Annotated in this window: 66 protein-coding genes and 1 tRNA gene (1 of these 67 running past the window's edge); 25 read left to right on the forward strand and 42 right to left on the reverse strand. The window is 53.2% G+C overall.

Features of this window, described 5'->3' with window-relative positions:
* The 9 genes from E3E25_RS04045 to E3E25_RS04085 form a co-directional block, all read right to left on the reverse strand.
* On the reverse strand, positions 1–890 hold the start of the coding sequence (locus E3E25_RS04045) for a proton-conducting transporter membrane subunit (protein ID WP_167891918.1). It extends 955 nt beyond the left edge of the window; 890 of the gene's 1,845 nt are visible here — the first part of the coding sequence; it begins with the start codon at positions 888–890; its stop codon lies beyond the left edge, outside the window.
* Entirely contained in the window at positions 887–2,374 is a 1,488-nt protein-coding gene (locus E3E25_RS04050; RefSeq protein WP_167891919.1) for a proton-conducting transporter membrane subunit, read from the reverse strand. Before E3E25_RS04050 ends, E3E25_RS04045 begins: the two co-directional genes overlap by 4 nt.
* Positions 2,371–2,715 carry an NADH-quinone oxidoreductase subunit K gene (locus tag E3E25_RS04055; RefSeq protein WP_088866403.1) on the reverse strand — a complete coding sequence of 115 codons (345 nt, stop codon included), beginning with the start codon at positions 2,713–2,715 and terminating at the stop codon, positions 2,371–2,373. Before E3E25_RS04055 ends, E3E25_RS04050 begins: the two co-directional genes overlap by 4 nt.
* Positions 2,712–3,419 carry a Na(+)/H(+) antiporter subunit B gene (locus E3E25_RS04060; RefSeq protein WP_167891920.1) on the reverse strand — a complete coding sequence of 236 codons (708 nt, stop codon included), beginning with the start codon at positions 3,417–3,419 and terminating at the stop codon, positions 2,712–2,714. Before E3E25_RS04060 ends, E3E25_RS04055 begins: the two co-directional genes overlap by 4 nt.
* 2 nt (positions 3,420–3,421) lie before the next feature.
* Positions 3,422–3,706, reverse strand: coding sequence for a DUF4040 domain-containing protein (locus tag E3E25_RS04065; RefSeq protein ID WP_014788046.1), 285 nt, complete (start codon positions 3,704–3,706; stop codon positions 3,422–3,424).
* On the reverse strand, positions 3,703–4,104 hold the full coding sequence (gene mnhG / locus E3E25_RS04070; protein WP_167891921.1) for a monovalent cation/H(+) antiporter subunit G: 402 nt from the start codon (positions 4,102–4,104) through the stop codon (positions 3,703–3,705). Before mnhG ends, E3E25_RS04065 begins: the two co-directional genes overlap by 4 nt.
* The gene (locus tag E3E25_RS04075) at positions 4,101–4,355 is read right to left on the reverse strand and encodes a monovalent cation/H+ antiporter complex subunit F (protein ID WP_167891922.1); all 255 of its coding nucleotides are present in this window, start codon (positions 4,353–4,355) and stop codon (positions 4,101–4,103) included. Before E3E25_RS04075 ends, mnhG begins: the two co-directional genes overlap by 4 nt.
* Positions 4,352–4,858, reverse strand: a complete 507-nt coding sequence (locus E3E25_RS04080) for a Na+/H+ antiporter subunit E (protein ID WP_167891923.1) — start codon at positions 4,856–4,858, stop codon at positions 4,352–4,354. The genes E3E25_RS04075 and E3E25_RS04080 overlap by 4 nt, the downstream gene beginning before the upstream one ends.
* A gap of 267 nt (positions 4,859–5,125) precedes the next feature.
* Positions 5,126–5,626, reverse strand: a complete 501-nt coding sequence (locus tag E3E25_RS04085; protein WP_012571457.1) for a hypothetical protein — start codon at positions 5,624–5,626, stop codon at positions 5,126–5,128.
* Between the two features lie 187 nt (positions 5,627–5,813).
* Here E3E25_RS04085 and E3E25_RS04090 point away from each other — a divergent pair, with 187 nt between their 5' ends.
* Genes E3E25_RS04090 through E3E25_RS04105 form a run of 4 tightly spaced genes read left to right on the forward strand, consistent with a single transcriptional unit; the run spans position 5,814 to position 9,084 of the window.
* Positions 5,814–7,073, forward strand: a complete 1,260-nt coding sequence (locus E3E25_RS04090) for a radical SAM protein (protein WP_167891924.1) — start codon at positions 5,814–5,816, stop codon at positions 7,071–7,073.
* A gap of 49 nt (positions 7,074–7,122) precedes the next feature.
* Positions 7,123–7,785: a hypothetical protein gene (locus tag E3E25_RS04095; protein ID WP_167892667.1), complete on the forward strand. Its 663-nt coding sequence runs from the start codon at positions 7,123–7,125 to the stop codon at positions 7,783–7,785.
* 10 nt (positions 7,786–7,795) lie between these two features.
* The gene (locus tag E3E25_RS04100; RefSeq protein WP_167891925.1) at positions 7,796–8,374 is read left to right on the forward strand and encodes a hypothetical protein; all 579 of its coding nucleotides are present in this window, start codon (positions 7,796–7,798) and stop codon (positions 8,372–8,374) included.
* Positions 8,371–9,084: a hypothetical protein gene (locus E3E25_RS04105; RefSeq protein ID WP_167891926.1), complete on the forward strand. Its 714-nt coding sequence runs from the start codon at positions 8,371–8,373 to the stop codon at positions 9,082–9,084. The genes E3E25_RS04100 and E3E25_RS04105 overlap by 4 nt, the downstream gene beginning before the upstream one ends.
* Here E3E25_RS04105 and wecB read toward each other — a convergent pair.
* Both wecB and E3E25_RS04115 read right to left on the reverse strand, forming a co-directional pair.
* A complete protein-coding gene (gene wecB / locus E3E25_RS04110; protein WP_167891927.1) occupies positions 9,070–10,203 on the reverse strand; it encodes a non-hydrolyzing UDP-N-acetylglucosamine 2-epimerase in 1,134 nt (377 codons plus the stop codon). The genes E3E25_RS04105 and wecB overlap by 15 nt on opposite strands.
* The gene (locus tag E3E25_RS04115; RefSeq protein ID WP_167892668.1) at positions 10,200–11,486 is read right to left on the reverse strand and encodes a UDP-N-acetyl-D-mannosamine dehydrogenase; all 1,287 of its coding nucleotides are present in this window, start codon (positions 11,484–11,486) and stop codon (positions 10,200–10,202) included. The genes wecB and E3E25_RS04115 overlap by 4 nt, the downstream gene beginning before the upstream one ends.
* A 283-nt stretch (positions 11,487–11,769) precedes the next feature.
* Here E3E25_RS04115 and E3E25_RS04120 point away from each other — a divergent pair, with 283 nt between their 5' ends.
* Positions 11,770–12,903, forward strand: a complete 1,134-nt coding sequence (locus tag E3E25_RS04120; RefSeq protein WP_167891928.1) for a DUF354 domain-containing protein — start codon at positions 11,770–11,772, stop codon at positions 12,901–12,903.
* Here E3E25_RS04120 and E3E25_RS04125 read toward each other — a convergent pair.
* Positions 12,835–13,404 carry a stage II sporulation protein M gene (locus tag E3E25_RS04125; RefSeq protein ID WP_167891929.1) on the reverse strand — a complete coding sequence of 190 codons (570 nt, stop codon included), beginning with the start codon at positions 13,402–13,404 and terminating at the stop codon, positions 12,835–12,837. The two genes, E3E25_RS04120 and E3E25_RS04125, sit on opposite strands and share 69 nt — an antisense overlap.
* Positions 13,405–13,413: 9 nt before the next feature.
* Positions 13,414–13,692 (reverse strand): lipoate protein ligase C-terminal domain-containing protein, encoded by a 279-nt coding sequence (locus E3E25_RS04130; RefSeq protein WP_167892669.1) that lies wholly within the window; start codon positions 13,690–13,692, stop codon positions 13,414–13,416.
* 69 nt (positions 13,693–13,761) lie between these two features.
* Here E3E25_RS04130 and E3E25_RS04135 point away from each other — a divergent pair, with 69 nt between their 5' ends.
* The 4 genes from E3E25_RS04135 to E3E25_RS04150 all read left to right on the forward strand — a co-directional run bounded on the left by E3E25_RS04135 (position 13,762) and on the right by E3E25_RS04150 (position 17,232).
* Complete coding sequence (locus E3E25_RS04135; RefSeq protein ID WP_167892670.1) at positions 13,762–15,690, forward strand: arginine--tRNA ligase; 1,929 nt, start codon at positions 13,762–13,764, stop codon at positions 15,688–15,690.
* Between the two features lie 117 nt (positions 15,691–15,807).
* Entirely contained in the window at positions 15,808–16,689 is an 882-nt protein-coding gene (locus E3E25_RS04140) for a dihydrodipicolinate synthase family protein (RefSeq protein ID WP_167891930.1), read from the forward strand.
* A 55-nt stretch (positions 16,690–16,744) separates the two neighbouring features.
* Positions 16,745–16,963 (forward strand): DUF5646 family protein, encoded by a 219-nt coding sequence (locus E3E25_RS04145; RefSeq protein ID WP_167891931.1) that lies wholly within the window; start codon positions 16,745–16,747, stop codon positions 16,961–16,963.
* A complete protein-coding gene (locus E3E25_RS04150) occupies positions 16,960–17,232 on the forward strand; it encodes a type II toxin-antitoxin system RelE/ParE family toxin (RefSeq protein ID WP_167891932.1) in 273 nt (90 codons plus the stop codon). Before E3E25_RS04145 ends, E3E25_RS04150 begins: the two co-directional genes overlap by 4 nt.
* 1 nt (position 17,233) lies before the next feature.
* Here E3E25_RS04150 and prf1 read toward each other — a convergent pair whose 3' ends face one another.
* The 5 genes from prf1 to E3E25_RS04175 form a co-directional block, all read right to left on the reverse strand.
* Positions 17,234–18,481: a peptide chain release factor aRF-1 gene (prf1, locus tag E3E25_RS04155; protein WP_167891933.1), complete on the reverse strand. Its 1,248-nt coding sequence runs from the start codon at positions 18,479–18,481 to the stop codon at positions 17,234–17,236.
* Between the two features lie 73 nt (positions 18,482–18,554).
* Positions 18,555–18,791, reverse strand: a complete 237-nt coding sequence (locus tag E3E25_RS04160) for a pro-sigmaK processing inhibitor BofA family protein (RefSeq protein WP_167891934.1) — start codon at positions 18,789–18,791, stop codon at positions 18,555–18,557.
* 92 nt (positions 18,792–18,883) lie between these two features.
* Entirely contained in the window at positions 18,884–19,444 is a 561-nt protein-coding gene (locus E3E25_RS04165) for a HEAT repeat domain-containing protein (RefSeq protein WP_167892671.1), read from the reverse strand.
* Positions 19,445–19,487: 43 nt separating this feature from the next.
* Positions 19,488–19,685: a hypothetical protein gene (locus tag E3E25_RS04170; RefSeq protein WP_167891935.1), complete on the reverse strand. Its 198-nt coding sequence runs from the start codon at positions 19,683–19,685 to the stop codon at positions 19,488–19,490.
* Positions 19,686–19,736: 51 nt separating this feature from the next.
* Positions 19,737–19,919 (reverse strand): class III signal peptide-containing protein, encoded by a 183-nt coding sequence (locus E3E25_RS04175; protein WP_167891936.1) that lies wholly within the window; start codon positions 19,917–19,919, stop codon positions 19,737–19,739.
* A gap of 258 nt (positions 19,920–20,177) precedes the next feature.
* Here E3E25_RS04175 and E3E25_RS04180 point away from each other — a divergent pair, with 258 nt between their 5' ends.
* The gene (locus tag E3E25_RS04180) at positions 20,178–20,603 is read left to right on the forward strand and encodes an HTH domain-containing protein (protein WP_167891937.1); all 426 of its coding nucleotides are present in this window, start codon (positions 20,178–20,180) and stop codon (positions 20,601–20,603) included.
* Here E3E25_RS04180 and E3E25_RS04185 read toward each other — a convergent pair.
* The 3 genes from E3E25_RS04185 to E3E25_RS04195 are packed head-to-tail and all read right to left on the reverse strand — an operon-like array spanning position 20,593 to position 23,447.
* Complete coding sequence (locus tag E3E25_RS04185) at positions 20,593–21,843, reverse strand: site-2 protease family protein (RefSeq protein ID WP_167891938.1); 1,251 nt, start codon at positions 21,841–21,843, stop codon at positions 20,593–20,595. The two genes, E3E25_RS04180 and E3E25_RS04185, sit on opposite strands and share 11 nt — an antisense overlap.
* Positions 21,844–21,884: 41 nt before the next feature.
* Positions 21,885–22,277 carry a DUF126 domain-containing protein gene (locus E3E25_RS04190; protein ID WP_167891939.1) on the reverse strand — a complete coding sequence of 131 codons (393 nt, stop codon included), beginning with the start codon at positions 22,275–22,277 and terminating at the stop codon, positions 21,885–21,887.
* A 9-nt stretch (positions 22,278–22,286) separates the two neighbouring features.
* A complete protein-coding gene (locus tag E3E25_RS04195) occupies positions 22,287–23,447 on the reverse strand; it encodes an aconitase X catalytic domain-containing protein (protein ID WP_167891940.1) in 1,161 nt (386 codons plus the stop codon).
* A 216-nt stretch (positions 23,448–23,663) separates the two neighbouring features.
* Between E3E25_RS04195 and E3E25_RS04200 the strand changes: the two genes are divergently transcribed.
* The 3 genes from E3E25_RS04200 (at position 23,664) to E3E25_RS04210 (ending at position 24,943) form a co-directional block, all read left to right on the forward strand.
* On the forward strand, positions 23,664–24,041 hold the full coding sequence (locus E3E25_RS04200) for a hypothetical protein (protein WP_167891941.1): 378 nt from the start codon (positions 23,664–23,666) through the stop codon (positions 24,039–24,041).
* A 13-nt stretch (positions 24,042–24,054) separates the two neighbouring features.
* On the forward strand, positions 24,055–24,762 hold the full coding sequence (locus E3E25_RS04205; protein ID WP_167891942.1) for a hypothetical protein: 708 nt from the start codon (positions 24,055–24,057) through the stop codon (positions 24,760–24,762).
* Between the two features lie 106 nt (positions 24,763–24,868).
* Positions 24,869–24,943 (forward strand) — tRNA-Met (locus E3E25_RS04210).
* Here the strand turns inward: E3E25_RS04210 and E3E25_RS04215 are convergent.
* Positions 24,941–25,801 carry an LAGLIDADG family homing endonuclease gene (locus E3E25_RS04215; RefSeq protein WP_167891943.1) on the reverse strand — a complete coding sequence of 287 codons (861 nt, stop codon included), beginning with the start codon at positions 25,799–25,801 and terminating at the stop codon, positions 24,941–24,943. The two genes, E3E25_RS04210 and E3E25_RS04215, sit on opposite strands and share 3 nt — an antisense overlap.
* A 451-nt stretch (positions 25,802–26,252) precedes the next feature.
* Here E3E25_RS04215 and E3E25_RS04220 point away from each other — a divergent pair, with 451 nt between their 5' ends.
* The 6 genes from E3E25_RS04220 (at position 26,253) to E3E25_RS04245 (ending at position 30,738) form a co-directional block, all read left to right on the forward strand.
* Complete coding sequence (locus E3E25_RS04220) at positions 26,253–26,732, forward strand: lamin tail domain-containing protein (protein ID WP_167892672.1); 480 nt, start codon at positions 26,253–26,255, stop codon at positions 26,730–26,732.
* 83 nt (positions 26,733–26,815) lie between these two features.
* A complete protein-coding gene (locus E3E25_RS04225) occupies positions 26,816–27,271 on the forward strand; it encodes a 30S ribosomal protein S15 (RefSeq protein ID WP_088856275.1) in 456 nt (151 codons plus the stop codon).
* Positions 27,272–27,299: 28 nt separating this feature from the next.
* On the forward strand, positions 27,300–28,730 hold the full coding sequence (locus E3E25_RS04230; protein WP_167891944.1) for a DHHA1 domain-containing protein: 1,431 nt from the start codon (positions 27,300–27,302) through the stop codon (positions 28,728–28,730).
* Positions 28,720–28,980: a KEOPS complex subunit Pcc1 gene (locus E3E25_RS04235; protein WP_167891945.1), complete on the forward strand. Its 261-nt coding sequence runs from the start codon at positions 28,720–28,722 to the stop codon at positions 28,978–28,980. Before E3E25_RS04230 ends, E3E25_RS04235 begins: the two co-directional genes overlap by 11 nt.
* 15 nt (positions 28,981–28,995) lie before the next feature.
* Positions 28,996–29,598, forward strand: a complete 603-nt coding sequence (locus E3E25_RS04240; RefSeq protein WP_167891946.1) for a 30S ribosomal protein S3ae — start codon at positions 28,996–28,998, stop codon at positions 29,596–29,598.
* 84 nt (positions 29,599–29,682) lie between these two features.
* Complete coding sequence (locus E3E25_RS04245) at positions 29,683–30,738, forward strand: SPOUT family RNA methylase (RefSeq protein WP_167891947.1); 1,056 nt, start codon at positions 29,683–29,685, stop codon at positions 30,736–30,738.
* A gap of 129 nt (positions 30,739–30,867) precedes the next feature.
* Here E3E25_RS04245 and E3E25_RS04250 read toward each other — a convergent pair whose 3' ends face one another.
* From E3E25_RS04250 to E3E25_RS04280, 7 genes are all read right to left on the reverse strand, one after another.
* Positions 30,868–31,581 carry a DUF92 domain-containing protein gene (locus E3E25_RS04250; protein ID WP_167891948.1) on the reverse strand — a complete coding sequence of 238 codons (714 nt, stop codon included), beginning with the start codon at positions 31,579–31,581 and terminating at the stop codon, positions 30,868–30,870.
* 77 nt (positions 31,582–31,658) lie between these two features.
* The gene (locus E3E25_RS04255) at positions 31,659–32,108 is read right to left on the reverse strand and encodes an Lrp/AsnC family transcriptional regulator (RefSeq protein WP_167891949.1); all 450 of its coding nucleotides are present in this window, start codon (positions 32,106–32,108) and stop codon (positions 31,659–31,661) included.
* 170 nt (positions 32,109–32,278) lie between these two features.
* Positions 32,279–32,575, reverse strand: a complete 297-nt coding sequence (locus tag E3E25_RS04260) for a MazG nucleotide pyrophosphohydrolase domain-containing protein (RefSeq protein WP_167891950.1) — start codon at positions 32,573–32,575, stop codon at positions 32,279–32,281.
* A 389-nt stretch (positions 32,576–32,964) separates the two neighbouring features.
* A complete protein-coding gene (locus E3E25_RS04265) occupies positions 32,965–33,342 on the reverse strand; it encodes a helix-turn-helix transcriptional regulator (protein ID WP_167891951.1) in 378 nt (125 codons plus the stop codon).
* Positions 33,343–33,399: 57 nt separating this feature from the next.
* Positions 33,400–33,771: a Mov34/MPN/PAD-1 family protein gene (locus tag E3E25_RS04270; RefSeq protein ID WP_167891952.1), complete on the reverse strand. Its 372-nt coding sequence runs from the start codon at positions 33,769–33,771 to the stop codon at positions 33,400–33,402.
* Between the two features lie 26 nt (positions 33,772–33,797).
* On the reverse strand, positions 33,798–34,181 hold the full coding sequence (locus tag E3E25_RS04275; RefSeq protein WP_167891953.1) for a RidA family protein: 384 nt from the start codon (positions 34,179–34,181) through the stop codon (positions 33,798–33,800).
* Between the two features lie 87 nt (positions 34,182–34,268).
* Positions 34,269–35,072, reverse strand: coding sequence for a DUF2666 family protein (locus tag E3E25_RS04280; protein ID WP_167892673.1), 804 nt, complete (start codon positions 35,070–35,072; stop codon positions 34,269–34,271).
* Positions 35,073–35,189: 117 nt separating this feature from the next.
* Here E3E25_RS04280 and lonB point away from each other — a divergent pair, with 117 nt between their 5' ends.
* From lonB to sufB, 3 genes are all read left to right on the forward strand, one after another.
* Positions 35,190–37,097 carry an ATP-dependent protease LonB gene (gene lonB, locus E3E25_RS04285; protein WP_167892674.1) on the forward strand — a complete coding sequence of 636 codons (1,908 nt, stop codon included), beginning with the start codon at positions 35,190–35,192 and terminating at the stop codon, positions 37,095–37,097.
* A gap of 105 nt (positions 37,098–37,202) precedes the next feature.
* A complete protein-coding gene (gene sufC / locus E3E25_RS04290) occupies positions 37,203–37,943 on the forward strand; it encodes a Fe-S cluster assembly ATPase SufC (RefSeq protein WP_167891954.1) in 741 nt (246 codons plus the stop codon).
* Positions 37,940–39,280 carry a Fe-S cluster assembly protein SufB gene (gene sufB, locus E3E25_RS04295; RefSeq protein ID WP_167891955.1) on the forward strand — a complete coding sequence of 447 codons (1,341 nt, stop codon included), beginning with the start codon at positions 37,940–37,942 and terminating at the stop codon, positions 39,278–39,280. The genes sufC and sufB overlap by 4 nt, the downstream gene beginning before the upstream one ends.
* 36 nt (positions 39,281–39,316) lie before the next feature.
* On the opposite strand, the gene E3E25_RS04300 is transcribed toward sufB, so the two are convergent.
* The 7 genes from E3E25_RS04300 to hydB are packed head-to-tail and all read right to left on the reverse strand — an operon-like array spanning position 39,317 to position 44,508.
* A complete protein-coding gene (locus E3E25_RS04300) occupies positions 39,317–39,766 on the reverse strand; it encodes a hydrogenase maturation protease (RefSeq protein WP_167891956.1) in 450 nt (149 codons plus the stop codon).
* Positions 39,767–39,770: 4 nt separating this feature from the next.
* Complete coding sequence (locus E3E25_RS04305; protein ID WP_167891957.1) at positions 39,771–40,202, reverse strand: type II toxin-antitoxin system VapC family toxin; 432 nt, start codon at positions 40,200–40,202, stop codon at positions 39,771–39,773.
* A complete protein-coding gene (locus E3E25_RS04310; protein ID WP_167891958.1) occupies positions 40,183–40,392 on the reverse strand; it encodes a hypothetical protein in 210 nt (69 codons plus the stop codon). Before E3E25_RS04310 ends, E3E25_RS04305 begins: the two co-directional genes overlap by 20 nt.
* 49 nt (positions 40,393–40,441) lie before the next feature.
* Positions 40,442–41,725, reverse strand: coding sequence for an NADPH-dependent hydrogenase/sulfhydrogenase 1 subunit alpha (gene hydA / locus E3E25_RS04315; protein ID WP_167891959.1), 1,284 nt, complete (start codon positions 41,723–41,725; stop codon positions 40,442–40,444).
* On the reverse strand, positions 41,722–42,513 hold the full coding sequence (gene hydD, locus E3E25_RS04320; RefSeq protein WP_167892675.1) for an NADPH-dependent hydrogenase/sulfhydrogenase 1 subunit delta: 792 nt from the start codon (positions 42,511–42,513) through the stop codon (positions 41,722–41,724). Before hydD ends, hydA begins: the two co-directional genes overlap by 4 nt.
* A 10-nt stretch (positions 42,514–42,523) precedes the next feature.
* Positions 42,524–43,408, reverse strand: a complete 885-nt coding sequence (gene hydG, locus E3E25_RS04325; RefSeq protein ID WP_167891960.1) for an NADPH-dependent hydrogenase/sulfhydrogenase 1 subunit gamma — start codon at positions 43,406–43,408, stop codon at positions 42,524–42,526.
* The gene (gene hydB / locus E3E25_RS04330; RefSeq protein ID WP_167891961.1) at positions 43,405–44,508 is read right to left on the reverse strand and encodes an NADPH-dependent hydrogenase/sulfhydrogenase 1 subunit beta; all 1,104 of its coding nucleotides are present in this window, start codon (positions 44,506–44,508) and stop codon (positions 43,405–43,407) included. The genes hydG and hydB overlap by 4 nt, the downstream gene beginning before the upstream one ends.
* A gap of 257 nt (positions 44,509–44,765) precedes the next feature.
* On the opposite strand from hydB, the gene E3E25_RS04335 reads away from it, so the two are divergent.
* Genes E3E25_RS04335 through E3E25_RS04345 form a run of 3 tightly spaced genes read left to right on the forward strand, consistent with a single transcriptional unit; the run spans position 44,766 to position 47,559 of the window.
* Positions 44,766–45,911 (forward strand): hypothetical protein, encoded by a 1,146-nt coding sequence (locus E3E25_RS04335; RefSeq protein WP_167891962.1) that lies wholly within the window; start codon positions 44,766–44,768, stop codon positions 45,909–45,911.
* Complete coding sequence (locus tag E3E25_RS04340) at positions 45,908–46,849, forward strand: ABC transporter ATP-binding protein (RefSeq protein ID WP_167891963.1); 942 nt, start codon at positions 45,908–45,910, stop codon at positions 46,847–46,849. Before E3E25_RS04335 ends, E3E25_RS04340 begins: the two co-directional genes overlap by 4 nt.
* Positions 46,846–47,559 carry an ABC transporter permease gene (locus E3E25_RS04345; RefSeq protein WP_167891964.1) on the forward strand — a complete coding sequence of 238 codons (714 nt, stop codon included), beginning with the start codon at positions 46,846–46,848 and terminating at the stop codon, positions 47,557–47,559. The genes E3E25_RS04340 and E3E25_RS04345 overlap by 4 nt, the downstream gene beginning before the upstream one ends.
* Here the strand turns inward: E3E25_RS04345 and E3E25_RS04350 are convergent.
* From E3E25_RS04350 to E3E25_RS04375, 6 genes are all read right to left on the reverse strand, one after another.
* Positions 47,553–47,720, reverse strand: a complete 168-nt coding sequence (locus E3E25_RS04350) for a hypothetical protein (RefSeq protein WP_167891965.1) — start codon at positions 47,718–47,720, stop codon at positions 47,553–47,555. The genes E3E25_RS04345 and E3E25_RS04350 overlap by 7 nt on opposite strands.
* 64 nt (positions 47,721–47,784) lie before the next feature.
* Positions 47,785–49,650, reverse strand: a complete 1,866-nt coding sequence (locus tag E3E25_RS04355; protein WP_370456643.1) for an ABC transporter substrate-binding protein — start codon at positions 49,648–49,650, stop codon at positions 47,785–47,787.
* Between the two features lie 89 nt (positions 49,651–49,739).
* Positions 49,740–50,951 (reverse strand): hypothetical protein, encoded by a 1,212-nt coding sequence (locus E3E25_RS04360; RefSeq protein ID WP_167891966.1) that lies wholly within the window; start codon positions 50,949–50,951, stop codon positions 49,740–49,742.
* 95 nt (positions 50,952–51,046) lie between these two features.
* A complete protein-coding gene (locus E3E25_RS04365) occupies positions 51,047–51,619 on the reverse strand; it encodes a CBS domain-containing protein (RefSeq protein WP_167891967.1) in 573 nt (190 codons plus the stop codon).
* Positions 51,620–51,875: 256 nt separating this feature from the next.
* The gene (locus tag E3E25_RS04370; RefSeq protein WP_167891968.1) at positions 51,876–52,745 is read right to left on the reverse strand and encodes a DMT family transporter; all 870 of its coding nucleotides are present in this window, start codon (positions 52,743–52,745) and stop codon (positions 51,876–51,878) included.
* Positions 52,746–52,803: 58 nt separating this feature from the next.
* The gene (locus E3E25_RS04375) at positions 52,804–53,547 is read right to left on the reverse strand and encodes a UbiA family prenyltransferase (RefSeq protein WP_167891969.1); all 744 of its coding nucleotides are present in this window, start codon (positions 53,545–53,547) and stop codon (positions 52,804–52,806) included.
* Between the last annotated feature and the right edge of the window lie 128 nt (positions 53,548–53,675).

Genomic DNA, 53,675 nt, shown 5'->3' on the forward strand with positions numbered 1-53,675 from the left:
TCCTCCTGGAGGACCGCTAGGAAGCCTGCAACGACTACTGTTATCGCCCCTATCCACGCGATTATGTACGCGAAGGTCAGGTGTCCGTGGAAGGTTCCAAGGGCCGCGTAGAGCTTGTAGCCCATGAGGATGTATAGCAGGAGAAATCCATAGGCTCCCGCCTTACTGAGGGCACCGCTGAAGAAGGCAGTGTAGCTCTGGTCGGTCTCGCTGTAAGCTCCGGGCGCCCAGACGTGGAGTGGAACAGCACCGGCCTTAACTCCGAACGCTGTCAGGAACAGCCCGAATATGAGGGCGGTCTCGGCGGTGCTTATCGCTCCGAGGCTTGCGTCAATGTAAAGGGCCTGCCGTATGGTGGCGAAGTCTAGTGCTCCCGTTTTGGCGTAGAGGATGCCTATCGCTATCAGCATCGCATAGGCTCCGATAACACTCAGCACGAAGTACTTGAGGGACTCGTGCTTGTTCCTCCTGATGACCATCATGAAGCTGGCGAAGGTCATCATCTCCCAAAGCAGGAAGAACCCCACGAAGTCCTGGCTCAGGAAGACGCCGAGGACGCCTGTGTAGCTCATGAGTGCGAAGAGCCAGTCGTAGGAGCTCTTTGAGGTTGATGCCATTCCAAGGGCCATCGCAAGGCCCACCAGCGAGGCCACCGCTGCGAAGTACCAGCTCATGGTGTTGAGCTGGAACTGCAGGGTGAACCCACTCACCGTAACCGAGTAGTTTACCGCCTCGTTCAGGACGGTGGAGTAAAGCTTGGCTAGGTACGCGAGGGGTATCGCCGCGCCTATGAGGCCCACCGCTTCCCTCACACCCTTTATATCGAGCGCCCACGCTATGACTCCAGCTATCAGGGGCGCAAAGATTATGATGAGGAGTTCGTTGATCATGCTCCCACCCCCATTAGTGGCACGTTCTTAACGTACTGGGCAACGTTGAAGATGTCGTTTCCGGCCTTCTGGGCAAGGTTCCAAGCGTAGTCTGGGTAGATTCCTATCACGACCACGAGGGCCGCGAGGAACAGTACCATGAGGCCGATAACGATGTTCTCGTCTATTCTCTCCCCGTCTCCTTCGAACCAGATTGTGTGGAGCAGCCTGAAGTAATAGACGGCCTCCACGACGCTTGCGGTGAGCACCAGGACAGCCGCCCAAGTGTAGCCCACCTGGAGGGTGGCGAGTATTATCCTGACCTTGCTCCAGAATATGTTGAACAGCGGTATTCCCACGGTGGCTATGGCGCCTACTGAAATCACGAAGGCAGTCAGCGGCATCCTCCTTCCAAGTCCCCTAAAGTTCTCAATCTCCGCCCCTCCGAGGGTCATCGCAACGTAGCCGACCGCGATGAACAGCATGGCTTTCACGATGGCGTGGTTTATCATATGGAAGACGCCGGCGTCAACACCGCTCTGGGTTCCCAGGGCAAGGGCGAGTGCGATGAGGCCTATCTGGGCTATACTGGAGTACGCTATCATTCTCTTGACGTTCCTCTGCCTGAGCGCGGCGAGCTCCGCAACGATTACCGTGAGCGTCGCCAGCACGACTAGGAGCTTTAGAACCGAGCCCCAGCTTCCAACGTCCTGCATCAGGTAGAGGATCCTGGCCATGGCGTAGAGGCCCGCCTTGACGACAAAGGCCGAGAACATGACGGTCACCGGGTGCGGAGCGGCCTGGTAGGCATCGGGGGCCCAGGCGTTGAGCGGGAAGAGCTCCGCTTCAACGGCTAAGCCGAAGATTATCAGCGCCAGTCCCACCTGTGCGACGGTCGGATCCATTGTTGCCGCCAGCTGCGCTATCTGTGCCATGTTGAGGGTTCCGAGGGAACCGTAGATGAGTGCTATGCCCACGAGGAAGAAGCTGGAACCGATTCCGCCTAGGATTATGTATTTCATGGAGGCCTCCGCCGCTTCACCGGTCTTGTTGTAGGCGGTTAGGGCATAGGCGCTGATTGCGGTTATCTCCATGAAGACGAAGAGGTTGAAGATGTCTCCCGTCGCTATCATTCCAGTGGCTCCGAGCATGAGGAGCAGGAAGAGCATGGCGTACTTGTCTATAGGTTCGACTTCGATTGCCCTGAGGCTGAAGACCGCCATGAGGAAGCTGATTGCTGCAACGATGAGCACGAAGAGTGCCGCGAAGTGGCCGAAGTACAGGTTGATTCCAACGGGTGGCCTCCAGCCACCGGCGATGACGATTATCGGCTGCCCCGTGGAGTAAACCCACTGGAACACCCACGCGGCTATTCCGGTCTGGAGTGCGGTGACCGCTATGAGGAAGTACTTGATGGCGCTCTTTCCTGCGCCCTTGAGCAGGGGCACGAAGAACGCGCTGATGAGGGGTAGCGCTATGAGCAGAGCGGTGTACTGCCCGTTCATCCTCTCAACCTCCTTATCTCCTCGATGTTAAGGGTTCCGTACTTCTCGTAGATCAGCATGGCGACGCTAAGGGCCATGGCGGTGGTGGCGACGCCTATAACTATCGCGGTGAGCACGAGAGCCTGCGGAATCGGATCAACGGCCTGATTTGGGCCGATTCCTTCGCTCAGTATGGGTGCACTTCTTCCGGAGACGTAGCCCACGCTGATGAGGAGCAGGTTCACGCCGGTCTCCATTATGCTGAGTCCAATGAGTATCTTAAGCAGGTTCTTCTTGACGAGTATCGCGTAGAGGCCTACGAGGATGAGAGCTATGGCACCGAAGTAGTAGACGCTGATCATTCGCTCACCTCCTCTTTGAGCATGTTGTCGATTATGCCGCTGAGCTCGGTGCCGACCTTCAGGCCGATGATAGTGTAGATTATCGGTATGAAGCCGCCGCTGAGGAGCCTTCCAACGTTCTCCGTGCCGAAGTTCCAGGTCTGCCATATCCAGTCGAAGAGGAAGTAGCCGCCTATGGAGAGACCGATGAGGCCGACGATAACATAGCTCATTCCGGCTATGCCTTCCGTCTTCTCGAAGCCTTTGTGGGGTATCTCATAGGTTATGAACGCCAGGTATAGCAACAGGAACGCGGTGGCTATGGTGGCTCCGCCCGGGAATCCTCCTCCCGGTGTGAGATGTCCGTGGATGAAGATGTAGGCACCGAAGAGCATCACGAACGGCACGAGGAGCCTGGTTCCGGTGGTGAGGACTATCGAGCCCTCCGTCCTTGCGGTTCTCTCTTTCTTTCTCCTCCAGAGGAGCGCTCCAACGCCGGTTGAGGCTATGAACAGAACCGTGACCTCACCGAGGGTATCGAATCCACGGTAGTTGACGACGACAGCTGTTACCGCGTTGACGGCTCCGGTCTGCTGCTTCACGTTGTCGAGGTAGTACTGACCCACCAGCATTTTGTCCTGACCGAAGGGAACTCCGGCGAGACCCTGGGCGAGCCAGTAACCCACGATGAGGAGCAGGATTATAGCGAGTGCGCGCTTGAGCATTTTCACCACCTCACCCACCAGCCGGGCTTCTCTTCCTCTTCCGTCTCAAAGCGCTGGGTCCTCTTGATGGCGAAGATGAATATCGCACCGCTGAGCGCTGCGCCTATGGCTGCCTCTGTCATTGCAACGTCTGGCGCCTGTAGCATGAAAAACAGCAACGAGGCGAATAGACTGACCGCAGCCATTCCAACGGCCGCCGCTAGGAGGTCTCTCCACTCCACCGCGAGAACCGCGGAGATTATCATTATGCCCACTATGATGTACTCGATGCAGGTTATGCAGTTCATTCCTCACCACCCTCCTCAGCAGGTGTTTCTTCGACTTCCTCCCTCTCCTTGGCCTCCAGGTGCTCCCTGTACTTGTCAACAACGCTGCCCTCCCAGAGGGGTATGCCGCTCTTGTAGGCTGCCCTTATAAGCGCGTGGGCGCTTATCGGGTTGGTGAGCAGGAGAAAGACGGCTATAACTATGGTCTTCGTGAGCCAGGGAATGCTTCCGAAGTCGGTGCCGAGCGCCCAGATGCCGACGCCCACCATGACGCCGAGGCTTCCAAGGGTCGCGCTCTTGGTTGAAGTCTGCATTCTGTTGTAGACGTCCGGCATTCTGATAAGACCTAGCGCTGATAGAAAGTAGAAGAACGTTCCCAGCAGCACGAGGACTTCACCGATGGCTGCCAACGCATTCATAGGCCTCCCTCCATGTAGCGTGCGAAGGCTATGACCCCACCGAAGGCGAGTATTGCGTAGACCAGAGCAACGTCGAGGAATATCATTCTCTGGTAATAGAGCGCGAAGAGAACCATGAGCCCCGTGGTTATTGTGGTCATGATGTCAACGGCAACGAGCCTGTCAACCGTGGTCGGACCTCTGAAGACCCTGTAGGTGCTGAGCAGGGTCGCTATCGCTATAAGCGCGAGGTAGATATTTATCCCTATCATCCGAAGATCACCTTTAGGAACTTTTCAAAGGGCTGGGTTATGTTCTTGGAGGCGCCTTCAACGGAATCGTCCTTGACGTCTATCCAGTGGATAAAGTACTTGTCACCGTCTACGTCAAGGGTTATGGTTCCCGGTGTCAGGGTAATGGAGTTAGCCAGGCTGAGCTTTCCAACGTCGCTTTCGAGAACGGTCCTGCACTCAACGATTCCTGGATTTATCGGTCTCTTAGGATGCAGAACCCTATAGGCAACGTCGAGGTTCGCCATTATCATCGCCCACAGGAAGTAGGGGATGTAGGCTATTGCGTATGCTATCCTCTTGGGGTTGAGGTTGGCGAGGCCGTTCGTTGTGAATATCTCGTAGGTGAACGCACCGACGATGAGCGACAGTAGTAGGCCGATTTCCAGTTCCTGTGTGTCCAAACTGGCCGTTAGAAACAGCCATATCAGGAACAGTACGATAACCGTGTACAGATAGCGGCTTATCCTGCTTGCTTCTCCCATTCGACAACCCTCCGCAGGTTGATGGAAGTGCTCCCAATAGAGTTAAGCGAAGCTAATTTTTGGTTTTAAACAATGGCTTATAAACGTTACCTACGAAGAACAAAGGTTTAAAACGTTTGGTTAAAATAAGGGCATCAGACTTGTTCTCTGATGTTAGAAAGGGTTCCTCATGGCGCATGACTTCAGAAGAGCCATGAAGTTCCCAAATTTGTTTACAGAAGGTTATGAAAAAGTGATGAAAATTTCAATCAAAAATGAGGAAATCCCTCAGTAGATGGATATCCTCTTGACGCCCTCAAGCTTGGAGAGCTCGTTGATGAGGTCACCGGGAATCGGCTTCTCGGTGATTATCGTGAGCGTTGCCTCCGGATAGAGTTCGGGATCTTCGGCAACAACTTGGATGATATTTATGTCCCTTTCGGCTATCTTCTGGGCAATCTTGGCAAGTATACCTATCGCCCTGGGTTCGGGCTCAATCTCTATGACGCCGTAGCCGACGTGCCTTCCAACGTACTTCATGTGAACCGTCGGCTCAAGGTTTGTGTATATCTCCTTCAGCTCGGGTATCTTGAGTATCATACCGACGGTCTCCTTGACGACGCGTCTGTCCACATCCAAGGCCTTGGCGATCTTGGTGTACGGAACCTCTATGTCTCCAGCTTTGATCTTCATGTCATCGGAAACCCTGAGGCCGTACTTTAGGAGTGTCTTGGCGATCTGCTTCCTCACGGGATACTCATCAAAGTAATGCTCGATCTTTCCCCACATCACCATCACCCACACTAGTCCATCACTAGACTGTTTAATTCAATAATATTAAAATGTTTCCATGTTCGCATGATGGCAAAAGGCCTCTCCTTAAAAATCTTTGGGCGGGATTGGGCATAATGCCACGTTGATGGACGGATTTTTTATCCATCGGCGGATTTTTAAAATCTCTGCGAAACCTGGAAACATGATCGAGGTAAGGCTCCCCCATACTCATTTTGAAGACACTGGTGAGAGTATCAGACTGGTATGGCGCGAGACACTCTATGCTGACTTTGATAAGGATGAGCTTGTAAGGGTAATCAAGCGAAAATATCGCGTGAGGGCTGAGATAACTGCAGGAAATGGTGCCCTTTTGGTGAACACGGACTATCCTGAGGTGGAGAAATACATTGCCCTCTACATCCAGAACAACCTGGGGGCACTGTTAAGAAACAGATACACGAAACGAAAGGTGGTGTACATCCATGAGGGCATGGATGTTCCCCTTCTCGGTTATAACGCCTTTGGTCTGATTGACAGGGGAACCAACCTCATCCAGATCCGTGGCGTTAGTGGTTGCAACCTCAGCTGTGTCTTTTGCTCCGTTGATGAAGGGCCGTACTCAAGGACGCGGAGGCTCGACTACGTTGTGGACATAGACTACCTTATGAAGTGGTTCGATGATGTTGCGAGGATAAAGGGAAAAGGCCTAGAAGCCCACCTTGATGGGCAGGGGGAGCCACTGATCTACCCCTTCAGAGTGGAGCTTGTGCAGGCTCTCCACGAGCATCCAAACGTCTCTGTAATCTCGATGCAGAGCAACGGAACGCTTCTGAACGATAGGCTCGTTGAGGAACTCGCCGAAGCAGGCCTCGATAGGGTCAACCTCTCCATTCACTCCCTCGACCCTGAAAAGGCCAAGATGCTCATGGGAATGAAAAACTACGATCTTCAACACGTTCTCGACATGGCTGAAGCCCTGGTCAATGCGGGAATAGACGTCCTCATAGCCCCCGTCATAATATTCGGCATAAACGACGACGAGGCAGAGGCGTTCATCGAGTTTGCAAGGAAAATCGGCGCCGGGAAGCGCTGGCCGGCTCTCGGCTTCCAGAACTACATCCCGTACAAGTTCGGCAGGAACCCGACGATAGCAAAGCTTGTTCCCTTCAAGGACTTCTACGCATGGCTCAGAAAACTCGAGGAGAAGACCGGCATAAGACCGCTCGTCCTGAAGCCAAAGCACTTTGGAATGGAAAGGCGTGAGTTCATTCCCCTAGCCTTTCGTCCCGGGGAAATCGTCAGGGCAGAGATCGTTCTCCCGGGGAGAATAAAGGGTGAGATGCTGGCCAAAGCCAGGAACAGACTCATAGAGGTCATAAACACAGACGCAAAAGTCGGCGACAGGGTGAAGGTTAAGATCGTCAGGACGAGACACGGGATTTACATAGGGACTGAAGTTTGATGAGATAACTTTTTAAAGTAATAATGAGAACGATATTCCGGTGGGTAGGATGAGACGCATCCTCGTTGTTCTTGGGGTCGTGATACTCATTGTACTTTCCGTTCTCGGTGTTGCCACGGCAAGCGAGTCCTATGTTCTCTCGGAATACTCTGGGGCTGTCCAGCATGGGGGTGCGACGATAGTTGATAAAAACTACGGCTGGAAGAGCGCTCCCCAGAATCCGAACGTGGTTTACATTGCCGTCTGGGCCCCGGAGCCATACCGGGATTACATAGAGAAAGCTTTGGTTAACGTCTCTGAAATGCACGGCCTGACGGCAGTGATTGATCTGAACATTACCAGACATGACCTTAAGGGCAGGGTTGTCCTCGTTTACATCCCAACGGTTGGAAGAGAAGATTATCTAATATCCACAGAGCGCTCCGTCTCGGGGGTGCTCTACTACTCCTACGCCGGTGACGCAAAGTCTGCCGTTGATGTCATCAACAACGGCACAGTTTGGTCAGAGAGCGAGATAGACAAGACAGCTCAGAGGTTTTGTCATGCGAGTATTGTAAGAATGAACGAGCTTAGGATTGCCAACCAGACCTGCGCCGTCGCCTACTGGTGGAACCTCAGGGCAAAGGTTGGGAAGCTGAGGGAAGAAAGCCCCTACGAAATGATAGCCAGAGAGATCGCTTCCCAGCTCAATCAGTTCCTTGAAAGCGACTGAGGTGCTCAATGTGAAAAGAGCCAGTACCCTCCTGTTATCACTTTCAATCCTCGCTCTTGTCTTCTATCTTGGTAATTTTCAGCTGGCGACGTCCAGGGTTGACTCAGTGGCAATGACGGGGATTTCTCAAAGTGCCAACACTCTCTTCAACGAGGGCTTCTGCGTGTATCCGGATTCTCCCTTTGGAAACTTAGTTGCCTCTGAACTGAGGGCTAGGGGACACAGGGTTCTGACGCTCTCCGCTCCCGTTGAGTGCGACGGTCAGTTTCTGGCGGTCTGGGTGGAGTGGTTCAACGTCAGCTATTCTCCGATACTTGCGAGGGGACAGGTAAGGGTCGTTGCCATATATTCAAGCGCCGGCGATCCAAGCCACTACCTCAAGTACAGGAACGCTACTGATAAGGAAAAAGCCCTGATGACCTTTGAGGGAACCGACAGACCCCAGTTTCAGGCTTACATCATTCTCCACCTCTCTGATGACTCCAGGGGAATTATCGGTCTCAGGGGCTATCAAAATCACCTCTTGAGAGAGGCGGTAAAAGCTACCGTCGACCGTATTGAGAGCCTCTCACATGGTGGGGCCGGATGAATCGCCAGGGGATTAGCCTCGCACTCCTTATCGTTGTGGTCTATGCTTTCGTCTTTTACTTCTCCCTCTCAACTGAAGTGTCCTGGGACTCAAGGGGTGAGTTCAATCATCCCGCCAACGTTACCGTCCCGGGAAAGGTGGTCGTGGACATGCCCCCTGAGCTTGAGCTGATTTCCGGTGTTTATCCAGAACTAGATTACCATGAAGAATTTGAAAACTCTCTAAAGGGCGCTATAACGGAGGTTCTAAAATCGGAAAATCTCTCCCCTAAGTTTGCCCATGTGAGGCCCCTCATAGTCTTTCCGGGTGAGGGTTTACCCTCAAGGATAAATAACTCGGTTGTTATCATTTTCGTTCCGTTTTACGGCCACGAAAACAGGGTCTACTACGAAAACTGCTACGCGAGCATACTCGTTTACATGAACTCTAATGGCGACGTTGGGAGTTATCTGTCGGTGGAGGAGAAATACTCCGGCGATTCAAGAAAAACAGATGACCTGAAATACTTTGCCACAGACCTTTTCCGCACCGCCCGAGCCCGGGCTGAGCTGGATGGAAGCCCCTATTCTCTGAAGGTGGTTTACTGGAATGTCCTTGAGGTAAGGCGCGGCAAATTAAGCGATAAGGGCTGCTGGGATATCTTGGCCGGTGAGGTGGGAGAGGAATTCCAAGAATGGGCCCGAACCCTCAGGCCCTCAGATGAACCTTGAGCTTCTGACCTTCAGCTCTCCCTTTTCGTGAAGCTCCAGCAGTATTTTTGCTATCCTCTCTCCGGCCTTTCCGTCGCCGAAAGGATTCGGTGCCTCCGCCATTCTCTTGTAGAACTCCTTGTCGTCCATAAGCCTCCGGAGGTACCCCAAAGCCCGCTCCTTCTCCAGGCCAACGAGGACGTTTCCGCCCGCCTTTACAGTTTCCGGCCTTTCGGTGTTGTAGCGTAGTGTTAAGCAGGGCACGTTGAGGATTATGCTCTCCTCCTGTATTCCCCCTGAGTCTGTCATTATCACGAAAGCGTTCTTCTCCAGCCTGAGGAAGTCGAGGTAGCCGAGGGGCTTGGTGATTGTCAGGTTCTCGATCGAGCTTATCCTTTTCCAGAGGCCGAACTCCTTCAACCGGTTCCTTGTGCGGGGATGCATAGGGTAGATGGTCCTCATCGGAAGAGCTTCGAGTATCTCGACGAGCTTCCTTAGGTTTCCTCTGCTGTCCGTGTTCTCGGCCCTGTGGGCGGTTATCAGGATGTATTCCTTCGGTTTGAGGCCAAACCTTTCGAGGACGTCGCTCTTCTTCTCCGCCATCTCCGAGTTCTGAAGAACAGCATCAACTACCGTGTTACCAACCACATAGACTCCCTCGGTTATCCCTTCCCTCTCAAGGTTCTTCCTCGCCTCCTCCGTCGGGGCGAAGAGAACTTCACTTGCATGGTCGGCCAGGATTCTGTTTATCTCCTCTGGCATGGTTCTGTCGAGGCTCCTCAGTCCAGCCTCGACGTGGGCGACGGGTATCTTCAGCTTGACGCTCGATATAGCGCCGGCTAAAACAGTGTTGGTATCGCCTTGCACAAGCGTTACGTCCGGTCTTTCATTCATCAGGACCCTCTCGATCTTTATCATCGCCGTTCCCGTTTGCTCCGCCTGGGTGCCAGAGCCAACCTCCAGGTGGTAGTCGATTCCATCGAGTTCGAGCTCCTCCAAAAAGACCCTGCTCATCTCGTAGTCGTAGTGCTGTCCCGTGTGGATGAGGAAGGGATTAACGCCTCTCCTCTCAAACGCCCTTATGACCGGCACCAGCTTTATTATCTCCGGCCTCGTTCCGAAGATGAAGGCTGGCTTCAATACTCTCCCCTCCCAACTCCCCTGAAGACAAACCCGCGGGGCGGTTTTTCAACAACGTGCCTTCCATCCACGAGTATCCTCGTTCTCATGAGCTTACCGAGCTCCTCCCAGTCGAGGGACTTAAAGGCGGTGTGGTCGGTTGCTATGACGACAGCATCCGCCCCATTGAGGGCCTCCTCCAGGTTTTGATGAGTTCCGCCGACAAACGGGTCGTAGGTCCTGACCTCCGCCACATCATCCTTTATGACATCGATGAACGCAAACGCGGGGGAGTTTCTCGTGTCATCGCTGTTCCCCTTGTACGCGAGGCCGAGAACCGCTACGACGGCGTCGTTTGGAGGAATGTTGACCTCTACAAGGGCGTTGAACAGGAGTTCCCTAGTGAGCAGGGGCATCGAGTCGTTTATCTCCCTAGCCAGTCTTATCAGTCCAAAATCCCTCTCGGCAGGCCATACGAGAAGATGGGGGTCCTTTGGAAGGCAGTGGCCGCCGACACCGATGCCTGGAACGTGAATCTTGACCCTCGGATGAGTATTGGCGAGATCTATGGCCTCAAAAACGTCTATCCCGTACTGGTGTGCGAGGAGCGCGAACTCATTGGCAAGGGCGATGTTGACGTCGCGGAAGGTGTTCTCCATGAGCTTGACAACCTCGCTGACGGTTGAGCTGGTCTTAAAGGTCTGTCCTCTGACGAAGGAACGGTACAACTTCTCGGCCAGATCGGCACTCTCCGGGGTTATTCCACCAAAAATACGGGAGTTGTAAACCAGCTCCTTGAATATCCTGCCCGGCATCACCCTCTCCGGTGCGTGAACCATGTAGAAGTCCTTCCCCGCCCGGAATCCAGTAAGTTCCTCTATGAGCTTCGCCATCTTAACTGTCGTGAGCGGCGGAACGGTGCTCTCGATTATGACCAGCGAACCTTTTTTCATAACCTTTGCGACGGTTTCAACGGCACTCTGCAGAAATTCTAGGTTGGGGGTCTTGTCCTCCTTGAGGGGTGTCTGAACACAGATTATGTAGACATCTTTTTCCTTGATATCATTTGGGTCGGAGGTTGCCCGCAGGGTACCGTTTTCGATGGCCTTTTTGAGGAGATCGTCTATTTCGGGCTCTACTATGTGGGCCTTTCCAGAGTTTATGCTCTCGACGACGTTTCTCCGTATCTCATACCCTGTGACCCTAAAACCCACGTTGGCGAACATTATTGCCGTCGGAAGGCCTATGTAACCAAGACCTATCACAGCTATCTCTGCGCTTTTATCCCCTATCCTTTCCAGCATGTCTTCCACCCACTACCCTAACTCCATCCTCGAATAAAAGCCTTTTCCAAAAAACGATTTTCGGCCGGATTTCATAAACCCCTTCGGTTTTAGGCCCCTTTTGTCCACCCACAGTTTTTCTTCTCCCCGGATATCGCATGACTTCTCCAGTTTCAGCGAAAGAAAGCGTTTTAAACGTTTGCTGGTATTAACACGGTGTGGCAAAACTTTGAAAAGGGCGCTTCACAATCGTTTTTGGGAAAGCCTTATATTGAACAGAGTTGTCCAGTAAGTGGGTGGTAAAATGAAGGTATGGATTGACATCACGAACGCCCCTCACGTTCACTTTTTCAAAGGTGTAATAAAAGAGCTTGAGAAGGCCGGACATGAGGTTCTGGTCACAACCCGCGAGTTTGACGGTCTCACTGGAATCCTCGACATGTTTGGATTTGATTACTACGTGGTCGGAAAGCACGGCGGTGCAACCCTCGAGGGTAAGCTCCTGGCGAGCACCGAGAGGATGTACAAGCTGTCCAAGCTCATAATCGAGGAGAAGCCAGACTTGGCGATTTACAAGCACTCCGCCGAGGCACCGAGGGTTGCCTTTGGCCTCCAGATACCATCGATAGGCTTCGTTGACAACGAGACGGCCGTTGCCCAGAACAAGCTGATACTCCCATACACCACGCTCCTTCTCTACCCGACAGCTATAGACGCCTACGAACTCCTCAGGTGCGGCGCCGATCCAAACGGCATGCGGCCGGTTAAGGGCTTTTCGGAGCTGGCGCATCTCTACGGCTTCATTCCGGACAGGAGGGTTTTAAAGGAGATGGGCTTGAAACACGGGGAGTACATAGTCATGCGCACCGAGCCCATAAAGGCCAACTACTTCAACGGGCCGCCAAAGAGCGTGCTTGAGGACGTCATCCCGCTCCTTCCTGAGGTCCCCATAGTTCTCTTCCCCCGTACGGAAGAGCAGAGGAAACGCTTTGAGTACTTTGAGAATGTGATAATGCCTGAAAGGCCCGTTGACAGTCTCAGCCTTCTCTACTATGCCAAGCTTATGATAGGCGCAGGGGGAACGATGAACAGAGAGGCCATAGCCCTCGGAACCCCTACGATCTCCACCTATCCCGGAAAGTTGCTGGCCATTACAAAGTGGCTCGTGGAGAAGGGCCTGAAGTTCCACTCGACCGACCCTGTGAAGGTTGCCAGAATGGCGGAGCGCATGATGGAGATGAACGGGAGCTACCGCGCCTACATCCGGAGCGTTGTGAGCGGTCTTGAGAACCCCATGGACGTAATTCTACGCGAGATAGAGACCTACGAGGAGTTCGGAACGTTCATGACGATGAAGGTGGAAGAGGCCTCAGACCCCGGAAACGCGCGGGGTTACGTAGGCCTCAATGAGGGCAGCCACAAGGAGAAGCAGCACTGAAAGTGCAAAGAGCTTCAGAGCCTTTTCCGCTCCCCTCCTGAACCTCTCCCCGGTTTCTCCTTCTCCCCCTACTATCTCCCGGTACCAGATGATGCCCGAAACCCCCGCGAGCGCTATTGCTGGTATTTCAATGATTCCATGGGGCACCAGACCCAGGATTATCTGAGGGAATGAAAGCTCTCCGCTCTCCTGAACTGCCCTGACTACAAGGCCGACCATGAACCCGTTGAAGGTCATTATCACCCACGGCCCCAAGCCGAAGAAGAGGCCCGAGAGGAGCATGAAGAGTGCCACCATCGAGTTGTTGGTGAATATCTTAACGAAGTTCTTAAAACTGGAGTCAGGTATCGGGCCTATCTGCTCGGCAAGCCTTTTAACTGCCTCCATCGCGGCATCGGGATTTCCAATGGCGAAGAGATATCCGGCGAATGAAGCTGCAAGAAATACGATGAGCAGGTAGCCGAGGATCCTTCTGGGAACCTCCACCTTGAGCCCGAGCATACCCCCACCTCACTCCCTGAGGGCGTTCTTGAGGGCAATCTTGAAGTCTTCAACGTTAACATAGGGCATCTCTATGTCCATCCTCACCGCGAAGAACTCGTCTATAATCTGCTCCAGTTCTTCGAGTTTGTGTCCCTCAAGTTTCCTTTCAAGCTCCTGGACTGCCTCTTCTGGATGCATGAAGAAGTCCCCGGTGATCTTCACGTGTTCTGCTTTTCCGTCTCTCTCGTCGAACTCTATCCTTATCAGGCCCTTCTTGGCCTTGTGTTCCCCGACGTGATGCTTCATACCCATCCCCAAAGTAAATCCCTCGGAGAACTTTTTAAAGGTTGGGTATAAGTGGTTGCGGTGGTGGGAATGGGATACACTCAGGTTAAGGAGAAGATCAGGCTCATCCTCCAGGAAACTCTGAAGGAAATGCTGAATGAGGCAGGAAAGGAGTGGGACGGTGAGATAACCTTCGACGATACCCCGAGCATAGAACTCGGCGATTTTGGAACCGCGGTAGCTTTCCAGCTGGCGAGGGTTTTCAGGAGGGCGCCGAAGCTGATAGCTGAGGAGATAGTTGGAAAGCTCAGGGAGAAACTTCCGGAGGAAATTTTGGAGGTCAAGGCCGTCAACGGCTACATAAACTTCTATCTCGACTACGATGTCTTCGGCAAAGCCCTCGTCCGCGGGATATTTGAAAACGGGAACGCCTACGGAGAGAGTAAGATCGGTGCCGGGAAGAAGGTCATCGTAGAGCACACCTCGGTGAACCCAACTAAGCCGTTTCATATGGGACACGCGAGGAACGCCGTCCTTGGCGATACTATGGCCCGGATAATGAGAAAGCTCGGCTACACCGTCGAGGTTCAGAACTACATAGATGACCTCGGCGTCCAGTTTGCCCAGGTTCTCTGGGGCTACCTCCATCTGAAGGACGAGTTTGAGAGGCTTGAATCAGAGCTTCGGGAAAAGGGCCTGAAGGAGGACTTCATAGACCACGTAATGGGACTGCTCTACGTCGAGGTGAACAAGCGCATAGAGGAGAATCCTGAGACTGAGAAGGAAGTCCGCGAGCTGATGAAGAAACTCGAAGAGGGAGACAACGAGATAGCAGAAATCGGCAGAAAGCTTGCGGAGAGGGTTGTCAGGGCTCAGATGCTGACAACCTACCGCATGGGCATAGCCTACGACCTCCTCAGCTGGGAGAGCGACATAATAAGGAGCGGAATCTTCGATGAGGCCTACAAACTCATCGAGGCCAACGAGAACTTCTTCTGGGCTACTGAAGGCAAGTACAAGGGTGCCTTTGTGATGGATTTGAGGAGGCTCTTCCCGGACATGAAGAACCCCTTCCTAGTCCTTAAGAGAAGCGACGGGACCGCCACTTATACCGGCAAGGACATCGCCTACCATCTCTGGAAGTTCGGAAAGGTCAGTGCCGACATGCTCTACAAGCCCTGGGATAAAACAAAGAACCACGAGACCTGGACGACTGCTCCGGATGGGGAGGAAATGGCTGGGAGGTTTGGAAACGCAGATATAGTCATCAACGTCATCGGTGCCGAGCAGAAGCACCCGCAGATGGCCATAAAGTACGCCCTTCAACTCCTCGGCTTTGAGGAGAGTGCGAAGAACTTCCATCACCTGGCTTACGAGCACGTAGTCAGGCCAGAGGGCAAGTTCTCGGGCAGGAAGGGAACCTGGGTCGGCTTCACGGTTGATGAGGTTCTCAACGAGGCTGTTCAGAGGGCCAAGGAGCTTGTGGAGGAGAAGAACCCAAGCCTGAGCGACGAGGAGAAGGATAACATCGCGGAGGCCGTCGGAGTTGGGGCCGTTCGCTTCAACCTGGTCAAGTACAGCCCGGACAAGGTAATCACCTTCAGGTGGGAGGACGTCCTCAACTTCGAGGGCGAGAGCGCTCCCTACGTCCAGTACGCCCATGCACGCTGTGCCTCGATCCTGAGGAAGGCCGAGGAGAGGGGCATAGAGACTGACTGGAAGGTTCTCATGGAGAAGGCTGACTTCTCGAAGCTTACCAACAGGGAGAAAGAACTGATAAAGCTCCTCGCAAAGTTCCCGGAGATCGTGGAGCAGGCCGGCAGGGACGTCAAGCCCCACCTCATCCCGTGGTATGCCAACGAGCTCGCCTCGCTCTTCAACAAGTTCTACATGGACCACCCGGTGCTCAAGGCGGAAGAAGGCATAGTGGAGGAGAGGCTGCTGTTGGTCCTAGCGGTGAAACAGGTTCTCAGCAATGCTCTTGAACTGCTCGGCATAGAGGCGCCGGAGAAGATGTGATTCGGCGTTTCTAATTTTATTTTGTATCGCCCCCGATACCAGGTATCGGTACCGGTACTTAAAACCTTTTCCCGGAACCCTAAAATACCCCTTTCTCCAACACCTCCCGGTGGTTCCATGCGCGGTGTTATAGTGCCCCTTGTAACGCCTTTCAATGAGGATTACTCCATTGATGTTCCGGCCCTCGAGGAGCACATCGAGTTTCTCCAGACGGTCGGCGTCCACGGGATATTCATCAACGCTACAACCGGAGAGTTCACGAGTCTCAGCGTCGAGGAGAGAAAGTTTCTGGCCGAGAAGGGCAGGGAGCTCGTTAACGCATCCTTCTATCTTGTCGGTACCGCATCCTCCAACACCTCTGAGGTCGTTGAGCTTACGAAGCACGCCCAGGATATAGGGGCTGACTACGCCGTCATAGCGCCCCCTTACTACTGCCCCCTGAACGACGAGGCCCTATTTAGGCACTACTCGATGGTCGCCGAGAGAACTGATATTCCTATTATACTCTACAACATCCCCTCCTGTGCCAATGCCCTCAGTGTTTCCCTCATCAAGCGCCTTGCCCTGGAGTACTCAAACATCGCAGGTGTAAAGGAGACAATCGACAGCATAAACCACATCAGAGACGTTATCTTTGATGTCAAAGGGGAGAGAAATGACTTCAAGGTCTTCACCGGCCTCGACCAGCACTTTCTGAACACACTCGTCCTCGGCGGTGACGGAGGTATAATGGCATGCGCCAACTTCGCGCCAGAGGTTCATCTTGCCCTCTATAAGGCTTTTCAAGAAAAGAGGTTCGAAGAAGCCCTCAAGCATGCGAGAAGCCTGGCAAAGCTGTCGAGGGTCTACGACCTTGCCTCCTCCTTTGGCTCGGCAATAAAGCTCGCCATGTCCCTCAGGGGATTCTCAATAAGGCCTGTCCTAAGGCCTCCGTATCTGATGGATGGGGAGAACGTAAAAGAGGGGATAAGAAAACTGCTCGCCGAGGTGCTGGGCTGAGTTTGAGGACGAAAAGTAGAAATAGTTAGAAGAAGAACCGCTAAATGGTGAGACTATGGAGAGAGTAAGTGAGGCGAACATAAAGTACGTTATGGAAGAGCTTGAGCGCCTAAAAGTTGAAATCCAGCGCCTTGAGGCCATGCTGGTTCCGGTAGTCAAAAATGAACTCTCAACGGAGGAAGTTGAGGAAATAGAAATGGAAGCCAGGGAACTCCATGAGGATGAATGGATAGACGCAGATGACCTCGATGATCTTCTGGAGGATGATTCATGACGTTTGAAGTTAAAATAAAACGGGAGGTAGTCAAAGCTGTTAAGTCACTTCCAAAGGCCAATCGGAGAAAGTTCATGGAACTGAAGGATGCCCTTCGCTATGAGGCAGTTCCAAAAGACAGGTTCGACATCGTCAAAATAAAAGGCTCTAGGGATTTGGACATATACCGGGTTAGAATCGGGGAATATAGAATTATCTACTCCGTAAACTGGGAAAAACGCCTGGTACTGATCCACAGGCTGAAGAAAAGGGAAGATGCGTACAAATAACTCACTGAATCTTGTACCTGAGGAAGGCCCCAAGGCCACCGAAGGCCTTATAGAACTGCTGGCCCTCGTCTGTGTCGAGGGAGATTATCTCGACTTCGGAGCCACTCTCCTCCGCCATTTTTATGAACTCTTCCGCGACGTCCCACTTCTCAAAGCTTATGTTCTGGCTGCCGCACTTGGGACAGTGGGTGAGCTTCTTTTTGTAAATGTGGAACTCCTGCTCGCTCATGGTTTTTTCTTCGCTCCAGCCGCAGTTGTTGCACTTTGCCCTAACGCGAACCTTGTCGTAGCCCTCGCTGATTAGCAGAGTCTCCACCGCTCCAAGCTCAAGGGCTTTCCTGACCTCCTTTTCACCGTAGGTTATCATTCCGGTGTCCTTGACAAGGTGCCTGAAGAAGTCCTGTATGAGGTGCCTCTCCTTGACTGCCTCGTGGTCCTTGAGTATGTCACTGGCCTTCTCGACGAGCTCTCTAAGGCCGTACTCGCCGTGGTAGCTGATGTCCACAACACCTATTATCTTCTTTCTGAGCTCGTGGTGGAGGTAATCGCCTTCAACGAACTCCTCCTTTGTCGGTCCGGGACCGCCTATTATGATGCCCCTCAGTTCTCCCTTCTCAAGGAGAGGAAGGAAGGCCTTGTTTGCGTGTTCACCGATGCGCTTCATGAACTCATGGGTCTCCTGCTCGCGGATCCTCTCATAACGTCTCGCCGATTGACCACCGGCGCGGGTCTTTCCGGGAACGTTTGAGGTCAGCTCGTCGATGACGTCTATCCTCTTCCCGCGAAGTAATCCAATGGTTGCTTCGTTCTTCTCGACTGTTATCAGCCCGTAGGCATCTTTAACGCGGAGCATTTCCTCAAGGGGTTCGGTTATAAAGGTCTGGTCACATCGATAGAGCCTGACCTTCAGCGGCTCGGGTGGGACTATCGCCCAGAGCTTTATGTCGCTTACACCCTCCTGCTCGCTGACATTGCCAACGAAGAGGGCCAAACCCGTCTCGGGCGTCTTGCGGTAGAGCTTGAGGTGTTGCATCGCCCTCTCCAAGGCTCCAAGGACGTTCTTTCGGGTAGATTTGGATTTTATGTTCTGGGCCGTTCCGTACTCCTCTCGCAACTGCTGCATGACCTTGTTTATGTCGTATCCGGCGGGGATATACAGACTGACTAATTCGGTTGCCCGACCTCGATAGCTCTTCAGCTCATCAACCTTCTTCTTGAGTTCGTACATTTCAGCTGACTTGTGAGACATGACAATCACTCCCCTGAGAATTCTCTCCCGGACGAAGAAAACGTGAGGAATTTATAAAAGTTTAGGAGATGGCTTAGAACCAGGAGATTATTATGAGGGCTACCACTCCCAGTATGCCCCCAATGGCGACCACCAGGATATTAAGCAATGTGAAAGGAACGTTCGAGATACCAATCCAGTTCGTGAACCACAGTATTATCAGGCCGATTATGGCGTTTGCCACGAGGTATCTGAGTATCGCGAAGCCGACCTTGACCACTAAGAATACGGCCAGGAACAGGAAGAACAAGAGTAGCAGTTCTCCGATCATGATATCACCTGAGATAGTTGATACCAAACTTTCCTTATTAACCTTTTGCAAAAACTATAACGAAAGCAAAAATAGATCAACAGGATTTCGAATCATGAAAGTTTCTCGAGGGTTTCCTTTGCTATCTCTCCCAGGGACACCCACTTCTTGCCCTCGAACGGGAGTATGACCTTGTCTTCAACGTTGACGAGCTCTTCAACGTATTCCTTCGCTTCGCTGGCCCCCAGCTCTCCCAAGAGCATTAGGGCAAACCCCTTGGTGTTCTTGTCCCCCTCTCTGAGCTCCTCTATGAGATCCTCAACGATGGTGTCCTTCAGTTTCATAATCCTGTCCGGGAATCTACGGGTGAGTTCGTACGAGAGCACCATTGCGTTCTCCTTTACGTACGGATTTCTGTTCTTTGTCAGCTCAACGGCCTTTGGTAATATTTTGTCTAAGTGCGCCCCAACGGCGTCTGCCCTCTGCTCAACGATCATCCCCAGAATCAGCAGTGCATCTCCCCTGATACCCGGCACGTTATCGTCGAGGAGCTCTATAAGTGCATTTAGAGCCTTTTTGTCCTTTACTGCCATCGATACGATCTCGTCGAAGCGTTCCTCTTCTATGAGCTTTTTTATTTTATCCTTTTTTGAACCGAAGGAGAGGAACGGCATGGGAATCACCAAGGTATAAATGTAATCTGAAACCATTTAAGAGTTACTCGACACTTTCATTTAACATTGAGGTTAAATTAGAATCCACTTTCTCTTGAGTACTGTTAGATATTTCTCCGACTCTTTTAACAGTCCCAACATTAGGTTCTAAAAACTTCCTGATTATAAATAGGAGCATTACAAGAGACATTGCCACTACAAATATGTACTCTGTTGATGCTTGAGCTCTAAATTTTTTCATTTCAAAACTCCCTCCATAAAAGGAGCAAAAAGAGTTAAATCAAAAACCAGCTTAACCACTGGCTTCCTGTTGCATTTGGCTCAAGTTGCTCGAAGCTGCCTCTCCGGACTGCTCTGCGACGTCTTTTGCCGTGTTTGCCTTGCCTCTAAGCTGCCTAACAACTATTAGTATTATAACCAAAGCGGCCGCAATCATAAACAGGTACTCGATGGCACCCTGGGCTTTCCTCTTCATCTTATTCACCCCCGAAGGATTACTTCATACATTAATGCACTAAAAAAGCTTATATAGCTTTCTCCTCAAATTTAAGTCAAATCTCCCCAATACTGCAGAAAGCCCAGGGGTGGTCGTGTGGAATTAGTGGCAATACAATCGGAGTCTGTTAACATTGAAGATTGTGTGAAAGATGTGGTGATAAAATCGCGGAACCTGCTATCTGATCGGGGAGGGGTTATATATTCCTCAAAAATACACCTTACTTTCGGAGCTTTTATGAACCTGACGGTGACCCTTCTACTTGATCCCCATGGTAACGCGCGGAAGGGTGTCTTGGCCGACTACTCCCCCGGCAAGCACAAGGAGGATGCGATTCAAAAAGCGCTGGAAAAGCTCAACCGGGCCCTCCCCCAGGATGCCAAGGTCATTGATTTTGAGATTGGAACTTATACAACACCCGTTACCAGGAGAACCTATGCGGTCGCGGTTGCCGTTTACAACGCACCCCTTGAGGTCAAAGCCTTTGATGAGTATACCATCAAGGAGCGGCGTGAGCTTCTTGCCAAGGTTCTCAGGGATTTCAACTATAACCCCAAGGTTCTCAACATATCAGAGATAGCGAGGATGTTCGGCGTTTCGAGGGACTCCATATACTACGACATCGAGCAGATACTCAAGGAGGGGAAGAAGATCAGCCGCTGACCCAGAGCGGACGTGGCGTCGCTGAGATGATGAAGATTATCACCGCGATAGCCACCAGGAGTAGTCTCTTTCTGGATACCGGGGAGACCTCATCAAGCGCCCCGGGATTTCCAACCGAGCCCATCAGAAGAACCAGCATCCCCCAGATTAGCCATCCGACCCAAAGGAAGCTCATTCCTATGAGGACGAGTCCGACGACCATTGTTAAATATCTGTGGGCCTTCTCTCCCAAGAAAGAGCGCGCTATATGTCCCCCGTCGAGCTGGGCCGCCGGGATGAGGTTGAGGAACGTCACAAGGATTCCAACCCAGCCGGCTATTGCCACCGGATGAAGGAACACGACGCTGTTCTCGGGGAACGTTACCACGTACTTCTCGATTAACATGAAAAGGAGATTCTCACCGAAGACTATCCCTCCCTCTGTGGGGGGAAGGAGATGCTGGGGCACAGGCACTGAGAGCTTCAGTCCTATAATGCTCACGGGTATGGCGACCAGAAAACCGGCTATGGGGCCGCTGACGCCGAGGTCTATGGCGGCGTTTCTAGTGGGGAGGGGTGACTTGACCCTTATGACCGCCCCGAGGGTTCCCAGCATGCTGGGGAACGGTATGAAGTAGGGCATCGTTGCCCTGACGCCGTGATAGGCGGCTGCAATCTTGTGGCCCAGCTCGTGGGTTCCAAGTATGGCCATTACGCTTATGGAAAATGCTACCGCGTTAATGTAGGGATTCCTTATTCCGGGGAGGTTGTAGTAATCGAGCAGCTGAATGTAGAGAGACGAGAGATAGTAGCCAGCAAACAGCGTCGTGAATATTGTGGCTATCAGGAAAATCCACGGGAGCCACCGATTGTCCTCCTTTATCCCCTGGGCGGGGAATACGAACAGCAGAACATTACCACTGCGCTCTTTGAGAGCCGCCCAGTAGCCGAGCTCCTCCAGCTCACTCAGAACCCTCTCAAAGTTCTCCTCCCGGATCTCGCGAACCTTAAACACAAAAACCCTTCCGTCTATTCTATCAAGCTCCACGTCGTAGAATTCCTTGACCTTCCTCTCAACGGCCTCCGGTAGGAAGGGGATATCGCCACGAAGAGAAAGCGTCAGTTCCTCCGGTTCCGTCTGGAACTCCACCAGAACCATGTCCCCGCCGCACCTGGGGCAGCCTTTCTCGATAAGGGGCTCCGTGGAATCCATTACCTCCCTGTGCCCGCAGTTGATGCACTCATAGACTCCCTTTGGCATTTTGACTCCCTGAAAAGGAATTGACGGAGAGCTTAAAAAGACTATTCCTCAATTTCGACCAGTCCCTTGTCGGCATTAACGTTGGCCCTTTTTCCGCTCCTGAGCTTTGAGACGTCTATTCCGTCTACCATTGGGATTCCGGCTATTATGGCCCCCGTCGCAACTATGGTCTCCGCTTCACCAACGATTATGGCCTTTGGAGCCTTGCCGTTCTTCTTGAGTGCATAGATAACGTAGGAACCAACGGTTGAGCCCTTTCCTCTTGGAAATGCCAGTATCTTACCCGCGATGCTCTGCCCTCTGATGTCACTCTCGGCATCGGTGACTATTCCCGTCTCCGGGTCAACGCCACCGAGGAACGATAGGGGTTTGTGGGAGACTACTAGCTCCCCCTCGGCCTTTCCCCCGACTATCTTCCTCCCCTTTAGCCTCATGATACCACCTCATGGCGCCTCCATGATTAGGTTTTCGACATCGTCGAGCCTTACGCTGAATCCAAAGGAGCGGAAGTAAAAGGCGCTCTTTCCACTGTTTGTAGCTATGCCCGAGTACCAGCGCTTAATTGGTGAGACAACAAAGCAAGAATCCGCTATGATTTTCCCGTTGTAGCGCTCTATTGTCTCGGTATATCCAAGAGAATCTGCCAGGGCTTTGACTGCCCGGCTCGCCGTTATGAAAAGGGGTATTCTCAAAGGTTTTCCGCGCATTCTGAGAAGTTCAGCAATCTCTTTAACTTCTGGAAGGGATGCATGTGGACAGCCGATGAGTATCATGTCTATTTCGCCCCAGTCGTCGGAGAAAGCCTCCTTAACGGCCTTTACCTCGGAATCTTCAACGGTTATGGTCTCAAGTTTGTCCACCACCGCCTCCCGGTACTCGGGTGTCTCGCCCTCGACGTGGTAGAGCGCTATACTCCCAGTTGCGGCCATCGCTGCACCCATTCCCTTGAGGTATTCCGTTCTCTCAGGGCTTATACCCCTAAAATACGGAACATCGTTGCCGAGGGTTTTTCCAAGGTGGTAGCCCAAAGCCGCGTAGTCGACAAAGCTCTCCACCCCTGCCCTAACATCAACGACAATCGTTGCCTTCCTGTTCTCGTCCAGGTGGAGGCCGTAATTCGGTGTTTTGCCCACTATTGCTGCCGCCAGGCTGGAAGGACCGCCTTCGCGATTTGTCCTTGCCCCAAGTATGGAGTTTGCAAAGCTTACCGCGGAACTCTCGCTCCAAGCCAGGTGGTCGCCGAACTTTGGAAGGTTCGCGCCATAGTAGGGCGTGCAAGTTGAGGTTGTCTCGATTCCCATCCTGCGGTAAAGCTCAAGGACTTCTGCCTGCTTCTCCATGAACTCGTCGTCGCCTATTCCTGCCGGGTTCAGGGTGGTGTAAACACTGACCTTCGCTCCTGCCTCGACAAAGTCCCTAAGGAACTCCATTCCGGCATCGCCAATGTTCTTGTAGGAAACACCCGCGATTTGGGCGCTTTTGATTGGGATAAGCCCCTCTGCACCGTAGATGTCCCCGAGCGCAACCAGTATCTCCATGGCCTTCTGGAGTGCATAGCCGTACTCTCCGGCGAGTATGAGCTCCTCCTCCTTCGTTAGATACATGTCACCACCTATTGGATTCGACGTTTTGTTGCTTATAAGCCCTTCTTCCACTCTCAAAAGTCAAAATGATATCAAAGTTACTCAGAAATTTTTATAGTATCTTAAGGACAATAAGTAATGCCCAACTATCGGGAGGTGCCCATGATGGGACTCAGTGTTAAAAAACTAGCAACTGTTTTGTTTTTGGTTTTCTGTAGTGTACTAGCGACTCCGGCGATGGTCTACGGGGCCGACACCTACGACGTCGTGCTGTCGGACAGCGGACCAACATTCTACGCCACCAAGAATGTGGGCATATGGCCGTTCACACAAACCTTCAAGATGCAGGGTAAAGTGATATCGTACTCGACCTCCTGGTACTCCGGCTCCGGACACTCGCAGATATCGTTTCCCTTCGTAGGACTCTACTCTCTGGACTACGCCTATGTTCGCCTCAGTAACAGCGCCGGCTTTTACAGGAGTTGGACTTACCACCAGGGCAGTTTCACCTGCAACTTTTACTATCCGTATCTCAGCGACGCCGACGGCGGTCCAAGCTCCAAGCTGACCATGAAGTGGCACTACGAATTCGTAGGGGATCTGGGTTCCTACTGAGGAGGTGGTGTGAATGAGGAGGTATCTCGTCCCGTTGTTTGTGTTGGTTCTCCTTGGGGGAATGCTGGGAGCGGCTTATGCCTTTTCGCAACCGCCCTCACAGAAGGCACTTGCCTCTGCAATGGGGAGCATGAATAAGTACCAGTTCGTACGCGAGATTGAGTTCGACCAGTACAGGGTCTACGTTGTCAACAACGGGGGTTCGAACGTCCTCAAGAAGGACTTCGAGTACCACGGCAAAGTCGTGACCACGGGCGCTGTTGACATGGTGCATGGGATTGTTACTGAGTCTGAGGAATATTACATCAACGGTTCGCTGGCCATGCGCGGCCACATAACCGTCAACCTCCGCACAGGGGAAGTTTCGGGAACCGTAACTCTTGCGAATGGAACCATTATGGACGTTAAGGAGCTCTGGGAGAGGTATTACGGAGTAGACAGCGACACGGCAGTAGACATGATACGGGGAAGCCTTCCCACACTGGCCTTTAGGGATGCGCTCCTCAACTCCCGCGGCCTCAGGAAGGTTAGGAGCTCAGTTTCCCTGTCCGATAGAATACTGATGGGACTGGGTCTCAAGGAGAAGCTCTTTGAGTACGAGTTCACCACAAAATCGGGTAAGATCTGGCATGTCTTTGTCGACTCCAGCGGCGTTCCGCGCAGGTTTGAGTTCAAGACGGAGGATTCAAAAATCGTCGTCCACATAACGCCCATGGGATGAGGGGCACGGCAACCCTTTTACTCTTTTATTCCCTGCAATCCCATCGTTCCCTTTACTCCCGCAAAATTTATAAACCCCCCGCGGTTCACTAACTAACGGGTCGAGCAGCGGGGTGGGGCAGCTAGGAGTGCCCGCCGGGCTCATAACCCGGAGGTCGGAGGTTCAAATCCTCCCCCCGCTATTTGGATACATTTGTACGTTGATGTTCTTTTTTGAACACACCAATGGCTTCAAGGGCGTCTTTTAGCTTAAGTTGTTTTCTTACTATTGAAAATCCCACATTTTTGTAGAAGTTAGACACACTCTGTCTTCGCTGAATCATTATTCTGTAAAGATCATATTTGTACTGATACATTCTACCTCGGATGTTTACGGGAGTGCCCTTTTTACGGTGAAGATAAATTCTGGAGTCAATCTCAAGCCCGTGAAGTAGCTCTTTGCAAAGTGTTAGCACATTTAAGTCATAGTTCGCAGCAGATATTTGAACCGATCTTGATTTCTTATTGAATACCACAGTTCCTTCACTGTCAAAGAACCCTCTTAGGAACTCCTTTGGATACATCCTAGCAACTTCAAAAAGCCTCTCTTTCGGCCCTTTCAGGAACATGAACAGCTCCTTGTTGGTGACCTCCACCCACCACCGGTCGGCTCTGCCCCGATTGCACTCAAAGCCAGTTCTTGGATTTGCTCCAATGCCCTTAAGAGCCCTCCCAAAGCTCTCGGCGAAGTCCTCGTCAACAACCTTTAAACGAATTCTATACTGATAATTCCTTTCACTAACGGAGGCATCTCCGAGATAGGCTCCGACTATGTAGGCCAGCTCTGGGGAGGGTTCCAGATTAACGCGCTTGGTTTTGTTAAACGTGTTGTGTGTTCCTCTGCACCACCTAAGAACCGTTGCCTTGGAGATGGAAACCTTGAACTCCTCAGCCAATTCTCTTGTAATCCTTCGGTAGCTCATTCCTGATTCACGGAGTTGACGGGCGCGTTCCTGTATTCTCTCCACTTCGGAGGGCGAGAGGTCTCTCAAGGTTCGCATGTAACTATCTTAACTCGTTTATTTAAAACTCTTTTGTATTGTAAATATCGCGGGCAAACCTTTTAAACTTTTCCTCAATTTCCAACGCAAAGGGCGGCTGGCAGGAAATTGTTTCTGCTTGACAAGAACTCAACCGCTTTGTAGAATTTAACTTTGTTGCCCATAGTCCGAATCGTAATTTGATGCACTCACTCCCAATTTCCCTATTTCTTTGAAAAATCACTGTCTCCTTCACCATCAAAGACTCCCTTCAGGAACTCTCGTGAGTATGCGCCTTAGGAACCTCAAAAAGTTCCTTCTTTGACCCTTTGAAAAGGGGATAGAGGCTATTAGTCGCCGCTTCAACGTACCCGCGGTCGTTTCTCTCTCATTTCCCTGAAGCCAAGTCCTCACATCCAGATGGCGAAACTTTTATTTACCTTTTCTGTATAAAACATGGTGGGGGTACCCGATGAGAAAGGGCCAGTCCTCCCTAGAATACTTACTCATGATAGCGGCAGCTCTCATCTTAGTTTTGCTTGTGGTTAGAGTTCTCTATGGAATCACCAACTCTCCTCCCGATGTGAAGTGCGATAATGTAGTCATAAGCTACGTTAAGTACGATGCTGAAGGAGATGATCGGAATAATTTGAACGACGAATACGTCGTCATCGAAAATATGGGCTGTGAGGCTGTAAACTTAGAGGGGTGGAAGCTAAAGGATGAAGCCAATCATGTATACTCGTTTCCCTCCATAACCCTAGCACCGGGGGCGAGTGTAAGGGTGCATACTGGCTCTGGAAATGACACGGATTCCGACCTGTACTGGGGAAGAGGGGCACCGGTGTGGAACAACCGAGGTGATACTGCATATTTGTATGACGCGGATGGAAAGCTCGTTGATAGCTGCAGCTGGACCGGGACGGAAGGAGGAGCCGTCAACTGCCACTAACGACAAACTTTTTAAACTCCTTCTTCTACGCCGATGCGAAGGGGCGGCTGGCGGGAGCTAGCCGTCACCGGGAGGTGTATGATATGGCAAGGATACACGCGAGAAAGAGAGGTAAGTCTGGTTCTAAGAGGCCACCGAGGACCGCTCCGCCGACCTGGGTTGAGTACACGGCGGAGGAGGTTGAGGGACTCGTTATCAAGCTCAGGAAGGAAGGCTACAGCGCGGCAATGATAGGAACCATCCTCAGGGACCAGTACGGCATCCCGAGCGTCAAGCTCATCACCGGCAAGAAAATAACCAAGATCCTTGAGGAGAACGGCCTCGCTCCGAACATCCCGGAGGACCTCATGGCTCTCATCAGGAAGGCGGTTAAGCTCAGAAAGCACCTGGAGATGCACCCCAAGGACAAGCACTCAAGGCGCGGTCTCCAGCTCACCGAGAGCAAGATCAGGCGCCTTGTCAAGTACTACCGGAGAACCGGCAAGTTGCCCGCCAAGTGGCGCTACGATCCGGAGCAGGCCAAGCTCCTGGTCCGCTGATCCCCTTTCCTTCTTATAAGGTGGTAAAATGGACAGGGGCGCTTTCTTGGAGAAGGCCCGCGAGGGGGCAGAGCTAATCAAGATGCACATCGAGCTAGGACACACTATCAGGATAATCTCCCACCGCGATGCCGATGGGATCACCGCGGGGGCGATTTTAGCGAAAGCCGTTGCGCGGGAAGGTGGGAGCTTCCAGCTCAGCATAGTCAAGCAGCTCAGTGAAGAGCTTATTCAGGAGCTCGCCTTGGAGAAGCATAGGATATATGTCTTTAGCGACCTTGGGAGCGGCTCAATGAGCCTGATCGAGAAGCACCTCGAAGGGGCAACCGTCGTCGTTGCCGACCATCACCCTCCAGAGAAGGACGAGTTCTCAACGGATTCTCACGTGCTGGTGAATCCCGTTCCGTTCGGCGCCAACAGCGTCCGCGATTTGAGTGGTTCTGGCGTCGCCTACTTCGTCGCCAGGGAGATGAACGAGAGGAACATGGACATGGCATACGTTGCCATCGTCGGCGCCGTTGGTGACATGCAGGAGATAGACGGAACCTTCCATGGGCTCAACAACGACATACTCGAAGACGGAAAAAAGCTGGATATCCTGGAGGTTAGGAAGGAGCTCCGCCTCTTTGGAAGGGAGAGCCGGCCGCTATATCAGATGCTCGCTTACGCTACCCACCCTGAGATTCCGGAGATAACTGGAGACGAGAGGAAGGCAATAGAGTGGCTCCGTGCCAGGGGCTTTGACCCGGACATGAAGTACTGGCAGTTGAGGGAAGAAGAGAAAAGGAAGCTCCACGATGCACTGGTTATACACCTCATCAAGCACGGTGCCCCCAAAGAGGCCATAGACAGGCTTATCGGCGATGTGGTGATAAGCTCTCTCTACCCGGAGGGTGATCCACGGCACGAGGCGAGGGAGTTTGCGACGCTCCTCAACGCCACCGGTCGCTTAAACGCCGGAACCCTGGGCGTTGCCATATGCCTCGGCGACGAGGATGCTTACCGAAAGGCAAGAAAGATGCTGGAGGACTACAAGCGGGAGCAAATCGAGGCAAGAAAGTTCCTCATCCAGAACTGGAGCATGGCCGACGAGGGAGAGCATGCCTACGTCTTCTACGCCGGCAGGAACATAAGGGACACGCTCGTGGGCATAGCAGCCAACATAGCCATAAACGCCGGCCTCGCCGACCCGGAGAAGCCCGTGGTTGTTATAGCGGACAGCGATGAGGATGAGAACCTGGTAAAAGGCTCAGCCAGAACCACTGAGAAGGCATTGGCCAAGGGCTACCACCTGGGAGAGGCGCTCAGAGAGGTGGCTGAAAAGCTCGGCGGTGAGGGCGGGGGACACGCAATAGCCGCTGGAATCCGCTTCCCGAAGAACAAGCTGGACGAGTTCATAAGGCTCTTCAACGAGGCGCTTGGGAGGCAGGTCGGGGAGGGAAAGGGCAGTGAAGATTGAGGCCAGGGTAGAGATAGTCTGGCACTACGGCGATCCTGGAAGGGCGGAGGCTATAGCCGAGGCACTGGAAGTGGACAACGTGGGCCTTCCTGAGAGCCTAAAGAAAAGTTTAAATGTGCTAACCCGATGGGAAGATGGGGACGTCATAACAAAGGTTAAATACTCGGGTGAGATTGAGACACTCATCAAAGCGCTGGACGATTTGGTGTTTTCAATCAAAATCGCCGAAGATGTTACCGAAAAGGTGTGAACTGGAGGTGTTGAGATGGCAAAGGGTAACCCAAGGAAGAGGGCTGCTGCTACCAAGGATAAGTGGAAGATGAAAGAGTGGTACATAGTTTACGCTCCGGACTTCTTCGGAAGCAAGGAGATCGGCCTCACCCCTGCCGACGAGCCAGAGAAGGTCATCGGTCGTGTTATAGAGACCACCCTCAAGGATCTCACCGGCGACTTCACCAAGGGCCAGGTCAAGCTCTACTTCCAGATCTACGACGTCAAGGGGCAGAACGCCTACACCAAGTTCAAGGGCCACACCCTCGCGAGGAGCTACATAAGGAGCCTCGTTAGGAGGAGGACCACCAGGGTTGACGGCATATTCAATATCACCACCAAGGACGGCTACAAGCTCCGCGTCATGGGCATGGTCATCGCCTACAGGCGCATCCAGACCAGCCAGGAGAGGGCCATAAGGGAGATCATCAAGGAGATTATCTACAAGAAGGCCGAGGAGCTCAACTACAAGGACTTCATCCTTGAGGCCGTCAGCGGCAAGATGGGCGCCGAGATCGCCAAGGAGGCGCGCAAGATATACCCGATCAAGAGGGCCGAGATCAGGAAGATCAAGGTTCTCGCCGAGCCGGAGGCTTGATGCCTCCCAATTCTATTCTCCCACCGTTCGGCTACTCGGCAGACTTTTAAGCACCCGATCGCTTCTTCTCCAGGAGGTGCGGTTATGAAGTTCATAGTCAAGACCCAGCGGGGAATGGAGAGTGTCGCCGCCAACTACATCAAGGACTCCCTCCCGGATGCCAGTGTTTGGGCATCGCCGATGGGCTATTACGGTCTGGTCATCGTCGAGACAGACGAAGGAAATGCCGCTGAGAAGATACTGGAGATACCGGAGGTCGAGAGGCTGATCCCGGTCATCGTTGAGGTTCCAGCCGAGCTTGAGAAGATAGTGGAGAGCGCCGAAAAACTCGCCCCTTTGATAAGTGAAAACGAGACCTTCGCCGTGAAGACGAAGAGGCGTGGAAAGCACGGGTTCACCAGCATGGACGTTAACCGAGAGCTGGGCGCTAAAATAAGGGAGCTCACGAATGCCGATGTAAACCTCAGCTGGCCGGACAGAGTTGTTCAGGTTGAAATAATCGGAGACAAAGCTTACATTTCCGTGGTTCCAGGGGAAGAGTTCAGGAAGTTCAAGCCCGAAAAATTAGACGCGAGAAAACTTTTCCGCAAGGTTACGCTCGTTCAGATGCCCTATTGGGGTGATTACAAGGCATGCCGCTCCTTCGGTGAGAAGATTGGAAGGGCCGCGCAGGCCTTCGAGGTGAAAGAATTGATCATAGCCCCCAAGGAGAAGATGGACGCCTTTGAGCTTGCGGAGTTTATAAAGGGGGTTAGAATCGGTCAGGAGAGCAGGTACCAGATACAGCGCGAGGCGTATCCCTGGAAGGTTGAAAAGATACCAGTGAGCATCTGGGATCTTTACCAGGTCGTCCGCGATAAGAGACGGGGCAAGAGGCTACTCATCATCACCGATCCCAAAGGGCCAACGCTCGCCGAGGTGAAGGGGGAGCTCGCCAAGGACATGTTCTACGCGAAGGAGGTTGTAATCTTCGTCGGCTCCCGTGAGGGCATACCGCGCGGCCTTTTCAGATTCGCCGATTACATCGTTGACCTTGCACCGTACATGACGTTTGCCACGGAGCACGGCATTCCGGCGGCGCTTGTCTCGCTCTGGGAGGTTTACGAGGAGTACGCAAGAGAGCGGGAGGAAAAGGCCTAATTTTTCTTTAATTCTTCAATTCCGGAATTACGTTTGGCGAGGCGTCAGGCCCTAAGGTCCTCCTCACCCTTCGGGAATCCGCCGTAGTCATCATCCGCCGAGAAAAGTTCTCGCGGTGCTTTTAAAACTTCATGCGAGAAGGTAGAAGAGGCCAGCACCGACGAAACCGCCGAGGAGAGAAGCTAGAAAGTTCGTCGAGTTGTTGTTGGTTATCCCCTCGTTCTCAAGGGTCGCTCCGATGAGGCTGTCCAGGTTGACACCGACCAGTCCCCCCAGTGTGACCGCAAGGAGCATCGTAACCTTTTCGGTGGTCAGCGGGAGTGCGAACATGGATATTACAAACGCCCCGAGCAGACCAAAGAGTTCACCCATCCACGAGACTGCTCCGTTGGTGCCGGGTTTAGCTGGCCTGAGCGTCGTGATTAGTTTGGGGTTCCTTCCAAAAACCTTGCCAAGTTCACTCGCCAGGGTATCCCCGTTGGCGGTAGCTATGGCCGCAAAGCTCGCCGCCCAGAAGACGTCCATCTGGGAGAAGTACTCAAAGGCAAGGAAGATGAGGGCTGCCAGTCCATTGCCCAGAACGTTTCCCCAGCTTCTTATTCCACCTCTGCTCTGGGCGGCACCAAGCTTGGCCTTTTCCCTGAATTTGTACTTGGTGGACAGAACGCCGAGAACCACGAAGGTGAGAAGTGCGGCGAATGGGTACACTCCCCCCAGCTCGATAACGGAGAGCCCAAGGAATGCCGCTGCAACGGCCCCTTTGGCGTCGAGTGCCTTGAACCTGTAGGAACCAAAGCCGAGCCCTGCAACCACTGCAATGTCCACTACCGCTCTCTCAAGCATCTCTGCCACCTGGGAGAAGTGCAGATGGGGGCTTTATTATTCTTTCCCTCGGCGGTTGACGAAGGAAATAAAGGGAATTAAAGAACCTCGAACTTAACGGTCTCGGTCACGAAGGTTATGTCGAGTTTGTCAATACCCGGTATCTTCTTGGAGACCTCGTTTATTATCTTCTCGAGCTCCTTCATGTCCTTGGGGCCGATGATGTGTACCACCAGGTTGTGAGAACCAAGGGCGCGTTCAACGATCTTGACATTCTCGTCCTCGATAAGGGCGGGGATAACCTCATCGATATTGACCGAGGGCTTAACTGTTATCCCGAGGATCACATGAACGTAACCGAGGGCGTCGTAGTTGGGTATCACGGTGTACTTCTTTATGATGCCGTTTCTCTCCAGACGGTCCATCCTGCGGGATATCCTCTGCCTAGTGGTGCCCAGAATTTCGGCAAGCTCCTTATAGGTAAGGCGGGCGTTCTTGGCGAGGAGCTTCAAAATCTTTATGTCTATTCCGTTTATTTTATCAGCCATGTCTCCACCTCCCCCGAATTATGATGGAAATTGAGCGCCCGATTATAAAAATGTTTCGATAAGTTGGAAGATTTCTAACCACTTAGTAACTCGTGCTTTCGCGCCCTAGTATAACCCAGTTATATGGTAGTTCATTGTGTTACAAATTCATAGCACACTTGATGTAGATTTCATAGGTTGCTCCAGCGCCCGCTGTCCCGTTCCCTGTACTTCTCTATGGTCTCCCTGAGAGCGTCCATGAGGTCCACATCATAGTAGTTGGCGATGCAGGAGAGGGCAAAGGCAACGTCGCCGAGCTCTTCCTTCAAGCGCTTCTTGTTTCCTGAGCCTTTAACGCCTTCCATCTTTAGCAACTCGTCTGCAAGTTCTCCGATTTCCTCCATCAGGGCAGCGAGCATCTCAAACGGCTCCCAGTAGCCACCGAACTCCATGACGATTCTGTCAACTTCCCGCTGGAGGTCGTTCATGGTCTTATCCCTCCGAAAGCCTCACCCTTTGGAGCGGGGGATGCAGTATTTTTGAGTCTGACATTCAAATCACCGAAAGTCTTTTAAGTTGTGGAGTAGTAATGGGCTCTGAAAGAGTCCTTTCAGGGATGGCTCCCTTAGAGGGCTTTCACTGTGTCCCCTGCTTTTGCAGGGGAAGACGCCGACAGGCGTCTTTCGAAAACTGCCCTTTTGGGCAGTTAGAGTCTGGGGTTAGAGTCTGGGAGGGGCTTTGAGACGATAACCCCAATCGGGCTTTAGCCCGTAGGGGTAACGGGCCGAAGACCCGGCCTGTGAGCTGAGCTGAAAGGGGTGACCCGAGTAAGTGATGGGCCCGCAAACCGAACCGCCCCTTCACGGCGGGGAGGAGGTCAGACCAGCTCAATACTGACCATGTCGAGGTACTTCTTAAGGGTCTCTGTGTTGGTTCTGTAGAAGTGCATCTTGCCCTCCTTCCTTTCTTCGATCAGTCCGAGACCCTTGAGCGTGCGCAGGTGGTGGCTTATTAGGGTCTGATCCTGGTCGAGTATCCTTGAGATTAGACACACGCACAGCCAGTTGTCCCTCAGGAGCTTGAGTATTCTGAGACGGAGTGGATTTGAAATGGCCTTTAGGAACTTTATCGCGTCGCTTTCCACCTGGAGATCAACTTCCCTGTCCAGGTCCGGGATTCCACATGTTTCTGCACACTGTAGGACTGTTCTCTTCTGCTTCTCATTCAACCCGTCCAAAAGGTCCTTAATCTTCATGGGCAACACCTGTAACTGGATTATGGTTGGTTTCCTTTTAAGAATTTTCACATGATGTTATTCTACAACCTTAATCCTCAGTCTGCTCCCGTCGCTGCGGTAAGCCCTCACGCTGTCCTCTAGGAACGGGTAGGCGATTATCAGGTGAACGCCCCCGAACTTCGAGAAGAAGTGGAGGTCTGCCTCGGAGGGCCTGGCGCTCGGCCCCGGATGTGAGTGAACGGTTCCCTTTATGCTCTCATCGTAGGGTAGCATCCATGTGTCAAAAAACGCGGAACTGCTTCCGAAGTGGGGATTTGGGGCTATCAAAACTTCTTCAAATACCCCATTCTTCTCCCGCAGAAAGCCCGCGAATTCGTTGGGATAAAAGTCGCGTGCCAGCCCCAGAAGGTACTCCAGGAGTTCGCGTCTGATCCTTACCGCTTCCATCTCGCTCACCGAAAAATGTTAAAAATTCAAAGGACCGCTATGGCCTCTATCTCAATGTCCACACCTTTCGGAAGGTTTGAAACTTCAACAACCGCTCTGGCTGGCTTTGACTTGGAGAAGTAGCGGTTGTAAACCTCGTTAAACCTGGCGTAGTTGCCCATGTTCCTGATGTACACCGTCACCTTCACCACGTTCTCGGCGCTTCCGCCGGCAGCCTCGACGACCGCCAAGAGATTTTTGAGTGCCTGTTCCGCCTGTTCCTCAATGTCACCGGTTACGAGCTTCCCGGTTTCGGGGTTTATCGGTATCTGCCCCGAGACGAAGAGAAACTTTCCCTCCGCGATTATTCCCTGGCTGTACGGCCCTATCGGCTTCGGGGCTCTTTCGGTGAGAACCGTCCCCTTCCTCATGCTTTCACCCCCAAAGGAAATATGAATCAGCGAAGCGAAGACTCCTCATCGGTTTCCCTCGGGTGTCCTCGGCCTCATCATGAGGATTCACTTCTTCTCCAGGTACTTCTCAAGGCTCTTAGCCGGGACGTCCAGGGAGAGGCCTATCTTTTCAAGGGCCTTTCTCAGAGCGTAGACTTTTGCATGCCCCTGGAACGGGCCGGGGGCGTAGTTCTCGGCCGGAAAGTGCCTATATTTCTCCACAACGGCCGGGATTTCGGCCTTCTTAACCTTCTTGAACTCACCGAACCAGGCCTCTATGCCTTTGAGGTCGATGCCCGCGTAGACCGGGAGCTTGAGCGTGATGCTCTCGTTTATGCTCGCCAAAAGCCGCGCGACATCGGCCATCGGTGTTTTGTCATCGATTATGAGCCTTCTAACGGCCCTCCACTTGCCGTGCTCCGCGCTGAGATGAAACGCCGTGAAGTTCACATGGTCCTCGTTGTACGGGAAGACTATCCTGACCTCATTTAGGGGCCCTTCAGGATACTCCACGGGGACTTTCTTCGAGAGCACTTCCCTCACGAGGATGGCCTTGGCCACGTCAACGAGGTGCTTTCTGAGCTTCTTGTCTTCTTCAAAGACGAGGGCACCGAGCTTCCTTGCCGTTCCAGGCGACTTGAGGGCAATGATGGCATTGCTCAGATCCTTCTTTCCGATTTCCTCCGCGAGGCTGGCTATTCCAGCCACGTTCATGACCTCGGTCAGGTACTCGGGTATCTTGGCGTTGACCGTGTTGGAAATGCTGGCCAGAAAGTGGGCCACCTTCTCGTCCTCCATGTCGATCAGCCTGTCGGCCACCTTCCAGCTCCCGTGATGCGCCGTGAACACAATCTGATCCTCAACCTTCATCGCTTCCACCAAGGTTTATGGATGACAAGGCCTATTTTAGCTTTTTCTTAACCTTCTCAAAAAAGTTATAAATCGCCCCGAGCATTCCAGTTTGAGAGAGTGGAAGAGGGAAGCAAAATGGGGGAAGACGAGAAGGTCAATAGGGAATCCCTGGCCCCCAGGGAATATGGAGAGAGCCTTGAGCTGGGCATGGAGTTTAACACTACCGAGGAGGTTAAAGTCCCGGAGAAGCTCATCGACCAAGTCATAGGGCAGGAGCACGCTGTCGAAGTGATCAGGACAGCGGCCACCCAGAAGAGGCACGTTCTTTTAATAGGTGAACCCGGAACCGGCAAGTCGATGCTCGGTCAGGCAATGGCGGAGCTGCTGCCCACGGAAAACCTAGAAGACATACTCGTCTTTCCAAACCCCGAAGACGAGAACATGCCCAAGATAAAGACAGTCCCCGCCTGTCAAGGACGGAGGATAGTTGAGAAGTACCGCGAGAAGGCCAAGGGGCAGGAGAGTATAAAATCCTACATCCTTCTGTTTGTCATGTTCACCGTCATGCTTGCCCTGTTTATAGATTTCAGTGCGACCACGCTCCTTATGGGTCTCTTCGTTGTAATACTCACCATAATGGCACTCTCGAACATGCGCCTCAAGGGCTCAGTCCTCGTTCCCAAGCTACTCGTTGACAACTGCGGAAGGAACAAGGCACCTTTCATAGACGCGACCGGCGCCCACGCCGGAGCACTCCTCGGTGACGTGCGCCACGACCCGTTCCAGAGCGGTGGCCTCGGAACGCCCGCCCACGAGCGCGTTGAGCCGGGAATGATACACCGCGCCCACAGGGGCGTCCTGTTCATAGACGAGGTAGCGACGCTGAGCCTCAAGATGCAGCAGAACCTCCTCACGGCGATGCAGGAGAAGAAGTTCCCGATAACTGGCCAGAGCGAGATGTCGAGCGGTGCCATGGTCAGGACTGAGCCGGTCCCGTGCGACTTCGTCCTCGTCGCGGCGGGAAACCTTGACACGGTTGACAAGATGCACCCGGCCCTGCGCTCTCGTATCCGGGGCTACGGTTACGAGGTTTACATGCGCACCACGATGCCGGACACCATAGAGAACAGGCGCAAGCTCATCCAGTTCGTTGCCCAGGAGGTCATACGCGACGGCAAGATACCTCACTTCACGCGCGACGCCGTTGAGGAAATAGTCAGGGAAGCGCAGAAGCGCGCCGGCAGAAAGGGACACCTTACCCTCCGGCTACGTGACCTTGGTGGTATCGTGAGGGCCGCTGGAGACATAGCGGTCAAGAAGGGCAAGAAGTACGTGGAGCGCGAGGACGTCCTTGAAGCGATAAGGATGGCTAAACCCCTTGAAAAGCAACTCGCCGACTGGTACATAGAGCGCAAGAAGGAGTACCAGGTCATCAAGACAGAGGGAAGTGAGATAGGCCGTGTCAACGGATTGGCGGTAATCGGTGAACAGAGCGGTATCGTCCTGCCCATAGAGGCCGTCGTCGCCCCCGCCGCCAGCAAGGAGGAGGGTAAGATTATAGTCACCGGAAAGCTCGGAGAGATAGCCAAGGAAGCCGTCCAGAACGTCTCGGCAATAATCAAGCGCTATAAGGGTGAAGACATAAGCCGCTACGACATCCACGTCCAGTTCCTCCAAACCTACGAGGGCGTTGAAGGTGATTCGGCCAGTATAAGCGTCGCGACGGCTGTCATCTCCGCCCTTGAGGAGATACCAATAAGGCAGGACGTTGCCATGACCGGCTCGCTCAGCGTTCGCGGCGAGGTGCTCCCGATAGGCGGGGCCACTCCGAAGATAGAAGCTGCCATAGAGGCGGGCATAAAGACGGTCATAATCCCCAAGAGCAACGAGAAGGACGTCTTCCTCAGCAAGGACAAGGCGGAAAAGGTGCAGATATTCCCAGTCGAGACCATTGATGAGGTGCTTGAGATAGCCCTCGAGGAGAGCGAGAAGAAGAGGGAGCTTCTCAGACGCATAAGGGAAGCCCTCCCGCTTTCCCTATGAGCTTTTCTTAACTTTCCCGGGGGACATCTGCTTCATAGTCTTCTACATCTTTGTCCAGCAATGCTTAAAAAACGTCCCATCTACGTTACCCACGGGGGTGAGGTAATGCTCAAAGTTGAGAACCTTCACGTAGGTGTTGAGAATAAGGACATCCTGAGGGGTGTAAACCTGAGCATTAACGAGGGAGAGTTCCACGTCGTCATGGGACCCAACGGTTCAGGGAAGTCCACGCTTGCACTAACGGTAGCAGGCCATCCCAGATACGAGATAAAGACGGGCAGAATAACCTTCGACGGGGAAGATATTACAGAGCTCGGTCCGGACGAGAGGGCTAAGAGGGGAATTCTTTTGGCCTTCCAAGTCCCGCCTGAAGTTGAAGGAGTAAAGATAATCGACTTCCTCCAGCAGGTTCTAGTCGAGCTCAAAGGAATTGACCCGGTTGAGGCCTACGATTTGGTTGTCGAGAAGGGCAAAGAGCTCTGGTTTAGTGAAAAAGACCTGCACCGCTATCTCAACGTTGGCTTTTCCGGTGGTGAGAGGAAGAGGCTTGAGCTACTCCAGGCGGTTCTAATAGGGCCGAAGCTCCTCATCCTGGACGAGCCGGACAGCGGTGTTGACGTTGATTCCCTGAGTGTTATCAGCAGGAAAATAGAAGAGCTACACAAAAACGGAACCGCGATACTCCTGATAACCCACTACGGGCGGATTCTTGAGCACATAGACAAGGAGAACATCAAGGTCCACGTCATGAAGGACGGGAGGATTGTAAAGACCGGAAGTGGTGAGCTGGTTGAAAGAATAGACCGGGAAGGTTTTGGCGGTATCTTTGAGGAGGTGGGAGAATGACCGAAACCATAACAATCAAAGATGCCAAGGCAATAATCGAGAGCCAGATTGAAGAGCTTTCAAAGAGGAACAAAGAGCCGGAGTGGATGACCCGGATAAGGTACAAGGCACTGGAGGCCTTTGAGAAAGCCCCTCACAGGGATCCAGTTATAAGCGAGGAGGAGCTCCTCCAGTTCATAGCCAAACCCGAGGTTGAAGGTGTTCCTGGGCACATAGAGAGCCTCGACGATCTTCCCCCGGAGATGAAGGCTTTACTCGACAGGTTGGGCATTTCCGAGGTCGAGCAGAAGTACATAGCAGGATTAGCCGTTCAGACTGACACTGGAGTAATCTACAACGAGTTCCTCAAGGAGTGGGCCAAGAAGGGCCTAATCGTTCTCCCGACTGAAGAAGCTGTTAGAAAGTACCCCGACTTGGTTAAGTCTCACTTCCTCAGGCTGTTTAGGATGGATGAGAGCAAGCTGACGGCTTATCACACAGCAGTGTGGAACGGTGGAATCTTCCTCTACGTCAAGGAGGGTCTCAAGGTTCCCTTCCCGCTTCACCTGTTCTTCCTCATCCAAGAGAGCGCTTTAGCCCAGGCACCGCACATAATTATCATCGCCGAGAAGAACACCGAGTTCCACCTCATAGAGGGCTGTACCGCGCCGATTCTGCTGAAGCACTCACTCCACCTCGACATGACCGAGGCGTACTTCCACGAGAACGCAAAGGGCCAGCTCACCGTTTTGCAGAACTGGCCGGAGTACGTTCACACGAGGCCAATGACGAGGGCGAGAATCGGGAAAGGCGCGCGCTTCATCAACACCACCGTCACCCTTGGCTCCGGGAAGAGCAACATAGGGGACCCGAGGTACTGGGTTGATGAGAACGGCTACGTCGAGCTGAACGGCATTCTACTCGGCCAGAAAGACTTCTACGTTGATCTGGGCGGCAGGATGTACCTCCAGGGCAAGGGTGCGGGGGGAATAAACGCGAGCAAAGCAGTTATAATGGACGAGAGCACGGTGATAACGAGGGGAATAATCCAAGCTGAGGCTGAGAAAACCAAGGGTCATATAAGCTGCGACGCCCTTCTCTTAAGCGATAAAGCAACAATGGAAACCTACCCTGGTCTCATCAGCAAGGTCGATGATGCACAGCTCAGCCACGAAGCAGCGATAGGCAAAATCCGCGAGGAGGAGCTGTTCTACCTTATGAGCAGGGGCCTTGACGAGGAAAAAGCTACCCAGCTCATCGTCAAGGGCTTCCTAGAGCCAATGCTCAAGGACATCCCAATGGAGTTCCTCGTGGAGATAAGGAAGATAATCGAGTTAGCGGTCAGCGGGGGCATGTGAGCCCCGGCCGATTCTTTGGTTATTCAATTATTTAATTCATTCTTTGCAGAGTTCTTCAACCAGCTCGACGACCCTTGGCAGGGCCTTTTCAACTTCCTCGGTGAGCTCCATTCCGAGGTCTATCTCCCTGGCAACGACGCCGATGAAGTGTATATCCGCCTTGGCGAGGCGTTCATCCATGGCCATAAGGAGCTTAAGTCCGTCTATAGCCCCAATGAAGTGGGCACTCCTTATCTCTCCCTTCAGCTTCTCGAAGACATCTTTACCTGCGAGGTGAATTATCTTTCCCGGCTGAAACTTTTCACTCAGAATCGCGTCGATGATTATCAGCCTTTCCTCCCCATTGTAATGGGCGGAGAGCATGAAGATGTCCGTGCCAACGTCGAGGACGTTGTACCCCTTCTCCGCAAGTATTCTGCCGGCCTTCAGTCCGACTCCATCGTCCTTCATCAGCTCGTTGCCGAGTGCTAGGATGAGCGTCCTCACCGAATCACCCCGTTACGAGTTCAACCCCTTCTTTCTTTGCAGGCTCTATGAAATCCTCGTCAAGGGTTGCCAGGGCAAAGCCATGTTCTATGCAGGTGGCTAAAATTAGCGCGTCGTTGGGCAGCATGGCGTACTTCTCGATGAGTTCTATTGCCTCGGAGAGCGTCCTTTGCGATGATTCAATAAATCCAAAACTCCTTAGAGCTTTGAAAACAATCCGAATTTCAGGGGGTAACTTGTCCTTTCTACCTTTGAGGGTCCTGGGTGCAAGTTTTGAGAAGTAGCCGAGGAGCAGATACGTAACCTCACTAAACACAGTTTCGGTTATGTAAAGAGCAAGGTCTTCGTTCTCAAAGGACTCAAAGAGTTCAACCGCCCGTTCGCTACCCTTGAAGTACTCCACAATGAGAGAGCTGTCAACCAGTAATTCCCTCATAGTACTCCTCCTTGAGCTCCTTCCAGGATTTATTGGTCTTCATGATGCCCTTAAGCTTCTTCATGTTTTCAAAGAGTTCGTCCTTGTGAGAGAGATACCACGCCATAGCCTCAACATCCTTCCTGAAGGTCTCGGCGTACTTCTTGGGTACCTTCACGTGTATAACAACATCAACGATTTCCTCAGCCATAATACCCCCCGGTATTTTTCTGTCACCAGCCCTTAAAAAAGTTGAGAAATCAAAGCTTAGCAACGTGCACCGAACAGGAGATGCACGGGTCGTAGGCCCTTACCACCATCTCGGTGAGGTACTTGAGCCTCTCTGGCTCGTTGTAGTGCTTCTCCGCCATCATCCTGACGTGGACCTCCATCATGGCGAGGTTAAACGCTGTGGGAGTTATGATGTCAGCGTAAGCTACTCTTCCGTCCTTGACCTCGAGGGCATAGACGAGGATTCCGCGCGGCGCCTCGGTCGTGCTGACGCCGAAGCCGTCCCTTATCTCGACCTCGTCCCTCGGTCTTACCGGCCACTTCGCGAGGGCCTCGTCTATGAGGTCTACGCCACGCTCGATGAAGTAGACCAGCTCAAGGGCCTGAGCCAGGTTGTTGGCGAAGGGGTTGGTTGGCCTGAGCAGATCCCTGTGGCTCTCGTAGAGCTCTTTCGCCCTTCCGTAGAGCTTATCCGCATGATTGACGACGCGCGATATGGCTCCCGTCATGAAAGGCTTCTCGCGATAGAAAGAGTGTTTGGCGAAGCTGTGCTCCACAACGCGCTCAACCATGTACTTCTTGTAGTCCTCGCTCGGGAACTCGAAGCCGTCGCTGACGCTTATGGCGTCGCCGTATATGCCGTAGACGTCCCCCCTCGGCTTCACAGCCATGTGGATTATCGGCCCTTCAACCTCCTCGTACTGCTCAAGCTTTGCGAAGAGCTCGAAGGTGTACTCGGCCTTAGGGAGTGCCTCGCTGAGGCGCTTCTTCATGAGCTCAAGGGTGGCCTTGTCCGGAAGTTTTCCAAAGCCTCCGAGTACCGCGTTCTCTTGATGTATCGCCCTGCTTCCAAGCTCGTCCATCATCCAGCTTCCGAGGTTCTTAAGCTCCAGGGCTATGCCGATCTCCTTCTTGTACTCGTCCACCATCTTGAGCGGGTTGGAGTAGCCGAGGTAGTCAGGCAAAACCAGGAGGTACAGATGGAGCGCGTGGCTCTCTATCATGTCTCCGATGTAGAGAACCTCCCTGAGGGCCTGGATTTCCTCGCGCGGGGTGAAGCCTATCGCCTTCTCAGCGGCTTCAACCGCGGTGAGTTTATGCGCGGCAGAACAGAATGAGCATATCCTTGGGTAAACCGCCAGAGCCTCGTCGAGCTTCTTGCCAACCGTTATGGCCTCAAAGAACCTCGGACCCTCTATGATGTTGAGCTTGACTTCCTTGACACTATCGTCTCCAACGACTATCTCAACGCCGCCCTTGCCCTCAACACGCGCTATGTGATCAACGGTGATGGGAAGGTAGAGGTTCTTCATTCTTCCACCCCCTGGAATATCTTCTCAACCATTTCCTCGAGCTTCGGGTTGTGGGCGTTGAACATCTTCATGCGCTGGAGTATCTCCTCCTTGCTGATTCCCTTCTCCTTGAACGTCCTGGCGAGTGAGTCGAACCAGGCAACGTCGTAGCCTATAGCTCCCCTGCAACCGATGCACGCCACTCCGAAGCCTGGGCACCTCGCATCGCAGCCGGCCCTTGTTATTGGCCCAAGGCACGGCTCGCCCTTCTCGATGAGTATGCACGGGTGTCCCTTCAGCCTGCACTCGACGCAGACAGGGTAGTCTATGTCCTCCGGCCACGAGCCGACAAGGAACGTGCCGAGCGCGTAGAGGAAGTCCCGCTTTTCAGGAGGGCAACCGTAGATGCGGTAGTCCACCTTGATGTAGTTCTCCACCGGCTCGGCCATCTTCGGCTCGAACTTGACCTTCCCATCGCCGTAGACGGTCTTCCAGAGCTCCTCGAGGCTCTTGTCTTTCTCCCAGCTCTGCACACCGCCGTGGACTGCACAGGAGCCAACGGCCACAACGATTTTCGCGTTCTCGCGTATTTTCCTGACGAGCTCGACCTCCTCCTCGGTGGAGACGCTCCCCTCGATGAAGGCAATATCTACAGGCTCGTCCTCGTAGCTGTCGCGCTCAAGCATGAACCAGCAGACGATTTCCGCGTGCGGAAGCAGCTGAAGGAGCTCGTCCATCATAGCTAACTGGAGCTGGCAGCCGTAGCATGAGGTGAGGGCGTAAAATCCAATCCTGACCTTTCCTTCCATCTCCACCACCTCAGTCCAGTAAGCCCGGCGTTGATACTATGTCGAAGTACGTGAATACCGGGCCGTCCTTGCAGATGTACTTCCAGCTCGTGCTCGTTCCGACGTTGCAGTGGCCGCACTTTCCTATTCCGCACTTCATCTTCCTCTCCAGCGTGACGAATATGTTCTCAGGCCTGTAACCGTAGTTGATGAGGGACTCGAAGACGGCCTTGTACATCCTCGGCGGGCCGCATATGGCAACGGCTGTGTTCTTCGGGTTGGTGTTGGCCTCAACTATAAAGTTCTGCGGCCTTCCGTGAAGGCCGGGCCACTCGGGGTCGCGCGTAACGCTCTGGATTATCTTGACGTTTTCTGCCTCTGCCAAGTCCTTCATTGCCTCCAGCTCCTTGTAGAACAGGAGGTCCTTTCCATAGCGGGCGGTGTTGATGAAGGTTATGTTGCCGTACTTCCATCGGTTGTCCATGGCATAGAGGAAGACGCTCCTGAGCGGGGCGGTTCCAAGGCCAGCGGCGATTAGGAGCAGATCCATGCCCTCCCAGTCGTCAACGGGGAAGCCGTTGCCGTAGGGACCGCGGACGAGGACTGTATCTCCGGGCTGGAGTCTGTGGATGACCGTGGTGACCCTTCCAGCCTTCCTGATGCAGAGCTCGAAGAAGCCCTTCCTCATCGCGGAGGAGCATATGCTTATCGGAACCTCACCGATGCCGGGGATGGTGAGCTGGACGAACTGTCCCGGCTTGAAGGTCCACTTCTCGGCCAGCTCTGGGTCCTCAAACCTGAACAGGAACAGCTTCTCCTTCTCGGTGAGCGGATAAACTTTGAGAACCTTGACCCTGTGGAGCGCGTAGGGGTTCTCCTCCGGCATCATAATCTCCCTGGGAACTACCTCGCTCATATGTCCTCACCCCTTATCTCCGAGGCGTATGCGAATCCCCTCTTGGGAATCTCCTCACTTATCTCGGACGGACAGGTCTTCTCCTCAAGTCCCATGATCGTGCGCAGGTTCTTCACGAAGCTTATACCCGCCGGGCAGAAGTAGGTACACCTGCCGCAGCCGACGCAGTAGCTTATGCCGAGCTTTTCGTTGTAGGAGTTCTTGCAGAGGTAGCGGTTCATGAAGCGGCTCTTCTTGGTCGGCCTGAAGTTGTGGTTTCCTGCAACGAGGCCGTGGCTTCTGAGCTGGCAGGAGTCCCAGCGCCTCTCGCGGTAGCCGGTTTCACCGTCGAGGCTGACTATGTCCTGAACCTCGTAACAGCGGCAGGTCGGGCAGGTGGTGTTGCAGTTGCCGCAGGCGAGGCAGATTTCAGCCTGCTCGTCCCACATCGGGTGCTCCATTTCGAGCTCGAGCAGGTAACGCAGATTGCTCCAGTCTTCGTGGTACTTGAACGACCTGGAGCGTTTGTTCTCGAACTCGCGGAAGTTGCAGATGTCCTCGGTGGTGACCTCCTCGAAGAGCTTGATGTTCTTGTCCACTATCCTGTGGCCGGTTGGGGTTCCGACGCGGACGAGCCAGCCGTCCGGTAGCTCGTGGAGGAAGAGGTCAAAGCCGTCGTCGGCAAAATCCGTCTCACGGAGGTTGCAGAAACAGTACTCGTCGGGCATACAGCTGATGCCTATGATGATGCCCTTCTCCCTGCGAACCTTGTAGTACTTATCCGGTAGCTCGTCGAGGTAAACGGTGTCGAGCACCTTGAGGCCGAAGATGTCGCAGGCGTGAAGGCCGAAGAGCACAAAGGGCTCGACGTCCTCTATGACCTCCCTGTACTCGGCTTTGGTGAGGTTGAACTCGAAGAGCTTCTCCCTGGGAAGGAAGAAGAACTTCTTCGGCGGCATTATCGTTCTGTTGTAGCTGAACTCCACCTGTCTGACATCGTCTATTTCCCTGAAGTCGTAGAACTTCTCGGATATCTTAACCGGGGCGTAGAGTTTGCCCCACTCCTTGAGCCTTTCAAGGAACGCGTAGGTGTTCTCCTTCGGGAGCTTAACGTATCTCAACCCAACCACCTCCAATGAACATGACTATGCATGTGCTCATCTTTGTCCCCTCAATTGAGGCTTCTCCGGAGGCTAAAAAAGCGTTTTTAAACCCGAAAATTCTAAACCAAAGGTTGAGAAGAGTTCGTTGAGCCTAACACGCCGTTTTCAGATACTACTCTTTTCACTCCAGGAAATATTTTTATTTGCCGTTGAACATTAGAGCGATGAACCACTAACCATTTAAAACCCAGGAGTAACTTCTGAGGGGTGAAGCCATGAGACGACTGCTCCCGCTCATCCTGTTTCTCCTCGCCGCAACCCCTGTAAGTGCCCAGCCTCACTGGGACTGGACTTATCACGATGAATGCATAGTATTCTCCATGTCTTTCAACGATAGAGGGGACCTTGCCCTCGGCTTTGGTTACGACGCCATACTCCTGCAGCCCAACGGAAGCAGGGCCTTCAAGGCCCCGGTGAGGGGCTTTGCCTATTCGGTCGCGGTTAGCGAGAACGGAACCGTCATCGTTGGAACCGACGGGAACTGGGTTCAGTTCTTTGATCCTCACGGGAAGCTTTTGGAGGAGTACAAGACTGAAAACGTCGTCTACAGCGTGGACATCTCCCGGGACGGGAGAACTGCAGTAGCCGGAAACGTTGATGGCTTTGTGTACTTCTTCAGAGACCTGAAGCCGGTGTGGAAGAGGAACATAGGCTCATACCTCTGGAGCGTCGACCTCGTAGGGGACAGAGTACTCGCCGGAGGCGACGGGGGGAGCTTCGTCGCCTTTAGGAATGACGGAACTCCTATTTTCAACCTCACCCTTCCGGGGGATGTGAAGAAAGTAGCTGGAGATGGGGAGATGGCCGTTGCCCTCGTAGTTTCTCCGGACGAAACATGGAGTTCCGTTTACGCCTTCAGCTGGAAGGGTGAAGAGCTCTGGGAGAGGAAGTTCGACGGCCTCATCAGGGATATGGAGTTCGATGAAGAGGGAATAGCCCTCGGAGGCGACCTCAACGAGGTCATTCTCCTCGACAGGAATGGAAACCGGGTCTATTCCATTCCTTTTTATCTCCTAGTCACCGATGTGGCGACCGCCGATGGGTACACCCTTGCAACAGGGGGAGATGAGACCATCTTTGTGGCCCCGAATGGGACTATCCTCTGGGACTACTCACCCAACGAAACCGTTGAAAAGGTCGCGATATCTCCGGGGGCAAGGTATTTAGCTCTCTCTCGCAGGTTTCATGGTAAAGACATCTGCGAGGCAAACGTTGACTTCATGAGCCTCAAGGGGTCTCTCTCCACCTCTGCCCCCGAAACGCCGCTCAAGAGGGAACTTGGAAGTCCCCTCGTGGCGGTTGGACTGGGAGTGCTCATCCTTCTGGTAATCGCACTCCTGTGGAGGGAGATGAGAGAGTGACGCCGGTTATAGAGGCAAGGAAACTCACGAAGAGGTACGGCGATTTCACCGCTGTGGACGGGATAAGCTTCGATGTTAAGAAGGGGGAGATATTTGGCTTCCTCGGACCAAACGGAGCGGGAAAAACGACCACCGTGAGGATGCTCTCAACGCTGACATCCATAACGGCGGGCGAGGCCTATGTGAACGGCTATGATGTCAGGACCCAGCGGCTGGACGTTAAGCGCAGCATCGGCGTGGTTCCCGACGTTTCCAACCTGTACGATGAGCTGACGGTTGAGGAGAACCTCCGATTTCTTGCAAGGCTCTACGAGGCTCCGCTGGAGAACGTTTCCAGGCTGATAAAGGACTTCAACCTCCCGGCAAGGAGAAAGTTCGGAAAGCTCAGCTCTGGCTATAGGAGGAGGGCGACCATCGCGGCGGCGCTCATCCACGAACCACCAGTGCTCTTTATGGACGAGCCCACCATCGCCCTGGATGTCCAGTCCGCCAAGCTCGTCAGGGAGATGATACTGGCGCTCAACAAGATGGGGAAAACCATATTCCTGACGACCCACAACATGGCGGAAGCAGAGGTTCTTCCTCACAGGATAGCGATAATCAACCGGGGAAAAATAGTCGCTCTGGGAAAAAGGAACGAGTTGAGGAAGCTCGTGGGAACTGGAGTGAGGGTCAGGCTCAAGGTGGAACCCATCAGCAACAGGCTTTTGAGGTTCCTGGGCCCTTACAACCCCACGTTTGACGAGGATTCAATCATGGTAACCGTCGACGACCCGGATAAATTCCTTGGCGAGTTCTGGGATATCAAGGACGATCTTGGGGTCGTTGTAAGGCACGTCTCCACGGAGCTTCCGAGCATAGAGGAGGTCTTTTTAGAGCTCACGGATGAGAACGAGGAGCGTATCTGTCCGGCTACCTGCGGAGGGTGCCCCATATGAGGAGGGTTCTCGTCATAGTGAACAAGGAGCTCAAGGAGTACATGCTCAAGCCGGGTTCAATCAGCTGGGGATTGATCTTTCCCCTGGTGTTCACCCTTGCATTCATTGTCCGATTCGGCGACGTTGACCACCTCGCTCCGGGTTTAATCAGCATCTCATCCCTCTTCGCGACCACGTCCTTTGTTTCATCGTCGCTGATCTTCGAAAGACGACTAAAGACGTTCGAGCGCCTTCTCCTGGCCCCAATCAGATACGGGGAGATAGTCATCGCCAAGGTTCTCGTCGCCTCGCTCTTCGGTCTAATGGTGAGCCTCGTGACACTCCTCCTTGTGAGGTACTTTATGGTGTATCCGGTCTGGAACTGGCCGCTGACGGCCCTCTTCCTCGTCCTGGCCAACGTGGCCTTCTCCTCCTTCGGCCTTTACGTGTCTCTTGCCGTTGAGAACCCGATAAACGTCATGACGTGGCTCAACCTGCTCAGGCTTCCAATGATATTCACCAGCGGGGCACTGGCTTCGCTGACCCTCTTTCCGAAGTGGTTCCGTGCTGTGGGTCTCTTAACGCCCATGACGTACTCTGTTGAAGGTCTCAGATACTCGATGCTCTACTACTACGACATTGTGGCACCGCTCTACTCCCTTCTGGCCCTCCTCCTTATTGGTCTGGTCTTTATCACACTCTCCGTGAGGAGGATAAAGGCCCTCTACTGACGTTTTTTCTCTATCCTGAGGACCAAGAAGAGGATTATCATGAATACCGTGATGTAGTAGCTCCACTGGAATGGCACGAGACCTATTATTCCGAGGGTGTAGATGACCGTGAGGATTATGACAATGACGAGCAGGATTCTGTAGAACGTCTTCCGTTCCATCTTCCCACCAGGGAAATTTAGAAACTGGCTTTTTAACGGTTGCCCGAAAAGTGAAAATAAAGGTTCAGCCTCCAGCCGAGGCAGTGGCGTTGCACGCGAGCGGCTGGGGCTGGTAGCTGAAGACGTCGGGGTGCAGGTACTCGGCGATCTCCTCAAGGCCGTGAACTATCCTCGGACCGGGTCTCACGACCAGGTTCTCATCGCTGAGGACGTAAACGCGTCCGTTCTTGACCGCATCGACCTCGGAGAGTGGACCCGAACAGAGATCCTCGGGTTTTATCCCAGCGTTCGGTGAGATTATGATGACCTCAGGGTTTCTTGTGATTATCTGCTCCTCACTGGCAACTCCCCATCCACTTACATCATTGAATACGTTCTCGCCGCCGGCTAGGGTTATGAGGTCGTTGACGAAGGTTCCAGCCCCGGCCGTCCAGTAGCCGTTGTAGTAGCTGAGAATGAAGAACACCCTTGGCTTTGGTTTTCCGGCGACCATTGAGGAAACGTAGCTCACCTTTGCTTTCATTTCGGCTACCACTGAGTTTGCGCCCTCCTCCCGGTTGGTGACTCTGCCGAGTAGCTTAATTGCATCGTAGATCTCCGTGATGTTCTTGGGGTCAACGATTATAACCGGTGCTATCTTTTCAAGACTGCTGAGGATATCTTTTGAAAAACCGTCTGCAACTATTAGGTCAGGCTGAAGCGATGCTATCTTTTCCAGATTGGCGTACTTGCCGTAGCCGCCTATCCTGGTGATGTTCTTAACCGCCGGCGGGAAGTCGTCGTAGTCGGTAACCCCGACAACCTTGCTTCCAGCGCCTATATAGAATAGGCTCTCCGTTATGCTCGGTGCGAGCGAGACTATCCTCTCCGGTTCCCTCTCAATGGTGACCTTCCTCCCGGCGAAGTCGGTGATTGCTAGCGGGTAGCTCACCCTAAAGGCCTCGGGATGGAGGAGCTTCGCGACGCTCTCAAGGCCGAGCACAACGCGGGGGCTGGGGTGTATTAGGTCGTTTTCGTTCTCGATCATGTAAACCCTGCCCTCTTTGGCGGCTTTTGTGTTCGCCAGCGGCCCGTTGTAAACGTCCTGAACGGTCATGCCGCAGTGCGGAGTAAGTATTATGACCTCGGGATCCCTCTCAAGAACCTGCTCGATGCTGACGGCCGGCCAGCCGCTCGTGTCGTTAAAAATGTTCTCCCCGCCGGCCAGCTCAATGACGTCGCTGATGAAGGTTCCACCGCCGGCCGTCATGAGCGGATCGTTCCAGACGACATAGAAGACCCTGACCTTGGACTCTCCCGACACCATTGAGGCGATACCTCTTATCCTCTCCTGGAACTCTGCGGTTACCCTCTTCGCATCCCCTTCAACGTTGAACACCCTGCCCAGAAGGTCAAGCGCCAACGGGATATCATTCATACTGTGGGGGTCAACGACTACGACCGGGGCTATCTTTTCAAGGTCGCCAAGTATCGCAGTCGAGTAGCTATCAACGAGTATAAGATCCGGGTTGAGAGAAGCAATTACCTCAAGGTTCGCGTACTTGCCGTAGCCGCCTATCCTTGTGACGTTGGCGACCTCCGATGGAAAGTCATCGTAATCCGTAACTCCCACAACCCTGTCAAAGAGACCAAGGTAATAGAGGTCTTCGGTTATACTCGGCGCGAGGGTCACAACGCGTTTGGGCTCAGATTCTATCGTGACTGTTCTGTTTGCAAAATCTGTGACGGTGATGGGGTAGTGGCTCTCCATAGAGGATGTAGTTGTTTTGGATTCAGAGGCACTGGACGTCGTCGTGGTCTGCGGGGAGGAGCTCTCGCCAGGGCTTCCACTGCCCGTGGTTGTGGTGGCATTTCCGCCGATACAGCCAGCGGCCATGACCGCGCCCAGCAGGAGGAGCATGAGTAAAACGGCGGTCTTCTTCATCTGCATCACCTGGATTATTTGTCCATCACTGATTTGGCCGAGGGTATATAAAGTTGTTGGATATTTTTACCATCAGGGAAAAAGAAGGGAGGACATCACGGCCTCTTGATGATCAGGAACATCAGGACCGCAGCCCCTATGAGCAGAACAACGATGACCCCTACGATCCAGGGAGGTATTCCCCCAGAGGTCGACGTTGTTGTGGTGGTGACGTTTGGGGTCGTCCTCTCCTCTGTGGTGGTTGTTGTGGTAGTTGGGACGGGGGACGTGCTGTGGGTCATAGTGGTTGTCGTTGTCGTTTTTGGAGCAGTGGTTGTCGTCGTTGTCTCCACCGCGGGCTTCATCTTAGAGGCCTCAAGGGTAGCCCACTGGAGAAGGTTTGTAACGAACTGCTGGCCGTCGAAGAGGTAGTTGCCGTATCTGTTAACCCATATCGGCACCGGGCTGCCGTAGGGGCTTTCGGCGCTGACTATGAGAATGCTCTCCGCCCCGTTGGGAAGCTCTACAAACTCCGCCGCTAGGAGGGTGAACAGTCCCTGCTCCCATGCCTTGTACACCCTAGCCTCCGGGGGATAGTCGTCCTCTATCACTCCGTTGCCGCTGGTTGTGACTATTCTATAGACGCCATCCGGAACCTCGCCCGCCACTAGGGGGTGCCATCTTCCATCTCCGTCCACCCACGCCAGGACGCCTGGTTCATGGAAGAGGACCTTGCCAATTTCCCCCTGGTACCCCCTGTTGAGAACGTTCGCGTCGGGAGTTTCAAGGTCAACCCTCACGAAGCCAGAAACGTAGGCACTTTTTCCAGCGTTGCTGAACGTATCCTTTGCCGTGGCGTAGTCTATTCTGAGCTTTGCCCCAGGTATAGCGGAGAGGAGTTCGTTGGCGTTGCGCTGTACGTAGGCGCTCTCCTTCCTGTCGCAGTCTCCGGAGACCCACAGGACCTTCCCTCCCTCCGAGAACCACCTCACGATGGCGGCTATTTCATCCTGTGAGAGACCCTCCCACAGCTGTCCGATTATCAGAACGTCCACGTTTTTCAGAGTGTCGTATGTTATGGTGCTTCCCAAATGGATGACCTTTGCCTTTCTTAGCTCCGGGCTGTACCCTATGTAGCCCCAATCGTACCATGATAGGGTTGGTATGATACCTTCTGCAACAATTCGCCCGGTTGTTGGGTCGACTATCGGTGAGACGAGTGCCACCGTTCCCTCATCATGTGAAACATCAACCGCTATGCTTGTGGCACTAACATACTGGGACAGGAGAACGACGAAAAGAATCAACGTGATTGACAGCTTTCCCATTGGCCACCCCCCGCCTCTTATTCGGCCTTTAAAAATACTGGGGTGGTAAACGATAAAAACGTTTCCAAAATTGGATAAAGGCCGTGGGAAGAATATTACTCTTTCCCCTTTCCGATTCTAAATATGTCTACTCTGGTGATGATGCCTTCAACTTTCCCCTCCCTGTTCTGAACCAGAACCGCGGGGTGCTCTTCAAGGAGGTACTTAACGACCTCAAGATCCTCGTCCTCGTTTACTATTGGGAAAGGTTCCTCCATTACCTCCATAACCTTTCGGTCATAGATGTCCTCATACTCAAGGCTCTGTCTTACCAGTGTCCTCTCGGTCACCGAACCGACGACTTTGTTTCCGGCTATGACCGGAATCTGGGAGATGTTGTGCTCGTTCATTATCCTGATGACGTTTTCAACAAGCTCGTAGGGCTTGACCGAGATAACCGGAGAAGACATGACGTCCTTTGCCTTAAGCTGGGCCTTCTTGCATTCCAACAGAGCCTGAAGAATCCGATTGAATGTTGAGAGCCTGGGGTCAACCTTCCCCGCCTCAAGTTTGGCGATGTAAGCCTGGGTTACGCCCGCCTTTTCAGCGAGCTCCTCCTGGGTTATGTCGAGTTCCTTCCTGATTCGCCTTATCTCCCTTGGGTCTATCGGGCGGGGGATTATCACCATACATAACCACCAGTTATTTATTTCAGTCTCGGAAGTTATAAGTCTTCCTCAGAAGGGCGTCGAAGTGTGGGCCGGGTACAGAGGCCCGCGTTCATTCGCTCGCGCGGGTGGATGCTCCCGGCCCTGTGGGCTCGGCGTGAGCACGCTCCGCTCACGGAACCCGATGCCTCGCGGAGGCGGGTTGACCGAGCCCATGAGGAGACGCATTGTCCCCTCACTGTCGGCAGTCACCTCTAGAACTGAAGGCCTTAAAAAGTTAAGCCGTCGAGATGAGTATCACTCCGAGAACCGCGAGGATAAGACCCTCGAGTATCTTCTTGTTCGGCGGCTCCTTTAGGAGGGCTATCGCGAGGGCGGAGGCTATTATCGGATTCACCGCCGATACCGGGGCAGCTATCTGGGAGCCCACTTTGTTTATCGAGTAGACGAAGAGGTACTGGCCGAGCATTAGACCCGTAACTGCCGCGCCGATGAGGAGCAGGGCCTCCCTCAGGGTTATCCCCCTCACCTCCGCCCCGTATTTGGGGAGGAAGAAGGAGACCCCGACCGCCGCAAACATCATCCTTATCCCAGCCAGCGGGAGGACGTCTATGCTGGTAGTCAGCCAGTCCATCGTCAGGATTGCAAAGCTCCATGAGAGCGGGGCAAGGAGCGCGAATACGAAGCCCCTGGGGTCAATTCTCTCTTCCTCTTCCGCCCGCCGGACAACAACTATGGCCGTGACGACGAGAACGGCCCCGATTATCACCTGTGGGCTTATCTTCCTGCCTAGAAAAAGGAACGCCCACAGTATTGCCCAGAGAGGGTACGTGGAGGTTATTGGAACCGTCCTCGAAACGCCCATCATCTTCAGGGCGTTCAGGTAGAAGTAATCGCCGATAACGAAGCCGAAGAGACCCGAAACAAAGGCTACCGCCAGGAGGGTCGGGGATAACTGGGCTATCTGGGAGAAGGTGCCGTTTATCCAGAATACGGCGGCGAACATCACTGCAACTGCGTAAAGTCGGAATATATTGGCTGCAACCGGGCTTTTGTCCCTCATGCCAACTTTTACCAGTATCGTGGAGGCCGCCCATGAAACCGCGGAGCCCAGTGCGGCTAGAACACCGAGGATTACGCCGTCCATGGTGAGAACCGGTGACGTTTAGCTTAAAAACTTAGCGTTTCGATGAAGAACGAATAATTCACATGACCATTGCCAGGGGTAGGGTGTAAAACCACTCCCCGTCAACCCAGATGTCGAGAACTTTGCCGGGCCTGTAGTTCTTCCGGGCGAAGTACAGGATGTAGGCGTAGCCGTTTAGAATCGCAAAGACCAGCGCAGGCAGGTACTTCCCAAAGTATCCAAGGCTGTGGGCCACTACAATCCAGGGTATGAATGTTGAGTTCAGTAGTAGCAGCAGTGCCCTGCTATTTTCCAGCCCCAGCTTCACGGGGATCGTCTGTATGCCGTTTATCCTGTCCCCCTCGATGTCCCTGACGTCGAAGAGTATCGTGTTTATCAGACTCTTCATGAAGAAGAAGTAGTAGATGAGGGCGACTTTTTGGAGTGCAACCCCGCTGGCGACCAGATACGGGAGGAACGCCGTTCCGTTCGCCCAGGTGACGGCTATTATCAGGTTCTTGACCCCCGTGATGTCCTTGAGCCTCGGATAACCTGGGAACAGCCTGATGCTGTAGAGGGCGCCTGCAACTATTGGGAACAGGACGACCAGGACAGCCAACGGGCTCGTGAGGGCGCTCAATAAAACGGCCAGAACGAGGGACAACACCACCGCATACTTGAGGGCTTTGGCGACTCTCTTCACGTAGCCGACCCTCTCCGGGTTATTGACTTCGTCCTCCTTGATGTCGGTTAGTTTGTTGATGCCGTAGACGCTGAAGACGAGGAGGAAAGTGGCCGCTAGAAGGTTCCATCGGGGAGCCACACCATAGAGCAGAAAGGAAAGGCACAGTTTAAACACGCCACTTACAGCCAGAAACACCGATGTGGAGATGAGAAAATTGAACAAACTCAAAACTAACCCAAAGCCTGAGCTGACGGCGTTTCCAACGC

It is taken from the genome of Thermococcus sp. MAR1 (assembly GCF_012027305.1).
Classification (GTDB): Archaea; Methanobacteriota_B; Thermococci; order Thermococcales; family Thermococcaceae; genus Thermococcus.

Coding starts and splice junctions, on each gene's coding strand:
- E3E25_RS04050 (WP_167891919.1), bottom strand. CDS start 2,374: ATGAACGGGCAGTACACCGCTCTGCTCATAGCGCTACCCCTCATCAGC.
- E3E25_RS04055 (WP_088866403.1), bottom strand. CDS start 2,715: ATGATCAGCGTCTACTACTTCGGTGCCATAGCTCTCATCCTCGTAGGC.
- E3E25_RS04060 (WP_167891920.1), bottom strand. CDS start 3,419: ATGCTCAAGCGCGCACTCGCTATAATCCTGCTCCTCATCGTGGGTTAC.
- E3E25_RS04065 (WP_014788046.1), bottom strand. CDS start 3,706: ATGAACTGCATAACCTGCATCGAGTACATCATAGTGGGCATAATGATA.
- mnhG (WP_167891921.1), bottom strand. CDS start 4,104: ATGAATGCGTTGGCAGCCATCGGTGAAGTCCTCGTGCTGCTGGGAACG.
- E3E25_RS04075 (WP_167891922.1), bottom strand. CDS start 4,355: ATGATAGGGATAAATATCTACCTCGCGCTTATAGCGATAGCGACCCTG.
- E3E25_RS04080 (WP_167891923.1), bottom strand. CDS start 4,858: ATGGGAGAAGCAAGCAGGATAAGCCGCTATCTGTACACGGTTATCGTA.
- E3E25_RS04085 (WP_012571457.1), bottom strand. CDS start 5,626: ATGTGGGGAAAGATCGAGCATTACTTTGATGAGTATCCCGTGAGGAAG.
- E3E25_RS04090 (WP_167891924.1), top strand. CDS start 5,814: ATGATCGAGGTAAGGCTCCCCCATACTCATTTTGAAGACACTGGTGAG.
- E3E25_RS04095 (WP_167892667.1), top strand. CDS start 7,123: ATGAGACGCATCCTCGTTGTTCTTGGGGTCGTGATACTCATTGTACTT.
- E3E25_RS04105 (WP_167891926.1), top strand. CDS start 8,371: ATGAATCGCCAGGGGATTAGCCTCGCACTCCTTATCGTTGTGGTCTAT.
- E3E25_RS04115 (WP_167892668.1), bottom strand. CDS start 11,486: ATGCTGGAAAGGATAGGGGATAAAAGCGCAGAGATAGCTGTGATAGGT.
- E3E25_RS04120 (WP_167891928.1), top strand. CDS start 11,770: ATGAAGGTATGGATTGACATCACGAACGCCCCTCACGTTCACTTTTTC.
- E3E25_RS04125 (WP_167891929.1), bottom strand. CDS start 13,404: ATGCTCGGGCTCAAGGTGGAGGTTCCCAGAAGGATCCTCGGCTACCTG.
- E3E25_RS04130 (WP_167892669.1), bottom strand. CDS start 13,692: ATGAAGCATCACGTCGGGGAACACAAGGCCAAGAAGGGCCTGATAAGG.
- E3E25_RS04135 (WP_167892670.1), top strand. CDS start 13,762: ATGGGATACACTCAGGTTAAGGAGAAGATCAGGCTCATCCTCCAGGAA.
- E3E25_RS04140 (WP_167891930.1), top strand. CDS start 15,808: ATGCGCGGTGTTATAGTGCCCCTTGTAACGCCTTTCAATGAGGATTAC.
- E3E25_RS04145 (WP_167891931.1), top strand. CDS start 16,745: ATGGAGAGAGTAAGTGAGGCGAACATAAAGTACGTTATGGAAGAGCTT.
- E3E25_RS04150 (WP_167891932.1), top strand. CDS start 16,960: ATGACGTTTGAAGTTAAAATAAAACGGGAGGTAGTCAAAGCTGTTAAG.
- prf1 (WP_167891933.1), bottom strand. CDS start 18,481: ATGTCTCACAAGTCAGCTGAAATGTACGAACTCAAGAAGAAGGTTGAT.
- E3E25_RS04160 (WP_167891934.1), bottom strand. CDS start 18,791: ATGATCGGAGAACTGCTACTCTTGTTCTTCCTGTTCCTGGCCGTATTC.
- E3E25_RS04165 (WP_167892671.1), bottom strand. CDS start 19,444: ATGCCGTTCCTCTCCTTCGGTTCAAAAAAGGATAAAATAAAAAAGCTC.
- E3E25_RS04170 (WP_167891935.1), bottom strand. CDS start 19,685: ATGAAAAAATTTAGAGCTCAAGCATCAACAGAGTACATATTTGTAGTG.
- E3E25_RS04175 (WP_167891936.1), bottom strand. CDS start 19,919: ATGAAGAGGAAAGCCCAGGGTGCCATCGAGTACCTGTTTATGATTGCG.
- E3E25_RS04180 (WP_167891937.1), top strand. CDS start 20,178: ATGAACCTGACGGTGACCCTTCTACTTGATCCCCATGGTAACGCGCGG.
- E3E25_RS04185 (WP_167891938.1), bottom strand. CDS start 21,843: ATGCCAAAGGGAGTCTATGAGTGCATCAACTGCGGGCACAGGGAGGTA.
- E3E25_RS04190 (WP_167891939.1), bottom strand. CDS start 22,277: ATGAGGCTAAAGGGGAGGAAGATAGTCGGGGGAAAGGCCGAGGGGGAG.
- E3E25_RS04195 (WP_167891940.1), bottom strand. CDS start 23,447: ATGTATCTAACGAAGGAGGAGGAGCTCATACTCGCCGGAGAGTACGGC.
- E3E25_RS04200 (WP_167891941.1), top strand. CDS start 23,664: ATGGTCTACGGGGCCGACACCTACGACGTCGTGCTGTCGGACAGCGGA.
- E3E25_RS04205 (WP_167891942.1), top strand. CDS start 24,055: ATGAGGAGGTATCTCGTCCCGTTGTTTGTGTTGGTTCTCCTTGGGGGA.
- E3E25_RS04215 (WP_167891943.1), bottom strand. CDS start 25,801: ATGCGAACCTTGAGAGACCTCTCGCCCTCCGAAGTGGAGAGAATACAG.
- E3E25_RS04220 (WP_167892672.1), top strand. CDS start 26,253: ATGAGAAAGGGCCAGTCCTCCCTAGAATACTTACTCATGATAGCGGCA.
- E3E25_RS04225 (WP_088856275.1), top strand. CDS start 26,816: ATGGCAAGGATACACGCGAGAAAGAGAGGTAAGTCTGGTTCTAAGAGG.
- E3E25_RS04230 (WP_167891944.1), top strand. CDS start 27,300: ATGGACAGGGGCGCTTTCTTGGAGAAGGCCCGCGAGGGGGCAGAGCTA.
- E3E25_RS04240 (WP_167891946.1), top strand. CDS start 28,996: ATGGCAAAGGGTAACCCAAGGAAGAGGGCTGCTGCTACCAAGGATAAG.
- E3E25_RS04245 (WP_167891947.1), top strand. CDS start 29,683: ATGAAGTTCATAGTCAAGACCCAGCGGGGAATGGAGAGTGTCGCCGCC.
- E3E25_RS04250 (WP_167891948.1), bottom strand. CDS start 31,581: ATGCTTGAGAGAGCGGTAGTGGACATTGCAGTGGTTGCAGGGCTCGGC.
- E3E25_RS04255 (WP_167891949.1), bottom strand. CDS start 32,108: ATGGCTGATAAAATAAACGGAATAGACATAAAGATTTTGAAGCTCCTC.
- E3E25_RS04260 (WP_167891950.1), bottom strand. CDS start 32,575: ATGAACGACCTCCAGCGGGAAGTTGACAGAATCGTCATGGAGTTCGGT.
- E3E25_RS04265 (WP_167891951.1), bottom strand. CDS start 33,342: ATGAAGATTAAGGACCTTTTGGACGGGTTGAATGAGAAGCAGAAGAGA.
- E3E25_RS04270 (WP_167891952.1), bottom strand. CDS start 33,771: ATGGAAGCGGTAAGGATCAGACGCGAACTCCTGGAGTACCTTCTGGGG.
- E3E25_RS04275 (WP_167891953.1), bottom strand. CDS start 34,181: ATGAGGAAGGGGACGGTTCTCACCGAAAGAGCCCCGAAGCCGATAGGG.
- E3E25_RS04280 (WP_167892673.1), bottom strand. CDS start 35,072: ATGAAGGTTGAGGATCAGATTGTGTTCACGGCGCATCACGGGAGCTGG.
- lonB (WP_167892674.1), top strand. CDS start 35,190: ATGGGGGAAGACGAGAAGGTCAATAGGGAATCCCTGGCCCCCAGGGAA.
- sufC (WP_167891954.1), top strand. CDS start 37,203: ATGCTCAAAGTTGAGAACCTTCACGTAGGTGTTGAGAATAAGGACATC.
- sufB (WP_167891955.1), top strand. CDS start 37,940: ATGACCGAAACCATAACAATCAAAGATGCCAAGGCAATAATCGAGAGC.
- E3E25_RS04305 (WP_167891957.1), bottom strand. CDS start 40,202: ATGAGGGAATTACTGGTTGACAGCTCTCTCATTGTGGAGTACTTCAAG.
- E3E25_RS04310 (WP_167891958.1), bottom strand. CDS start 40,392: ATGGCTGAGGAAATCGTTGATGTTGTTATACACGTGAAGGTACCCAAG.
- hydA (WP_167891959.1), bottom strand. CDS start 41,725: ATGAAGAACCTCTACCTTCCCATCACCGTTGATCACATAGCGCGTGTT.
- hydD (WP_167892675.1), bottom strand. CDS start 42,513: ATGGAAGGAAAGGTCAGGATTGGATTTTACGCCCTCACCTCATGCTAC.
- hydG (WP_167891960.1), bottom strand. CDS start 43,408: ATGAGCGAGGTAGTTCCCAGGGAGATTATGATGCCGGAGGAGAACCCC.
- E3E25_RS04335 (WP_167891962.1), top strand. CDS start 44,766: ATGAGACGACTGCTCCCGCTCATCCTGTTTCTCCTCGCCGCAACCCCT.
- E3E25_RS04345 (WP_167891964.1), top strand. CDS start 46,846: ATGAGGAGGGTTCTCGTCATAGTGAACAAGGAGCTCAAGGAGTACATG.
- E3E25_RS04350 (WP_167891965.1), bottom strand. CDS start 47,720: ATGGAACGGAAGACGTTCTACAGAATCCTGCTCGTCATTGTCATAATC.
- E3E25_RS04355 (WP_370456643.1), bottom strand. CDS start 49,650: ATGCAGATGAAGAAGACCGCCGTTTTACTCATGCTCCTCCTGCTGGGC.
- E3E25_RS04360 (WP_167891966.1), bottom strand. CDS start 50,951: ATGGGAAAGCTGTCAATCACGTTGATTCTTTTCGTCGTTCTCCTGTCC.
- E3E25_RS04365 (WP_167891967.1), bottom strand. CDS start 51,619: ATGGTGATAATCCCCCGCCCGATAGACCCAAGGGAGATAAGGCGAATC.
- E3E25_RS04370 (WP_167891968.1), bottom strand. CDS start 52,745: ATGGACGGCGTAATCCTCGGTGTTCTAGCCGCACTGGGCTCCGCGGTT.